We start from the raw sequence: 56,136 nt of genomic DNA on the forward strand, positions 1-56,136 counted from the left end.
CGACCCCAAGCCCTACGTCTGGACCAAGACCGCAGACGAGATCCTCGAACGCCTCGCCACCTATCTGAACAGAATTCCCGACTCAGAAGACTAGGCCGTGTCCTCGAAGTCCCGTCCGCCCGGCGGCTCTTCGGGCGCCCGACGCTGCTTCGAAGACACTCCCCGGTGCGGCTGGAGGGGGTTCAGCCGCAGCCGCCCGCGTGTCCGTCGTCGACGGACAGGGCGGGCGGGGTGAGGGGGGCATCCTGGCCCGCGGGGTCCTCGGCGGGCCCGGCGGGCCGCGAGGCACCCTCCGGTCCCGCGGCCCTCGCCTCCAGCGCCGCGGCGAAGTCCGCGAGCCGGTCCAGGCCCCAGTACTTGTCGAAGTGGTCGACGAAGAAGGGCACTCCGAAGACCCCGTCGCGCTGGATGTCGAGGAGCACCCGAACCCCGGCCTCGCGCAGCTCCGGATCGTCGGCCGCGGCCGCCAGCTCCGTGCCGTCCAGGCCCAGTTCGGGCCCGAAGCCGGCGATCACCGACGGGTCGCAGATGTCCTGGCCGAGCTCCCAGCGGGCGCGGGCCGCGAGCGCGATGTAGCCGGGCCCCCGGCCGTGCCGTTCGGCGGCCAGATAGCCGAGGTGCGGCACTTCCCACACCGGGTCCCGGTCCACCGGCCAGCTGAAGTCGAGCCCGCGGCCGGCGGCCAGCCGCCGTACGTCCTGGAGGATGTAGCGGTGCTTCGCGGCCGACATCGGCGTGTAGGGGAAGGCTCCGCCCGCCTCCGCGAGGAGTTTGCGGCTCAGCTCGTCCGGTTCGAAGAAGGGCACCCACTCGACGGCTGCCGCGGTGCGCGGATGGCAGTCGAGCAGGTCCCGGTAGGCGAGCCACGAGTACGGACTGCGCAGCGAGAAGTAGAAGCGCGGCGGTCGTCTCGTACGCCGCGCCTTCCGGGCTCCTGCCTGCGCGGTCACAGCGCGATTCCGCCGTCCACCTGGAACACCTGCCCGGTGACGTACGAGGCCTCGGGCGAGACCAGGAAGGCCACCATCGACGCGACGTCCTCGGGTCGGCCGAAGCGCTTCAGCGGGATGCGCCGCAGCATGTCCTTGGAGACCTTCTCCGGCAGGACGGACGTCATGTCGGTGTCGATGAAGCCGGGCGCGACGACGTTGGCACGGAGGCCGTGCCGTCCCGCCTCCTTGGCCAGGGCCCGGGTGAAGCCGATGATCCCGGACTTGGAGGCGGAGTAGTTGGTCTGGCCCGCGTTTCCGGCCACTCCGGCGATGGAGGAGATCGTCACGACAGAGCCGCCGCCCCGCTTGACCATCGGGAAGGCGACCGCGCGGCACAGGTTGTAGGTGCCGTCCAGATTGGTGCGCAGCACCGCGTCCCAGTCGTCGTCGGGCATCAGCACCAGCGGGCTGTCCCGCGTGATCCCGGCCGAGGTCACGGCGGCCGTCGCCGGGCCGAGTTCGTCCTCGGCGGCGGTGACGAACTCCCGTATCTGCGTACGGTCCGTGACGTCGACGCGGCGGGCGAGGACCTTGCGGCCCAGCTCCCGGACCTCCTTCGCGGTCAGGGCCGCCGCCTGCTCGTCGGAGCGGTAGCAGAAGCCGATGTCGTAGCCGTCGCGGGCCAGCCGCTCGACGACTGCGCGGCCGATGCCTCGTGAACCACCGGTGACGAGCGCGACCTTGGCGCTCTGTGCGTTCTGTCCGGACTGCGGGGCCGGTCCGGACTGCGGGTTCTGTCCGGACTGCGGGGCCGGTCCGGACTGCGGGTTCTGTCCGGACTGCGGGTTCTGTCCGGACTGTGTGTCCTGTGCGGACATGGGGTCTCTCTCCTCACACGCTCAGCAGGGCACGGTCCGGCGCGGGCAGCAGCTCGGTGACATCGCGCAGCGCCACGACGAAGCTGCCGACCTTCAGGGCCTCCCGGCCGCCGACGAACGTCTCACCGGCCAGCACCGCGGTCTCGCCGACGGACTTGACCAGCCGCACCCGGTGTTCGAGCACATCCCCGGGGTAGGCGCGGTCGCCCATCGTCACCTCGTTGATGGACCCCGCGAGTTCGACCTTTCCGGCCAGCACGTCCGGGTTGGGGCTCTCCCAGACGGACAGCACCACCGCGGCCTGGGCCCAGGACTCGATGACGAGCGATACGGGGTAGGCGTAGTCGCCCGGTGCGGCGTCCTGGCCGAGCGGTGCGTAGCAGGGCTCGTTGCCGGAGACCGCCTTGTACGCGGTCAGGCTCTCGCCCGGCCGCACGTCGGCGACGCGGTCCACGAGGAGGATCTCGCCGCGGTGCGGAATCGTGCTCTTGATCCGGTCCACTCCGAAGACTCTGGTCACGGGGAATCGGTCTCCTGGGTCTCTTCGGTGTCCTTGTGGCGGTAGCGCAGGCTGATGTCGGCGACCTTGCCGCGGTTGGTGCCGACGGCCGCGCGGCACAGCAGCCCGGCCCCGTCGGCCGACGGCCCCACGGTGACGTCGGTGAAGACGCGGTCCCCGGGATGGACGGGCCGGTGGAAGCGGCAGCGGTCCATCGCGGCGAGTTCCACCTCGGCGGACGTTCCGGCCCACTCCCGCACGGTGCGGTCCACGGCCTCGATCAGATAGACGCCGGGCAGCACGCTGAAGCCCGGATAGTGCCCGGCGAGCACCGGGTCCTCCGGGAACACGTCGAAGACCGTCGCCGCGCCTTCGGGCCCGCTGCGGACCAGTTCCGTGGGCCCGAGCGGGGTGGCGGCGCTCACCGGGACTCCGCCAGCTTCTGCGCCAGCAGGTCGTACGTCGCACCGAGCGAGGTGATCGAGGTCAGCTCGGCCTCGGCGAGCCGGACCCCGTACTCCTTCTCCAGCCGGACGGTGATCTCCAGGGCCATCAGGGAGTCGACGTCGAGGTCGTCCATGAAGTGGGCCGTGTCGGTGACCTCGGCGACGTCGAGGTCGAGTACCTCGGCGACCAGGTCGCGCAGCTGCTCCTTGTCGAGGGTGGTCGCGGCGGGGGCGATGTGGGTGTCGGACATGGTGAACACGGGTCCTTCCGGGTGGTGATGGCTGTACGAGTAGTGGCGAACCGAGCGGACCGAGCGAACCGAGCGGACGAGAAGCCGGCGCAGCCGGAACCTTCGGTGGGCGGCGCTGATCACGGTGTGCCCGTGCGCAGTACGACGGCGCCGGTCTGACCGTCCGGGTCGACGGAGGTGACGAGCACCGGCCCGGCGTCGCCGGGCAGGGCGAGCGCGGCGGCCAGCTGGAGCGAGGCGGACGCCGCGGAGGCGTCGCCGATCAGCCGGCGCAGCCGCAGCCGGGGCGGGCTGGTCTCGCCGAAGACATCGGCGAGCGCGGCGTCCTCGCGGGCGCCGAGCGGGCCGCCGGTGTCGGACGGCACCAGCAGGGCGACCTCGTCGGGCTGTACGGAGGCGTCCTTGAGCGCCTCGGTGACGGCCCGGGTGACGGCGCGCCGCGCGTCCTCCGGGTCGTGGAACGCGATGAAGCGGGAGGAGAGCAGCGCCGCGTGGGCGGTGCGGCCATGGGTACGGGCCCGGCCGAGCGGCTCCAGCAGGAACAGTGCGCAGCCCTCGCCGAGCGGCCCCGCGGGCTGCCGGTGGGCACTGCCCGTCCTGGCCCGGTACTCGAGCCAGGCACGCTCGGTGGAGAACTCCTCTACGGCGCCGCACAGCACGGCCTCGCAGTGGCCCTGCCGCAGCAGCCGGGCCGCGTAGTTGAGGGTGAGCAGCCCGGTCAGCGCGCCGCCGGCGACGGTGGTGTTGGGACCTCTGAGGGTGTGCCAGATGGCGCTCTGCCCGGCGGCGCGGTTCATCACCGTGTTGGGGAAGTGCGCCGGGTCCACATGGAACGGTTTCTCGCCGGTGAGGGAGTCCCGGGTGAAGTCCATGATGCTCTGGACACTGCCGTGCCCTGTGCCCAGGACCATGCCGACGCTCTCCGGGCTGTCGGAGGCGAGCCCGGGACCCGCCTCCGCCAGCAGCATCCCGACGGTGGCGACGGCGATGGCGGTGGCCCGGTCCATGGCACGCGTGCCCTTGCGTCCCAGGACCTCCCTGATGTCGAAGTCCGGGAGCAGTCCGGCCCGTTCGTACGGTCCGAGGTCCACCGCCGCCCGGTTCTCCGCGGCGGCGGGCGCCGGGGCCACGGCGTCGCGGTTCTCCCGCACGCCGGCGGCGAAGGCGTCCGCGCCCAGTCCGTACGGCGAGGCCGCCGACCAGCCGGAGACGACCAGGGTGTCCGGGTCCGCCCCGGTGGCACGACTGACACTCATCGGTTTCTGCTCCTGTCGGTGGAGGGGGAAGTGCGTACGGCGGTGGCGTTGTGCGGGCCTGTCGGTTCCGGGCCGCGGCGTGCGGGCTGATCAGCCCCAGGCCCCGGCGGCCGCGTGCAGTTCGGCGCCGTCGACGCCGATCGTGTTGCCGGTCAGCCAGGACGAGTCGGTGCGGGACAGCAGAGCGACGGCCTCGGCGACGTCCTCGGGGCGGGTGAGCCGGCCGTGCGGATTGTTCTCCGAGGCGCGCGCGACGTATCCGGCGTGCTCGGGAATGCGCTGCAGCGCGGGCGTGACGGTCACTCCGGCGCGCAGGGCGTTGACGGCGACTCCTCGCGGGGCCAGTTCGCAGGCCAGCTGCCGTACGTGCGACTCCAGCGCGCTCTTGGCGGCGGAGACGGCACCGTAGCTGGGCAGTGCCTGGACGACGCCCGCGCTGGTCATCGCGTACACCTTGGAGCCGCTGCGCAGCAGTCCCGCGGAGTCGAGGTCCTGGGTCCAGTAGACGAGGCTGTGGGCCATGACGTCGAGCGTCATCTCCAGCTGCTTGCCGCTGAGCTGCTTGTCCCAGCCGTCCCTCGGCAGGAAGGGCACGAGAGTGCCGAAGGCCAGGGAGTGCACCAGGATCCGGATGCCGCCGGCCGGCCCGGTCAGCTCGGCGATCTCCGGTACGAGCCGGTCGCGGGTGGCGCGGGAGGCAGCGTTGACGTTGAAGAACCGGGCCTCGACACCCGATCCGCGGATGTCGTCGACAAGCGCGGCGATCTCCTCGGAGCGGGAGGCCGTGTCGAAGTGCACGCCGATGATGTGCACGCCCTGCTGGGCGAGGCCACGAGCGATGGCCGCCCCGATGCCGCTGGACGCCCCGAGGACCAGGCACCAGCTCCCCTTGAGTGACGTCAGCATGCGGACTCCTGTGTGTGGTGGGGCGAGACGAGGACGAGGGCGATGTGCCCGGCTCCGGTGGCGGTGACGACGAGGGTGCCCCCGCCGCCCGCCGTGACGGCCCGTGCGACTTCGATGGCGGGTCCGAGGCAGCCGGTGTGCCCGCTGCCGTACGGTCCGGGGGCCTCGGCGGCGGCTTCGGTCAGCGGCCCGTGGACCGCGGCCACGGCGTGGGCGGCGGCGTCGGCGACGCCGGACCCGTCGAGCAGGAGCCTGACGGCGAGGGGCTGTTCGGGTCCGGGGGCCGGCGCGGCGAGAAGGGCGGCCAGGGCGGCGGACAGGGCCGCGTCCGCGCGGGTGCGGCCTTCCGGGGTGCGCAGGGCCCTCGGCGGTACGAAGACGGACCGGGCGCGGATCACCGCGTGGGTCCGGGCGCCCCGGCGGCGGGCCGCTGCCGGAGGCTCCAGGGTGAGGGCCACCCCGCCCTGTTCGCCGGCCGCGTCGCCGTGGGTGCCCGGCAGCGGGGCCTCCGTCGCGGCGAGGACGAGCGTGTCGCACCGGGCCGAGGCCAGGGCGCGGGCGCCCACGGCGAGTGCGTCGACGGCAGCGGTGCGGGGGGACGCGACGGTCAGGGCGAAGCCCTTCAGGCCGAGTTCCGCGGCGAGCCGGTTGCCCAGCACGTTGACGGCGAAGTACGGGGCCGTGGCCGGGGAGAGGGCGTCGGCTCCGGTCTCCGTGACGGTGGCGTCCATCGTGTCGAAGAGGCCGGCGAGACCGGCGTTGGTGGCGAGGAGCAGACCGCGCCGGTCGGCGGGGACCGCGTCCGGGCTGCCGCCGTCGGCCAGGGCGCCGCGGGCCGCGGCGAGGGCGTACTGCGCGGCGGCCGGCAGGTACTTGTAGCCGCGGGGGCCGAGCCGTTCCCGGGTGTCGAACCAGTCGTCGCCGCGCGGCGACGGCGCCGCGGACTGCGGGGTGTCGCCCCAGGGCGAGACCACTCCGACGCCGGTCACGGCGAGTTCGGTACCGCTCATGGCGTTCACGGGAGGTCACCTCCTGAGGGAGTGTGGTGGGCGTGGTCCGGGCCGGCGGTGCGGTCGGCGGCGCATGCCGCGTCCGCCGTCCCGGCGTCGGTGGTCCGGGCACCGTCGGCGGCCCGGTCCGCCGGTGCTGTCTCTGCCGCGGTCGCCGCTTCCAGCACCAGCGACGCGTTGTTTCCCCCGAAGCCGTAGGCATTGACCAGGACCCGTCGCGCGTCCGGCGCGAGCGGGACCGGCGCGCCCTGGGGCAGCAGCACCCGGCACTCGGGGTCCTGGTCCTTCAGCGGCACGTTCGGGGGCACCGACCCGTGCCGCAGGATCAGCGCGGCGGCGACCGCGCCGAGGGCGGCGGACGCTCCGCCCGCGTGGCCGAGGAGCGCCTTGAGGCTGTAGAGCGGCACGTCGGGGGCGTACTCCCCCAGTGCTTCGTACAGCGCGGCGCTCTCCAGCACGTCATTGAGGCGGGTGCCCGTGCCGTGCGGTACGACGGCACCGATTCGGTGCGGGCCGCCGGCGACGCCACGCGGATCACCCGGACCGCCCGAGCCGTCCTGACCTGCCTGACCGCCACGGCCGTCCTGACCGCCCGGGCCGCTCGTGCTGCCCCGGTCGCCGTCGATCGCCTCGCGCATCGCGCGGACGATCTGCACGCCGTCCGCCTGCGGCGCCGTCGGATGACCGGCGTCGCAGCTCCAGGCAGTGCCGCTCAGCCGCAGCCCGGTGTCCGCGCCGCGGGACCGCGCGTGCGCGGCGGACTCGACGACGAGGATCCCGGCGCCTTCGGCGAACACCGTGCCGGCCCGGTCGGACTCGAAGGGCCGGCAGCGCTCGTGGTCGACGGCGCCGAGCCGGTTGAAGCAGCCGAGGGCGACCCGTGAGTACGCGTCGGAGCCGCCGGCCAGTACCACGTCCGCCTCTCCGGACCGTACGAGGTCCGCGGCCATACCCAGGGCGTAGGCCCCGGCCGCGCACGCGTTGCCGATGTCGTGGACGGCACCGAACAGGCCCAGTCCGGCGGCGAGTTCGGTGGCGAGCCGGAACGGGGGTGTCCAGTCGGGGTCCGTACCGGCCCGTCCCGCGCCGCCGCGGCCGCGCTCGTTGGGGCCGGGCTCGCCCATGCAGCTGCCGATCACCACAGCCGTACGGGCGGCGGCGAGCGACGCGGTATCGAAGCCCGCGTCGTCCAGCGCCTCCGCGGCGGCGGTGGCGGCGAACCGGGTCGCCCGGTCCGCCGCCAGGTCGGGGTCGGGCACCAGGCTGATCAGTGGCAGGTCCATCCGGGCGAGCGGGTCCGCCGGCCGGTCCGGCAGACGGGTTCCGGCCGCCGTCATGGCCCGCCACAGTGTGTCCGCGCCGGCACCGTGGCAGGTGACGGCGCCGACCCCGGTGACCACGACCTCGTGGTTCATGCCGCCCGGCCCTCCAGCGCGGCGTTCATCCGGTCGTCGAACGGCACCAGGCTCCAGTCACGGCGGTTCTCGATGACCGCATAGCCGTGGGTGATCCGGCCGGTGGAGGTCTGGATCAGTTCGCCGTCGCGTACGACATAGGTGTCCATGCGCGAGGTGTAGGTGAAGCCCTTGAAGACGTCCTCGACGGTCAGGACGATGTACAGGTCCTCCTCCATCCGGGCCTCGTCGAGCACCGTGATCCGGGAGTGCGGGACGACCGGGATCCAGTTCTGCTCGTCGAGCAGGGTCTTGATGGAGACGCCGCGGTCGGCGACGAGCCGGTCCTTGGCCTCCTCCATCAGACGCAGATAGCCGGACATCTGGATCCGCTCGGTGAAGTGGCAGTACCAGTACGGGATGCGGAACTTCCAGGCGTACGCGTTGCGTCCGGCGGTCAGCTCCTTGACCAGGTCGTCCGCGGCGGGGTCCGCCTCGGCCGGCTCCGGCGTCCAGCCGGGCCCGGCGGCCAGTCGCTCCACGGTGTACGGGCGCAGGGCGGCCGGGACCGGCTCGTCGCCGCCACCGCGCGGGTCGTGGCGCAGCTGCACCCGTACGGTCGAGGTGACCGCCTTCAGCACCGTCTCGCGCTCCACCTGGAGCTCGACGGCGAACAGCAGCTCACCGTCCTTGGCCTTGCGGTGCGGCCGGACGTGCGCGGTCGCGGTGTCGTCGATGTGGAAGGCGTGCAGGATGCGGGTGTCGATGTCGACGATGTCCGTGCACAGGCCGTGGACCTCGTAGATCGTGCCCGGGGCGAGCCCGGCCTGCCGCAGGTGCTGCAGGACGGCTTCCTCGACGAGGTAGTTGACGTGCTTGAAGCCGATCCAGGTGCAGATGTTGGAACCCTCGTAGCGGGGGCGGATCTGAAGGGTGCTGGGCTGCTGGAGGGCGCGGACGGCGGCCTCGGCGTCGGCGATGTTCGTGGTCACGTCAACTCCGGTACGTAGGGATGGGGCAGGGACGGGAAGCACGCGCGGAGCAGCCGGTGCACGGCGTCCGCGAAGCGCTGCGGCTGCTCCGCCATGGCGAAGTGACCGCAGTCGTCGAAGAGTTCGAGACGGCCGTGGGGCAGGGCCGCGGCGAGTGCCCGGGCGTCGCCGGGCGGCGCGGCGAAGTCGTCCTCGCCGGCCACGACGAGCACTGGCAGGTCCAGCGCGTCGACGTCCAGGAAGGGGCTGCGCAGATAGGCGCCGAAGAACTGCTGCCAGCCGTAGGGGCCGACCCGGTCGCGGACCCGTAGCGCCATGTCCCGGCGCAGCTCCTCGCCGAGTCGCCCCTCGGAGCCGACCCGCAGTCCCTCTTCGAGGATGCGGTGGAAGCCGTTCAGGTAGTACGTCGCGTCGTCCCAGCCGAAGTCGTCGGCGGAGCGCCGGTGGAAGGGTGCGACGATCACCGCGGCCGAGGGGTCGTTGCGCCCGGGGGGCGCGCGGTGCCCGCGCCGGCGGGCCAGGGCTTCGAGGGTGGCTCCGGCAGCGAAGGAGTGGGCGACGACGGCGTCCGCCCCTCCGGGCAAGGCGTCCAGAGCTCGTTCGATGTGGTCCGCGGGGTCGTCGTGGTGACTCCAGTTCCTGTCGCCGGTGGCACCCCAGGGCAGTTCGGCCTCCCAGAACTCGATGTCGTCGAGGGCCAGCTGCTCGTAGCCGCGCCATACGGTGCTGCTGCCGGCCAGCCCGTGCAGGGCGAGGAGCCGTACGGGCGCCGCGCCGCCCCGGGCGCTGCGGCGCAGCCGTACGACGGGCCGTGGCTCGCGCGGGCTCATCGGCGGCTGCCCGTCGGGATGCGGTCCGCGGCCGGGACGGTCAGCACAAGAGCGGCGCTCGCGTCGTCCCCTCCGGCGTCTCCGGTGCCCGCGTTGACGAGTACGGGGTCGGGGTCCGCCGCCGGGTCCCGCTCCCTCGTCAGCCACGCGGTCGCGGCGACGCACTGGAGGACACCGAGCGCTCCCGAGGACGGGCCCAGCAGCGCGGAGAGGTCGTGGACCGTGGTGTCCCGGACGTGGCCGGCGTCGGGCGAAGGGGCGGGCACCCCCGTCGCCGGGGCGCCGTCCCGGTGTTCCGGTACGCACCAGAGGCCGATCGGCCCCGGCTGCCGGGTCCGTACCTCCGACACGGCATCGGCCTGTCGGCCCCTGCGGGCGTACGGGCCGATGCCGGCCAGAGCTCGGGCGCCCCGGGTCCCGGCGGAGGCGGCGGACTCGATGACGAGCGCCGCCGCTCCGTCGAAGGGCCCGGGGGCCCCCGGGGCACCGCAGTCCCCGGCCGCTTCCGCAGCCGCCTCCGCGGCCGCTTCGGCGAAACCCGTGATGTGCCGTACGGCGGGGTTGTCCGGCTCGGTCCCCACGACGAGGACCCGTTCGACCCGGCCCGCCGCGATGAGCAGCCTGGCCCAGTGGACGGCGTCCAGCCCGGAGGTGGGGCCGTTGCACAGGGTCAGGTTGGCTCCGCGCAGCCCATGGGTGATGGCGACCCAGGACGCGGTGACATTGCTGGACGTGGCGGGCAGCAGCATCGGGCTGGTACCCAGGTACGTGTGGTCGGCGATGGTCCGCACGGTGTCGCAGACCGTGTCCGCGTTGCCGTAGTTGGTGCTGACGACGACGCCGACGCCGGCCCCCGGAACGGTCGGTCCCCCGGCCGCGTCCACCAGTCCTGACGCCTCCAGCGCGTCGCGGGCCGCGACCATCGCGAGCTTGGTGGCCCGGTCCTTGTAGCGCAGGCCTCGCCCGGTGAGCCGGGACACGGGGTCCGGTGCTGCGGCGCGGCCGGCGGGCAGCGGGCCCAGCAGGTCCTCGGGGCGCTCCAGGCCGCGGACGGCGACACCGAGTCCGGTGACGACGACGGCGTGGGCCGAATCTGCGGCGGTCACCGGGGTGTGCCTCCTCCGGAATCGGCGACGCCACGGTCGGCGCCGGTGTCCTCGTATCTGCCGGTGTCCTCGTATCTCTCGACCACGGCGACGGCGTTGAGCCCGCCGAAGCCGAAGGAGTCGATCTGGGCCAGCCGCAGCGGTGCGGAGGGCCGCTCGGCCTCGCCTCGTACCAGCCGGAACCCGGCGACCGCGTCCACGGGATCGTCGAGGTACACGGTCGGCGGCACGGTCCCCGTGCGCATCGCGTCCACCGCGGCGACCAGGCTGTGCAGTCCGGAGGCTCCCGCCGTGTGCCCGGTCATCGACTTGATCGCGGTCATGTACGGGGACGGGTCCAGCCCCGCGAACACCGCACCCAGCGCGGCCGATTCGGCCTCGTCGTTCAGCGGCGTACCGGTGCCGTGCAGCATGACCAGGTCGATGTCGGCGGGCTGTACGCCGGCCCGCCGGTGCGCCTCGTGGACGGCCGCGGCGATGTTCTTCGCCTCGGGCGCCGATGGATGGTGGGCGTCGCAGTTGACGGCGACACCGCGCACCCGGGCGTGCACCCGGGCCGCCGGCCTTGGCCCGTCGTCCTCCCGGCGCAGCACGACGGCGACGGCGCCCTCCCCCTGGAGCATGCCGCGGCGTGCCCGGTCGAAGGGCCTGACGCGGTCGGGTGCCTCGGGGTAGCAGCGGTCCAGGAGTCCGTAGGTGCTCTCGGTGATGGTGTCGACGCCGGCGACGACGACGGTGTCGGCGACCCCGAGGTCGAGCAGGTCCGTACCGAGCGCGAGGGCGTAGAGGGAGGCCGAGCAGGCGTTGGCGACGGTGTGCGAGTCCGCGGCGCCGAAGCGGCGCCTGAGCATGGTCCCGAAGTGCAGATCGCGGGCGTCGAAGGGGATTCCGTCGCGCCAGGAGAGCTCCACGGAACGCAGTTCGCGCAGGGTGGTACCGATCAGCACCGGTACCGCGGACAGGTCGTCGCCGAGGCCGGCGTCGGCGGCGGCGGCCGCGACGGCCCGTTCCAGCCAGCGGGTGGCGCGGAGCGGTACGTCCGTGCCGGGCGCGGGGCGGTCGTCGATCTCGTACGCGACGCTCGCCCGGAACTTGCTGCGGTCGTAGCCGCGCAGCTCGGCCAGTCCGCTACGGCCTTCGGTGAGCGAGGTGAAGATCTCCTCGACGCTGTCGCCGATGCTGGCGACGGCGCCCATGCCGGTCACGATCCAGCCCGTGCCGCGTGCCCCGTCCGTACTCCCGGAACTCCCGGAACTCCCGGTACTTCCCGTACTCCCAGCACCCGTGATCCCGTTCACGCCGTTCATGCCGCGCTCCGGTATCTGCCGAGGATCAGGACGGCGTTGTTGCCGCCGAAGGCGAGTGCGTTGTTCTGCACGATGTCGAGGTCCGCCGCCACCGCCTCGTTGGGCACACAGTCGACCCCGCACTCCGGGTCGGTCTCCCGGTGGTTGACGGTCGGCGGGATGAACCCCTCGGTGATGGCGAGCGCGCAGGCCGCGGCGGCGACCGCGCTGGCCGCCCCCATGCTGTGGCCGATCATCGACTTGATGGAGACCGTGCGGGGCATGGCGTCCTCGCCGAACACCTGGCGGATGGCGCCCGCCTCGGTGATGTCGTTGGCCTTGGTGCCGGTGCCGTGCGCGGAGACGAAGTCGACCTGGTCCGGGGTGATTCCCGCATTGCGGTGGGCGATGCGGATGGTGCGGGCGATGCTGTCGCGGTCCGGGGCGACCGGGTGCAGGGCGTCGCAGGCGAGCCCGTAGCCGAGCACTTCCGCATAGATCCGTGCGCCGCGGGCGAGCGCCGAGTCCAGGCTCTCCATCAGCAGGATGCCCGCGCCCTCGCCGGTGAGGATGCCCTCGCGGTCCTTGTCGAACGGCCGGCACACCTCGGGAGCGATGGTGCCGAGCCGGTAGAAGCCGGTGAAGGTCTTGCGGCACAGGGCGTCCGCGCCACCGCACAGCGCGATGTCGACATCACCGCTGCGCAGGGCGTCGTAGCCGTACCCGACCGCGTAGTTGCCGGCCGCGCAGGCGGTCGGGATGGTCACGGCCTCGACGTCCTCCAGCTCCAGTTCGCGGACGATGCCCGCGGAGAGCCGGCCGGCCGGGATACGCCGGGCGACGGCGTGGTCGTACTGCCCGGGTCCGTCCTCCAGCCCGGCGGCGACCAGCTGGTCGAGATCGCGGGATTCGCCGTCCGTGGTGCCCACGGACACCAGGGAACGGCGGGCCCGCACGTCCTCGACGGTGAGACCGGCGTCCGCGACCGCCATCCGGGCCGCCGCCACCGAGAACTGGCTCGCGCGGCCCAGGTCTTCCGGGTCCTGACGCAGAATCCAGCGCTCCGGCTCGAAGTCGGTGACCTCGCAGCCGTTGGCGTGGGCGAATCCGGTCGTGTCGAACGCGGTGATCGGCTTGACGCCGCCGAGTCCTTCCCGGAGTCCGGCGGTGAAGGCCTCGACACCGATGCCGATGCTGGTCACCACCCCGAGCCCGGTGATCACCACCCGGCGGCCGCTGTCGCCGGGGCGCGGGTCCGGGGCCCCGCTCTGACCTGGCATGTCTGTGTTCATCGAAGCTCACCCATCCGACGGTCGGAACGACTGGTCAGTTCTTGGCGGCTTCGGCGACCACGGCGTACACGCCCTCCAGGTTGACCATCCGGCTCAGTTCGGCCTGGTCGATGGTCACGTTCTGTGTGCGCTCCAGCGCGGCGAGGATCTCGATGGCGCGGAGCGAGTCCGCGTCGTGCTCCTCCTTGAAGAGGCTGGTCTCGGTGACCTCGTCCTCGTCGATCTCGAGAATGTCGCAGACGATTTCCTTGATCTCCTGCTTGCGGGCAGCGTCAAGGGCGGTCGTCAGGTCCACGTTGGTCATCTCGACTCCAAGAGGGATCGGTATCCGGAGTCCGGTGACTCCGCCATCCGTTCGTTGGGTCGAGACTGGATCTGCTGGCTATATCCGGCCTATACGGTCTCGGATCCGGCCAGCCAGCCGAGTTGGGCCGCCCGCATGCCCGCCTGGAAGCGGCTGCGGGCACCGAGCCGCCCCATGAGTTCGGCGGTGATGCGGCGACCGGTGCGCACCGAGACACCCAGCTTGCGCGCCACGACCTCGTCGGTGAGGCCCTCGCCCAGCAGTCTGAGCACGGCCTGTTCCTGCGCGGAGAGCTCCTCGGCCCCCGACTCGCGCGGCTGCGGCCGGCCGCCGCTGAACGGGATGGCGCTTTCCCACACCCGCTCGAAGAGCGCGCTGAGGCTGGCGATCAGGCCCTGGCCGCGCAGGACGAGGGCTCCGGCGGCCGAGGCGTCGGGGTCGATCGGCAGCACGGCGTGCGTACGGTCGAAGACCAGCATCCGGGAGGGCAGTGACGCGGTGGTACGCACCTGGTCGCCGTGGCGGACCAGCCAGCGCAGATGGTCCACCGAACCCGGGTCGTTGTACACGCTGTCCAGATAGACGCTGCGCATCACCACGCCACGTGCCGCGAGTGCTTCGCACAGGGGCCGGCTCGCCCGGCGGCTGCTTTCGGACTGCCGCCCTCCGGACGCGAAGGTGAGCAGTTCGGACTTGCAGTCCTGAGTGAATTCCTCGATACGGGAACGGATGTCGTCAATTCCGTCCAGCCGTTCCACAACGAAACGGCGCAGCTTTTGCTGCGCCGCGTCGTACTCATCGATGAACCGAGCCACTTCGACTCTGGACTCCGAAATTCTTCGCTGGTTCTCCAGGACTTCACCTTCACGGCGTACCAGCAGCGCCTGGAGCCCGACCTCGGGACTCACCGCCCGGAATCTGCCCGGCTCCTCCCACGACGGTTTGATGAGTGAGAGCCTCGCGCACTCGTCAAGTGCAGAACGGACCCGCTCGGCCGGCCAGTCCAGAATGCTCACCAGATCGTCCACGCCGGAATCCGGCCACCGCAGCATTGCGCGGTAGACCTCCGCCGTATGGGCCCCCAGTCCCAGCGGTTCCAGCATGATGCGCCCCCCTCGCCCCCACTGTGCACCCACCACTGCACAGAAATCCGTCGGGGCATTATGTGCAGTTCGATCCTGGATGGCAACGATCAGATGTGCGAACCCGTGGCACGCGAAGGGCCCGCCCCAGCTGGGGCGGGCCCTTTTCAGCCATCTCGCAATGCGCGAACCGAGGAGCGATCAGTACCAGATCGGGTCGAAAGGCGCACCGGTCGGACGGGAGCCCCAGATCGGGTCCTCCGAAAGAATGTCCGGAATCGAATCCCAGATCGGGTCGGCCTGAGCGGCGTCCATCGAGACGATGTCCCAGATCGGGTCGCCCGCGACGGCGGGCCCCCCGGCCGCCACCCCGTATATGCCCGCGGCAATGAAGCCGACCGTGACGGCAATGGTACGCAGCAGGTTCATTCGCATGGAACTAGCGCCCCCTAGGCGGTTGAAATCCGCTTCACTTTCACTTTCCGGCCGGCTCCCCTGCCGTCCGGTGAAAGAATTCTTGCCTGGGCGCCACCTCGCTCACCAGCGAAAATGCGGGCAGGGACCTGCGCTGGCAAGGTGCTGACAGCGGAAGAGACCCCGCCGCTTTCGCCGTGAACGTGCGGGTGTAGAGACGGTAGAGGCCGCTGAACTACGACTTTGCGCATGACTGTGCTTTCGGAGCCTTGTCCCGTACGGTTCGCCGCGGCTCCGTCGCCGTCGCCGTCCCCTCGCGCCCGGACCGCGGAACGTCACGCGGTGCAGCATGATGCCAACATGACGCCGGGAAGGGCCCGGACCCCGATGGGGGCCGGGCCCTTCGTGTGCGCGGAAGGGCGCGGAATCCGCTGCCAAGGAGGCCAGATGCCCCGCACTCCCGATCCTCTGATCCGCGTCGTACGCGGTGACCCGGGCCCTGACGAACTCGCCGCCCTCGCCGCGGTCCTGCTCCACCGCGCACGCAACGAGCCCGCGCCCGGGCCCGCCCTGGGTCCGCCACCGCGAGACACCGCACGCTGGCGCGCGGCGTCCGTCTTCCGTGCCCCGGGCGACTGGACAGCGCACTGACGACGCAGCCGCCGGGTCGTTCTGGACGGGGTCGTCGACGCGGCCGCAGGCGCTCAGCCGGCTCGTCGGGCCGCCATCGCCGGGACGAGCAGCTCCAGTGCCTCCTCCCAGCGGAACGGCCCGTCCCCGCCCATCAGTACGCCCATCCCGCGCAACCGGGCCACGCTGTCCCGGTACGCGGGATGGGCGGCGAGGTCGGCGTTCACGCTCGGCAGTACGGCGGTGGGGACGCCCGCCCCGTACGCCTCGCACAGCGTCGCCACGGCGAGGGTGTCGGCCAGCCCGGCGGCCCACTTGTTGATGGTGTTGAACGTGGCCGGAGCCACCGCCATCGCGTCCGCGGGTGGGAAGGGACGGGCCTCGCCGGGGCGGCGCCAGGCCGAGCGGATCGGGTGGCCGGTCTGGGCCGCCACGGCTTCGGCGTCGATGAAGCCGAGGCCTTGAGGGGTGGCGATGACCCCGACATCCCACTCACGTTCCTGGGCGGCGGTGATCAGCTTGCCGACGTCGCCGGCGTTCCCGGCCGCGCACACGATGACGTAAAGGAACGGCTTCCCCGGCTGCTCACTCACGCGAAACTCCTGAACTCCTGAACCCGGACTCCTGATCGAGGCCTCTTGAATGATGTCGGACCGTTTGACGACTGCTGCTCAAGGGCAGTTTGACGGCTGCTGAACGGCTGCCCGGCGGCCGCTTCGAGGGGGCGGGCAGAACACGGACCCCGGCCCGAACGGCCGTCGGGGGCGCTGAGGCAGTAGTAGCATCCGTGGCTTCGGGGGTCCGGTGAGGATCCGGCGTGGGGCTGAGCGCAGGAGGAATGGCATGGCGTCTCCTTCCGGCCCGGGCGTACTCGCGCGGCTGGCCGACCTGCTGGCCGATGATGCGTCAGCCGGGCGGGGCGGGGCCTTGTGGCGCCTCGCGGAAGGCGGGCGGCAGCTCGACGCCAACGTGGTGCGGCTGCCACCGGACGCCGGGGTCGGCGAGCACGTGGAGCCGGATCTGGATGTTCTCCTGTATGTGGCTGCGGGCAGCGGGCTGTTGGACGTGGACGGCGTGCGCCACGAGGTCGCCGCGGGATCGGTGGTGTGGCTGCCGCACGGCAGCCGGCGGGCGATGCGCGCCGGGCCCGAGGGGCTCGTCCAGCTGAGCGTGCACCGCCGGCGTCCCGGGCTGGTCATCAAGAGCGCCGGCGGGGCGCCTGACGTCGACAGGGCGAAGGACTTCAACGGGTCGGGAGTGGCGTCCCCGGACGCCAACGGCTCGGCCGACGCCAACGGGTCGACGCAGGAGGGCGGTGAGGCCCCGTGCCTGCTGGACCGGGTGTGCCCGGAATGCGGGCGACTCGCGACGGAGTCCGACGCACGCTACTGCGGCCGGTGCGGGGAGCGACTGCCCGGCCGCTGAACCGCTCCCGAAGGAGACGGGTTGCCCCGGGTGGGGGGATCGGCCCCCGTCGGCATGGGGGAACGACCGGGGCAACCCGTCCCCGGCCGTGCCCGGCGGGGCGCGCCGGAGTCCGAGCCGACATCGTTGTCTCACGTGTGCCGTTACGACCGTACAAGGCTCCCCGCCCCTGGGAGCTGTCGACTTGCCGTCAGTGTCGGCTTTCCGTCACGCCTGCGAGGCCCGTACGAGGAGGGCGAACGAGGCGAGGACGAGCACCGTCCGGACAAGGTGGAGACGGTTCCACTTCGCCTCGAACGCGGCACGGACCTCGGAGTCGGGAGAGGCCTCGGAGGAGGCCAGCGCGTTGTTCAGCGGGATGTTCCCGGCGATCGTGACCAGGTGGTTGAGTACGGCGCACACCAGTCCCGCGAGGATCAGCCACATCTGGGTGTCCGAACGGCCCTCGACGGGCACCACGAGGGCGGCCACCGGGAACGCGATGACGGCCAGAAAGACCACCAGGAACACGGCGCGCGGCACCTCTTCGTTGATGCGTCGCATGGCCGGTACGAACTGGTCGTCGGAGAGCCTGGCCAGCGCGGGCATGATCGCGGTCTGGAAGATCAGCATGAAGCCCGCGTACAGGCCGGTGAAGATGACGGCGAGGGCGAGCAGCAAGGTGGCCATGCCGCACATCATGACGCGGACGCGGGGCGTACGCAGCCCACTTGCGGCGGCCGCGCAGGCGGAGGGGCGGGGCCGCGAACGACGGGGGCCGGAGCGGGGGCCGGGGAGCAGCGGACCGGGAGCCGGCAGGAGCGGGAGCCGGCAGGAGCGGGCGGGTCCGCCAAGTCCCGCTCCCATCGGTTCCGGCGTCCCGACCGGCCGCTTCGCAGGTCGGTCACTCAGCCGATCGGCCGCCCCTACCGGTCAGCCTGTCACTCGAGCAGCGAGTCGGCCTGGCGGATCGACTCGGCCAGCTGACGTACGGACGCGTCCTCCGTGCGCTTCGCGAGGGCGCCTGCCCGCTCCCCCAGGACGCCCAACCGGGGCGTGCCCGGTGTGTCGGCACCGCGCAGCCGCTCGGCGAAGTACGCGGCGACGGCGCTGACCTGCAGCCGCGGCGAGGTGCGCGGCGACCAGAGGTCTCCGCCGAGCGCGCCCGTCTCCACGGTGCCCGATGCCTCATGCGGGGCCCGGTTCCGCGGGTCGAGCCAGCGCACGGTCGCCGTCGCGACATGTCCGCTCGCGCCCTCCCGGAGCCGTACCGCGTACAGCGCGGTGACGGTGTGACCGGGGCCGACCTCGCCGCCGTCCACCCTGTCGTCGCGGAAGTCCTCGTCGGCAACCGCCCTGTTCTCATATCCGATCAGCCGGAACTCCTTCACCGTCTGCGGGTCGAAGGCGACCTGCGCCTTCGCGTCACGGGCCCTCAACTCGACATGTGCGGGCAGTTGGTCGACGAACACCTTCCTGGCCTGCGCGGAGGTGGACACGTACGTGGTGTGGCCGTCGCCCCGGTTCGTGAGCCGCTCCATCAGTTTGTCGCCGTACTCACTGCCGACACCGACGCCGAAGAGCGTGATGCCGAACTCGCGGCGGGCGTCCTCGATCCGCTGCAGAATCGCATCGGCCTCGGTCTCACCGGTGTTGGCGAGCGCGTCGGAGAGGAGCACGACACGGTTGTTCGCTCCACGCCTGCGGCCCTCGACGGCGACGTCGTAGCCGGTGCGCACGCCGGCCTCCACATTGGTGGAGTCGGTCGGTTCCAGTTCGTCGACGATGTCGTGGATGGTGTCCCGGTTGCCGGCGAGCCGGGTCATCGGCAGCCGCGTCTCGGCCTCGTCGCTGAAGGTGACGAGGGCGATGGAGTCGTCCTCGCGCAGCTGGTCGGTGAGTATGCCGAGGGACTCCTGGACGAGGTCGAGCCGACCGGGCTCGGCCATCGACCCGGAGATGTCGACGACGAACGTCAGTGCGACCGGGGGCCGTTCGGCGCTGCGCGTGGACGAACGGGTCGCCAGGCCCACCCGCATCAGCGACCAGTCCTCGCCGCCCCGGCCGCCCGCGTGGGCGCCGTCCACACTCACCGTGAACCCGTTGCCCTCGGGGCGCGGATAGTCCTGCCGGAAGCTGTTGACGAACTCCTCGGGCCGTACGGAGTCCGGCTCGGGCAGCCGTCCCCCGGCGAGGCTGCGCCGCGCGTAGCCGTACGAGGCCGTGTCCACATCCAGCGCGAACGTGGACAGATAGTCGGGTGCGGGCGCGATGTCCCGCTGTGCTTCGCTGCTCTGCTCGCCCTCCTTCCCTTCGTCACGGCTGCCTTCCGCGGGCCGGCCACCGCCGTCGGGCACCATCGGCGCCGGCTGGCCCTCCGCGCGCCGGTGCTCGCCCCCGCCCTGCGCCGCGCGATCGACCTGCCCACCACCCGCACCGCAGCCGGTCAGCAGCACTGCCCCGGCCAGCAGCGCCACGAGCGCTCCTCTGTACGTCCTTGTGTACGGCGTCATTTCCGTCCCCCTGGATCGTCAGGCACTTGTGAATGTGACGTGCGAGACGGCCCGAGGGAGCAGTCGAACGAGTTGCGGATGAATCTCAATGCGGCAACGGCAAGCGGTCGTTGAGCGGAATCGGCATGGACCGCTTTCCGCGACCCGGTCGTCGTCCAGGCCCTGGTCCGCACCCATCACGCCTGGTGGGACGGCGGTGACGACCTCGCGGCCGCCGCCTGCGGGACGGCCCCCGCGCATCTGCGCCCGGTCCTCGACGCGCTGTTGGCGGGTCTCACGGACGAGTCGGCCGCGACCCGCCTGGGCATGTCGGCCCGCACGTACAGCCGCCGCGTCGGCGAGCTCCTGACGACCCTCGGGACGGCGAGCCGCTTCCGCGCGGGAGCGGAAGCGGCCCGCCGTGGCTGGATCTGAGCGGGCAGCGCCCCGGGGGTCAGGACACGATGTCCTTCCGGGCGAACCCGCGGAACGCCAGGGCGAACAGGACGAGTGCGTATGTCACCGAGACGGCCGTGCCCTTCAGCATCCCGCCCCACTCCAGCTGGGGCTGCAGCGCGTCCGCCCAGGCGAACTGCCAGTGCGCCGGCAGGAAGTCGCGCCAGGAGCCGAGTGCCGTCACCGCGTCCAGGACATTCCCGATGATCGTCAGACCGACGGCGCCGCCGACCGCGCCCAGCGGCGCGTCCGTCTTGGTCGACAGCCAGAAGGCCAGCCCTGCCGTGACCAGTTGGGAGACGAAGATGAATGCGACGACGAGCGCGAGCCGCGGCACGGTGTCCGCCGTCGCCAGGGAGCCCCCGGTGGGCAGCGCCAGCGGCCCCCAGCCGTACGCCGCCGTTCCCGCGGCGAGTGCGACCAGCGGAAGCAGCAGCATCGCCGCCGCGCTGAAGCCCAGCGCGACCGCCAGCTTCGACCACAGCAGCCGCGCCCGGGGCACGGGTGCCGCAAGCAGATAGCGAAGGGAGGACCAGCTTGCCTCGGACGCCACGGTGTCCCCGCAGAACAGCGCGACCGGCACCACGAGCAGGAAGCCCGCCGAAACGAAGAGGCAGGTCGCGGCGAAGTTCGCACCGGACGCGGTCGCCGTGTCCATCAGCGTGATCCGGTCGCCGCCCCCGCCGCGCTCGTCCGGAGTGCCGCCGATCGCGAAGGCGACGATCAGTACGAACGGCAGCACCGCCAGGATCGCTCCCATCACCAGCGTCCGCCGCCGCTTCAGCTGGCGTACCGCCTCGACGCGGAGCGGCAGGGTGTGCCGCGCCCGATAGCCGGGTGCGGTCGCCACGGTCGGTGCGTTGTGCACGGTGCTCATGCGGATGCTCCTCCGATCAGGGTGAGGAACGCGTCTTCCAGGCGTCGGTGCGGGCCGACGCCGGTCACCGGCACGTCCAGCCGTACGAGTTCGGCGATCAGACCGGCCGCGCTCGCGCCGTCCAGGCGGACCAGCAGCCCGTCTCCGTCGTCCGTGAGGACCGCGGAACCGATCCCGGGCAGGGCCGCGATCTTCTCCACGAGGGGTGCGGACAGTTCCTCGACGGTCGTCACCAGCAGGGTGTCACCCGAGCCGGTGATCTCCGCGACGGGGCCCGCCTGCACCAGCCGGCCGCGGTCCATGACGACGAGATGCGTGCAGGACTGCTCCACCTCCGCCAGCAGGTGGCTGGAGACGATGACGGTCCGGCCTCCGGCCGCGTACCGGATCATCACGTCCCGCATCTCACGGATCTGTGGCGGGTCGAGTCCGTTCGTCGGCTCGTCGAGGATCAGCAGATCCGGCAGACCGAGCATGGCCTGCGCGATGGCGAGGCGCTGCCGCATGCCCTGCGAGTAGGTGCGCACGGCGCGGGCGAGCGCGTCGCCGAGGCCCGCGATCTCCAGGGCCTCCTCGATGTGGGAGTCCTCGGCAGGGCGGCCGGTCGCACGCCAGTACAGCTCCAGGTTCTCCTGGCCGGACAGATGCGGTAGGAAGCCCGCCCCTTCGACGAATGCGCCGACCCTGGAAAGCACGGGCGCACCGGGCCTGATGGCGTGCCCGAAGACGCGGATCTCGCCGTCGTCGGGAGCGATCAGCCCCATCAGCATGCGCAGAGTGGTGGTCTTGCCGGCGCCGTTCGGGCCGAGGAGTCCGAGCACCTGGCCCTTCTCGACACGGAAGGAGAGGTCCCTCACGGCGTACCGGTCGGCGGACTTGGCATAGCGCTTGGTCAGTCCGCTGATCTGCAGGGGTACGTCGGCGAGCTCAGGGGCGGGCGCGGGGGCCGTGGTGCGGCGGCGGGCGGTGAACAGCAGCACGGCGGCGACTGCCGCGCCCGCGGCGGGCAAGCCCCACACCCACCAGGGCATCCCGGCGGCCTGGGTCGTGACGCCGGGCGCGGTGGGCACCGTCAGCTTCCCTGCGAGGGCCACGGTGTACGTGGTCGGCGCGGCCGGTGACGCGTAGCCGAAGTCGGTGGCGGCGAGGACGAGGCGGAGCCGGTGGCCGGCCTCGACCTCGTGGTCCACGGCTGGCAGCGTCAGCTCGACGGTCCGGCCCGGCTTGGCGCCCTGGACCCGGACCGGGGAGACGAGCTGCGCGGGCAGCACCTGCTGACGGCCGTCGGGGCCGACGTCGTACACCTTGCCGAAGAGGACCGCTTCGCCGTTGTCGGACGTCACCGTGGCCCGGACGGTGGGCGAGCCGGTGATCCGGGTGCGCCGGTCCAGCGGCTGGGAGTCGAAGCGGGCGTACTGCCCGGGGAAGTCGAGGGAGAGCCCGACGCCGAGAGAGGACAGTTGCGACAGCCCGCCGCCGACGCCCGGCACCGTGGAGATGGCGGGCGGGTTCGCCCCTGCCGGATTGCGGAAGGTCTGCGCACGACCGTCGAGTTCGAAGGTCTGTCCGTCGGCGCGCAGGCCCGGGTAACCCGCCGCGGTGGCCCCGCGCAGGGTCGCCTGCCCGTCGGTGGAGTCAACTCCTCCGGTCCTGCTGACGCGGAACACCGGGCCGGTGTCCGCGGACTCGTTCCCGTTCAGATACCGGTCGAACCATGCGGAGACGCGCCCCTGGATCCTGTCGGCCTCCAGGTCCCCGCCGTCGTGACCGCCCGCGATCCAGTCGACGGCGACAGGCGCACCGTTCCCCTTGATCGCCTTGGCCATCGCGTCGGCGTGCGAGAGCGGGAAGAGCGAGTCGGACTGGCCCTGCACGATGAGCGCGGGCACCTTGATGCGGTCGGCGACGGCGGACGGGCTGCGCGCCTCCAGCTGCGCGCGGGCCTCGGCATCGGGTCGGCCTGCGGTGGCGACACGTTCGTACATCGCACAGAGAGTGGGCTGGAAGCGCCCGCACGCGGATGCGGCGGCTCCTGCGGTCCGACGGGCCGACGCCGAACCCGCCGCAGGCCGTTCGGCAGAGCCGCCGTCGGCAGCCGGGCTGTCGTCGTCGCGCCCGGCCGCGCCCTGTCCGGTCCCGGCGGGTGTGTCCGTCCCCGCCGGGACCTCCGCGTCCGGTGCGGGTCCGGATGTGCCCACGGAGCCGGTGGTGAAGAAGATGCCTGCCCAGAGTTTCTTGAAGACCCCGTCCGGGAACAGCGCGTCCGCGAGGTTCCAGTACGTGATTTCGGGAGCGATCGCATCGACGCGCCGGTCGTACCCCGCCGCGAGGAGCGAGACCGCCCCGCCGTACGAGGCACCCGTCACCCCGACGCGGGGGTCGCCCGTCGCGTCCAGGCGGACTTCCGGGCGCATGGCGAGCCAGTCGATGAGCCGGGAGACGTCCTTGACCTCGTGATCCGGGTCGTTGAGCCCGATCTCGCCGGTCGAAGCGCCGAAGCCGCGCGCGGACCAGGTCAGTACGGCGTACCCGTCACGGGCCAGCGCCTCCGCCTGTTCCCGTACGGAGTCCTTGCTGCCGCCGAAGCCGTGTCCCAGCAGCACTGCGGGCCGCCGCCCGGTGCCGGAGGCGGCAGACGTGAAGAACGAGGTGTCGATGCTCGCTCCCGGCATGGGCAGCGCCTGGTCCTCGCGGTGCACGGAGGGCTCGTCGTCCGAGGCCGCCGCTGTCCACGTACCCGCGCCTGCCAGCACGGCAAAGGCAGCGATTCCTGCGAACCATCGCCCGCGTCGCCGAGGCACGCTCGCCCGCCGGGGAAGTCGGATCTTCATGGTTGAAACCTTAAGCGGACGTCCATGCCGACCGCGGCTGCCGCCGGGCGGAACTCAGCGACCTCCTCGGGTAGTACCCGCTACCGTCCTCGTACACCAGACGCGGTACACGAAGGCCGGACCGGCCCGAGGAGGAGCTGCCATGGAGATCCGCCGCGCGACGACCGTCGCCGAGCTCCTTTCCGCCGGGCATCTGTACGACGGGCCGGCTCGCACGGAGTGGGCGGAGCGCTTCCTGGCAGCGCCCGGGCATCTGATGCTGATCGCGTACGTCGACGGCGCGCCGGCCGGGATGGTCTCGGGCATCGAGATGCTCCACCCGGACAAGGGCGCGGAGATGTGTCTGTACGAGCTGTCGGTGGACGAGGGGTACCGGCGGCGCGGGATCGGAAGAGCGCTGACCGAGGCACTGGCGGCGGTCGCCCGGGAGCGCGGCTGCTACGACATGTGGGTCGGTGTCGACACCGACAACGAACCGGCGCTGGCGACGTACACCTCCGCACATGCCGTGAACGAGGGTGAATTCACCTCACTGACCTGGGAATTCATGACCGATGACGGTTCGGGCGATTCGCGCTGACGGACCGCTGGAGCGCAACCGCCGGGGCGTGCACCGCTGATATCGGTGATGTCCGCCAAATTCGGTACGGCACCCTGGCATTGCCTTGAACCCATCGGTAACAACCTCTTGTCTGCTCGATCACTGCACGAGACGCTGTCCTGCACATCCGCACGAGCCATGCGGATTTTGTCGTGTTCCGATCAAAGAAAGGTCAGGTGCACGAGATGAGATTTACTGCCCGGCGCTCCATACGCATGAGCGCGCTGCTCCCCGCAGTCGCCCTCGCAGCCGGTCTCCAGTTCGCCGCCACCCCCACCGCGCAGAGCGCGCCCCTCGGCGATCTCCGTCTCGCCCCCACTGCAACCGCGGTCCAGGACAGCTGGATCGTCGTCCTCAAGGACGGCAGCACCCGTGCCGCCGATCTCGGTGTGACCCCCAAGCACACCTATCGGTCCGTCCTCGAGGGATTCTCCGCGTCGATGTCCAAGGCGAAGGCCGCCAGCCTCGCCGCCGATCCGCGCGTCGACTACGTCGAGCAGAACGCCACCGTGCGGCTCAACGACACCCAGTCGAACGCCACCTGGGGCCTCGACCGCGTCGACCAGCGGAACCTCCCGCTGTCGACGACGTACACGTACAACACCATCGCGTCGAATGTGAACGCGTACATCATCGACACCGGCATCCGCACCTCGCACAGCGAGTTCGGCGGCCGGGCGAGCATCGGAACGGACACCGTCGGCGACGGCCGGAACGGCCAGGACTGCCAGGGCCACGGCACGCATGTCGCGGGCACGGTCGGCGGCAAGACCTACGGTGTCGCCAAGAGCGTGAAGCTTGTCGCGGTCCGCGTGCTGGACTGCCAAGGGTCAGGCACGACGGAGGGCGTCATCGCCGGTGTCGACTGGGTGACGGCGCACGCGGTCAAGCCTGCCGTCGCCAACATGAGTCTGGGCGGCGGAGCCAGCGCCGCCCTGGACAACGCGGTGAAGAAGTCCATCGCGTCGGGCGTCAGCTACTCGATCGCGGCGGGCAACGGCATTCTCATCGGCATCCCCGTGAACGCGTGCAACTACTCCCCGGCCCGCGTCCCCGAGGCGATCACGGTCGGCGCGACGGACAACACGGACCGCAGGGCGTCGTTCTCCAACTACGGCACCTGCCTGGACCTGTTCGCGCCGGGGGTGAACATCACGTCGGCGTGGAAGGACAACGACACCGCGACGAACACCATCTCCGGTACGTCGATGGCCACGCCGCACACAGCGGGCGTCGCAGCGCTCTACCTCGCGAACCACCCCACGGCCACCCCGGCCCAGGTCCGCGACGCGCTGGTGAACAACGCAACGAGCGGCAAGATCGCGGACGCGCGCACGGGCTCCCCGAACAAGCTGCTGCACTCGCTGTTCTGACATCGACGCTCGCCGCTGTTCATCGCTTTCGTCGACGTTCGGCTCTGTTTGTCACTGTCCGGCTCGTGCTTGTCGCTGTTCGACGGTCAGTGCATGAGATGCCCGAGGAGCTCCACCCCATCCGGGTAGGGCCGCTCCTCGGGCATCAGCCTTTCCGCACCTCCAGATCCCCGGCGCGCACCACGCAGGCATCGGGCAGTCGTGCGGTCGGCGTGCTGGTTCTCGTGTCGCCCTTCATCGGTCCGGCGACCATCCGTTAGGCTCGCGCCGCCCAGACAGGTCCCGATCTTCACGGAGGGCAGGACGACGGGGATCAATCGAGAACGCCTCGTCAGAACACTGACGTTCTGGCTGCGGCCTGCCTTCGCGCTGCGGGTCATCAACCGGTTCCAGAAGATCATGGGTTTCGACCGCTCGATGGCGCTGGCCTCCAGCGCCTTGACGACCTTGATCCCGCTCTCCATCCTCCTCGGCGCTGTCTTCGCGCACTACGACGCCGCAGAGCGGATCATCAGGCGCTACAACCTCACCGGAGCAAGCGCCACGGCAGTCAGCTCGCTGTTCTCTCCTGCCGAAGGGGCCAGTGCGAGCGTGGGCATGTTCGGAGTCGTGTTTCTGACGATCTCGGTGCTGAGTTTCGCGCGAGCCGCGCAGCGACTCTTCGAACAGGCATGGGAACTCACGCCCCTCAGTATGCGCAACACGCGCAACGGCTTGTGGTGGATCCTCACTCTCGGTGGCTACGCACTGGTCAATGCGTTGCTCTCCGCGCTCCTTGGCAGGGGCGCGCTGGGTGTAGTCGCCTTGGTGTGTGGGGTACCGGTGACCGCTGTGTTCCTCGTCTGGAGCGGCTGGATCCTGTCAGCGAAGCGGATCTACTGGCTGGATCTGCTTCCCTTCGGCGTCACCGGCGCCGTTCTGGCGGTGGCCTATTCAGTGGGTACAAAGATCTACATGCCGCATCTCTTCAACTCCTCCGTCGCACGCTACGGGGTAGTCGGTGCCGTCTTCGCGATGATCTCGGCCCTCTTCGCAGCCATGCTCGTCCTTGTCGCATCGGTGGCACTGGGACGAGAAGTACGAGACGAGCTCAGCCGGATCCGTCAGGGCGACCGCCCTTCCGACCACGAAGTCCGCCAGCAGTGGGACAGCGTGGTCGAGCAGACTCGGTCACAGTGGCGCACGGTACGGGAACAGGTTTCTCATCATCAGATCAAGGGCTCGAACCACTGATGGGCACGGCCGGCCACCGAAGACGACCGCGCGACCCGTACGGGGTGAGGGTTCCGTACGAGCCGCGCGGCGTGGGGAAGAGTCCGGTCGAGTGTCAGTGGTTGCGCGGGAAGCCCAGGTCCACGCCCGCCGGGGCCTCGGAGGGGTCCGGCCAGCGGGTGGTGACGACCTTGCCGCGGGTGTAGAACTGCACGCCGTCGTTGCCGTAGATGTGGAGGTCGCCGAAGAGCGAGTCCTTCCAGCCGCCGAAGCTGTGGTAGCCCACCGGCACCGGAATCGGCACGTTCACACCGACCATGCCTGCCTGGACCTCCATCTGGAAGCGGCGGGCGGCGCCGCCGTCGCGAGTGAAGATCGCGGTGCCGTTGCCGAACGGCGAGGCGTTGATGAGCTCGATGCCCTCCTCGTACGTCTTGGCGCGCAGCACGCACAGCACGGGGCCGAAGATCTCGTCCCGGTATGCGTCGGAGTCGGTGGAGACCTTGTCGAGGAGCGACAGACCGATCCAGTGGCCGTCCTCGAAACCGTCCACCGTGTAGCCCGTGCCGTCGAGGACGACGTCGGCGCCCTGGTCCGCCGCGCCGTGGACGTACGAGGCGACCTTGTCGCGGTGGGCCTTGGTGATGAGCGGGCCCATCTCGGACGTGGGGTCGTTGCCCGGGCCGATCTTGATCTTCTCGGCGCGCTCACGGATCTTGTCGACCAGCTCGTCACCGATCGCGCCGACCGCGACGACCGCGGAGATCGCCATGCAGCGCTCGCCCGCGGAGCCGTACGCGGCAGAGACGGCGGCGTCGGCCGCGGCGTCCAGGTCCGCGTCCGGGAGGACCAGCATGTGGTTCTTGGCGCCGCCGAGCGCCTGGACGCGCTTGCCGTTGGCCGACGCGGTGGTGTGGATGTGCCTGGCGATCGGCGTCGAGCCGACGAAGGAGACCGCCGAGACGTCGGGGTGCTCCAGGAGACGGTCGACCGCGACCTTGTCGCCGTGGACGACATTGAACACGCCGTCCGGAAGGCCCGCCTCGGCCAGCAGCTCGGCGATCTTCAGCGACGGGGACGGGTCCTTCTCGCTCGGCTTGAGGATGAAGGTGTTTCCGCAGGCGATGGCGAGCGGGAACATCCACATCGACACCATCGCCGGGAAGTTGAACGGCGTGATGCCGGCGACGACGCCGACCGGCTGGCGGATGGCCGCGACGTCCACCCGGTTCGACACCTGGGTGGACAGCTCGCCCTTGAGCTGGGTGGTGATGCCGCAGGCCAGGTCCACGATCTCCAGACCGCGGGCGACCTCGCCCAGCGCGTCCGAGTGGACCTTGCCGTGCTCGGCGGTGATCAGCTCGGCGATCGCGTCGCGGTTGGCGTCCAGCAGCGCGCGGAAGCGGAAGAGGATCGTGGTGCGCTGAGCCAGGGAAGACGTGCCCCAGGTGGCGTACGCGGCCTTCGCGGCGGCGACCGCCGCGTCGACCTCCTCGACGGACGCGAGTGCGACCTGCGTGGTCACAGCTCCGGTCGCCGGGTCGGTGACCGGGCCCCAGTTGCCGGACGCGCCCTCGACGGTCTTGCCACCGATCCAGTGGTTGACGGTCTTCGTCATGACGAAAAGCTCCTTCAGATCCTTCAGAGATGGCGGCGTCGGGCTGCGACTTGCCGGTCGTACTCCTCTCGTGCCTTGACCGCCGACGGGCGGGTCGCGGTCTCGGCCACGGGAACATCCCACCACGCCTGGGCCGGGGGCGCGCCCGACACAGTGTCTGCCGTTTCGGTCTCGGCGTAGACACATGTGGGGCGGTCCTCCGCGCGGGCCTCCGCGAGGGCTTCGCGCAGGTCACGCACGGTCTTGGCCCGGATCACCCGCATCCCGAGGGACGCTGCGTTGGCCGCGAGGTCGACCGGGAGCGGGGGCCCCGTGTACGTACGGTCGGGCTCCCGGTAGCGGTATGCGGTGCCGAACCGCTCGGAGCCGACCGCCTCGGACAGCCCGCCGATCGACGCGTACCCATGGTTCTGGAGGATCACCACCTTGATCGGGATGTTCTCCTGGACCGCGGTGACGATTTCGGTGGGATTCATCAGATACGTACCGTCACCGACGAGGGCCCACACGGGCCGGCCGGGCGCTGCCATCGCGACGCCGATCGCGGCGGGAATCTCGTAACCCATACAGGAGTAGCCGTACTCGACGTGGTACTGGTCGCGCGAGCGGGTCCGCCACAGCTTGTGGAGATCGCCCGGAAGGGACCCCGCGGCGTTGATCACGATGTCGTCCTCGTTGATCAGGGTGTCGAGTACGCCGAGGACCTGCGGCTGAGTGGGGCGCACGTCCTCGTCGCGCGTCTCGTACGCGGCGTCGACGCGGTGCTCCCAGCGCTCCTTGTCGTCGGTGTACTCCGTCTCGTAGGTGTGCTCCACATGGTGGCCGTGGAGGGACGCGATGAGACCGTGCAGGCCTGCCCGGGCATCCGCGACGAGCGGGAGGGCGGAGAGCTTGTGGGCGTCGAAGCCGGTGATGTTGAGGTTGAGGAAGCGGACGTCGGGGTGCGTGAAGAGGGTGCCGGAGGCGGTGGTGAAGTCGGAGTAGCGGGTGCCGACGCCGATGATCAGGTCCGCGGCGCGCGCCAGCTCGTCGGCGGTCGCGGTGCCGGTGTGGCCGATGCCGCCGACGTCCTGTGGATGGTCGTGGCACAGCGAGCCCTTGCCCGCCTGGGTCGAGGCCACGGGGATGCCGGTCGCCTCGACCAGCGTCTTGAGGGCGATCTCCGCGCGGCTGTGGTGCACGCCGCCACCCGCGATGATCAGGGGGCGACGGGCCGACCGTACCGCCGCGGCCGCCGCCCCCAGTTCGTCCGGGTCCGGCATCGGGCGGCGTACGTGCCAGACGCGCTCGGCGAAGAACTCCTCCGGCCAGTCGTACGCCTCGGCCTGCACGTCCTGCGGCAGCGCGAGCGTGACCGCGCCGGTCTCGGCGGGGTCGGTGAGGACCCGCATAGCGGCGAGGGCGGCCGGGATCAGTGCCTCGGGGCGGGTGATCCGGTCGAAGTACTTCGACACGGGACGCAGGCAGTCGTTGACGGAGACGTCCCCCGCGTAGGGGACTTCCAGCTGCTGGAGGACCGGGTCGGCGGGACGGCTCGCGAAGACGTCGCCGGGCAGGAGCAGCACGGGGAGCCGGTTGATCGTGGCAAGGGCCGCGCCGGTGACGAGGTTCGTGGCGCCGGGGCCGATGGAGGTGGTGACGGCGTGGGTGGAGAGCCGACCGCACTGGCGGGCGTAGCCGACGGCCGCGTGCACCATGGCCTGTTCGTTGCGGCCCTGGAAGTACGGCATGCCGTCGCCGGACTCGCCGGTTTCGAGGAGGGCCTGGCCGATTCCCGCGACGTTGCCGTGGCCGAAGATGCCCCATGTGGCGCCGATCAGCCGCTGCCGGTGGCCGTCGCGCTCGGAGTACTGGCGGGCGAGGAAGGCGACGAGGGCCTGGGCGGTCGTGAGGCGGCGGGTGCCGGGGCGGCGCGTGCTGGGTCCCGTGCTCATCGGTAGCCCTCCGTGTGATCGGGGTGGAAGCAGATCCGCCATTCCCGCTCGGGCCCCGGGCCCGCCATGACGTTCAGGTAGTACATGTCGTGGCCCGGGGCGGCGATGGACGGGCCGTGCCAGCCGTCGGGGACGAGAACGGCGTCGCCGCTGCGGACCTCGGCGAGCAGGTCGGTGCCGCCGGGGCGGGACGGGGACACCCGCTGGTAGCCGAAGCCGTGCTCGCCCTCGATCTCGAAGTAGTAGATCTCTTCCAGTCTGGTCTCTTGGCCGGGCCGGTGCTCGTCGTGCTTGTGCGGCGGATACGACGACCAGTTACCGCCGGGGGTAAGCACCTCGACGGCGATGAGGCGGTCACAGTCGAAGGAGCCGGCGGCGGCGAAGTTGTGCACCTTGCGCGCACAGCTGCCGGTTCCGCGGTCTTCGACGGGGACCTCCGGCGCGGGGCCGTAGCGAGCGGGGAGTCGTCGCTCGCATTTCGCTCCTGCCAGGGCGAAACGGCCTCCCGCGCCGGAGGCGATCTGTGCATGGGCGTCGCGCGGCACGTACGCGAAGTCGGTGACTCCGGCGAACACGCCCTGCCTGCCCTGCAGTTCCATGGTCGTGCCGTCCGTCTGCACCGAACATCCGCCGCTCAGCGGAAGCACGATCCACTCGCTGTCCCCGGTGCCCAGCAGATGCGAACCGCCCGGGGGCAGCTCCAGGATCCGCAGCGCGGAGTAACCCCACCCGGCCGTCTTGGGGTCGATGTCCAGCGCGTACGGCCCCTCGGCCGCGGTGCCTGCCCGTACATGCATGTGGTCGTCCATGAGTTCTCCGTACCCCCTAGAGCAGTCCTACGGCCGTATCGACGGCCCCCGCCACATCGCCGTCGACCGGATAGAGCAGTGAGCGCCCCACCACCAGTCCCTGGACCGTGGGCAGTTGCAGAGCTCCGCGCCATTTCTCGTACGCCCGCTCCTGCCCCCCGGCCGAACCGCCCACTTCACCTCCGAGCAGCACGGCCGGCAGTGTCGAGGTCTCCATCACGCGGGCCATGTCGTCCGGGTTATCGGTGACCGGGACCTTCAGCCATGTGTACGCCGACGTGCCCGCGAGGCCGGAGGCGATGGCGATGGAGCGGGTGACGGCCTCGGCGGACAGGTCGTTGTGCAGGTGACCGTCGACACGGCGGCAGATGAACGGCTCGACGAAGACCGGCAGCCGGTACGCGGCCATTTCGTCGATTGCCCGGGCCGTGGAGTGCAGCGTCTCGAGGGAGCCCGGGTCGTCGTAGTCGATACGGAGCAGCAGCTTGCCTGCGTCGAAGCCGAGCCGGGCCAGGTCCTCCGCGCGGTATCCGGTGAAGCGGTCGTCCAGTTCGAAGGCGGCGCCCGCGAGCCCGCCACGGTTCATCGAGCCCATGACGACCTTGTCCTCGAGGGCGCCGAGGAGAAGGAGGTCCTCCAGGATGTCGGCGGTGGCGAGGACCCCGTCGACGCCTGGGCGCTCCAGGGCAGTGCAGAGGCGCTCCAGCAGGCCGATGCGGTTGGCCATGGCCAGCCGCTGATCGCCGACGGCGAGGGCTCCGCGGGCGGGATGGTCGGCTGCGACGATCATCAGCCGGCCGCTGCTCCCGACGAGTGGGCGCCTCCGCCGACGGGCGGCCGCCTCGGCGACGGCCTCGGGGCGGTGCGCCCTGATCCTGACGAGGCCGGCGACATCGACGCGGGTCACGACGCTGCCCCGGGTGCGGCACCGGGGCCGGGAAGGGGGTCCTGGTCCGGGTCCGGGCCGGGTGCGATACCGGATGCGGGGCCCGGTGGGTGGCCGTCGAGGAGAGCGTCCACTTCGGTGGTGTAGGGCATGGCCGAGGAGCAGGCGAGGCGGGAGGCGACGATCGCTCCCGCGGCGTTCGCGAACCGCATCACCCGCTCCAGCTCCCAGCCGGCCAGCAGCCCGTGCACCATCGCCCCGCCGAACGCGTCACCCGCACCGAGTCCGTTGACCACTTCGACCTCCACCGGCGGGACCTCGGCGGTGGTGCCGTCCCGGTGGACGGCCAGGACTCCCTTGGGTCCCTGCTTGACCACGGCCAGTTCGACCCCGGCACCGAGCAGCGCTCGGGCCGCGGCATACGGTTCGCGCTCGCCGGTCGCGATCTCGCACTCGTCGAGATTGCCGACGGCGACGGTGGCGTGAGCGAGGGCCTGTACGTAGTACGGCCTCGCTTCGTCCGGAGCCGCCCGGGCCGCGCTCTCCCAGAACATCGGGCGCCAGTCGAGGTCGAAGACCGTCGTACCGGACTTCGCCCGGTGTTCCAGAGCCGCGAGGGTCGCGGTCCTGCTCGGCTCCGCGCACAGGCCCGTGCCGGTCATCCAGAAGACCCGTGCCGAGCCGATGGCCGCCAAGTCAAGGTCATCCGCGCTTAGTTCGAGATCGGGTGCCTTGGGCTGGCGGTAGAAGTACAGCGGGAAGTCGTCCGGCGGGAAGATCTCGCAGAACGTGACCGGTGTGGGCAGTCCCGGCACCGCCGTCACCCAGCGGTCGTCGACCCCGAACTCCCGCAGCGCCTCGTGGAGATACTCCCCGAAGGCGTCCTGACCCGTGCGGGTGACGACCGCGGAGCGGCGACCGAGCCGGGCCGCCGCCACCGCCACATTCGTGGCGGAGCCGCCGAGGAACTTCCCGAAGGTCTCGACGCGCGCCAGCGGCACCCCGGTCTGCAGGGGGTAGAGGTCGACTCCGATCCGGCCCATCGTGATCACGTCGTACGGCTGAGGCATACGTGTCCTTTCGGTTCCACGCCCGGCTGCCCCCTGGTCTAGCCCGCTCTCCTGAACGCTGTCAACATTTTGTCCTGACATTCGGACGAAAGCTTGACACCTTTCTCGGGCGGCCGGAAAGCTGACCGCCATGACCTCCTCCGCACCCTCGCTCAACCGCATCCGGATCGGGTCGGCCCCGGACTCCTGGGGCGTTTGGTTCCCCGACGACCCGCAACAGGTCCCCTGGCGGCGTTTCCTCGATGAAGTCGCACAGGCGGGGTACGAGTGGATCGAGCTCGGCCCGTACGGCTACCTCCCGACCGACCCCGCCGTGCTCACCGAGGAGACCGCGGCGCACGGGCTGAAGGTCTCCGCCGGAACCGTCTTCACCGGGCTGCACCACGGGCCGGCCGTCTGGGACACGACCTGGGCCCATGTCTCCGACATCGCGGCCCTCACCCGCGCGATGGGCGCCGACCATCTCGTCGTCATCCCCTCCTTCTGGCGCGACGACAAGACCGGCCAGGTACTGGAGGACCGCACGCTCACCGCGGCCCAGTGGCGAGACCTCGCCACCCAGACCGAACGACTCGGCAAGGAGGTCGGTGATCGCTTCGGGCTGCGGATCGTCGTCCACCCGCACGCGGACACCCATATCGACAGCGAAGAGAACGTGAGCCGTTTCCTCGACGCGACCGACCCGGACCTGGTCTCGCTGTGTCTGGACACCGGGCACTACGCCTACTGCGGCGGCGACAGCGTCAAGCTCATCGAGACCTACGGTGAGCGGATCGGCTACCTCCACCTCAAGCAGGTGGACCCGGAGATCCTCGCCGAAGTGGTCGCGGACGAAGTGCCGTTCGGCCCGGCCGTGGCGCGTGGCGTCATGTGCGAGCCGCCCGCAGGCGTGCCCGCTCTGGAGCCGGTGCTGGCCGCGGCCCAGCGACTCGACGCCGAACTGTTCGCCATCGTCGAGCAGGACATGTACCCCTGTCCTCCGGACAAGCCCTTCCCGATCGCCGAACGCACCCGCCGTTTCCTCCGCTCCTGCGGGGCATGAGCCCACGCCTGTCCGGCAGAGCCCCGGCCGGCTCTGTGCAACCAAGGGCGTGACTCACTTACGTCACAGAAGTCACCTCCTCGTCACATATGTCTCCGTTACGCGGGCCTTCCGTCACAGGTCCCCGACACCCCCTCCCCTCGGGTCGCTCCGTGTCGTTCAACGGGCACGGGCTCAGTGATCGCCAGCGTCCGCGCCGCAGCTCCCCCGACGGCTCCCCTGCCGCCGCTGTGGCGCGCGCAGGGAGGTGCCACAGATGACGGACAGAAAGCTCTGGTCCTACAAGGAGATCGCCGCGCACATCAAGGTGCAGCCGGACACGGTGCGTTCGTATCGCAAACACGGCCTCCTTCCCCCGCCGGACCACGTGGAGGCCGGCAAGCCTTACTGGTACGCGGACACCATCCGCATCTGGGTGGCCAACCGCCCCGGCAACAGGAGCCGCAGGGAGTGAGGCCGACGGGCCCCGCATCCGGCCGGTGCGGGGCCCGCCCCGAAATCGGCTTGCACCCGCACACCGCGTTTTCAAGAATTCCCCGGTGACACATTCTCCGGCGACCGAGCAACCGACCACGGACTTCTCCGTCAAGCCCACCCTCACCGGAGAGAAGGTGGTCCTACGTCCCTTCACCGAGGCGGACACTCCGACCATGGCCGCGATCCTCAGCGATCCGGAGGTGCTCCTCTTCACCGGCTCCGCCGGCGATCCCCCTCTCCCCGAGGAGCGTCTGCGTTCCTGGTACGCGACCCGCAGCGACCAGACCGACCGCCTCGACCTCGCGGTCGTCGACCGAGCCACCGGTGAACTCGTCGGCGAGGTCGTCCTCAACGAGTGGGACGAGCGGAACCGCAGCTGCTCCTTCCGCACCCTGATCGGCCCGGGCGGCCGAGACCGCGGTCTCGGCACCGAGGCCATCCAGCTGATCACCGGCTATGGCTTCGGGCAACTCGGCCTGAACCGGATCTCCTTGCGCGTCTTCGACTTCAACCCCCGGGCCCGGCGAGCCTACGAGAAGGCGGGCTTCGTCGCCGAAGGCACCGAGCGCGAGGCCCTGCGCCACGGAGACGGGTGGATCGACGCCACGGTCATGTCGATCCTTGCCCGTGAATGGACAGTCCACCGCGGCCACCCGCGCCTGTGAAACCCAGTGGCACTAGCCACCAGCAGGCTCGATGATCGTCACGCCCGCACCCGGGGTCCTCCCCATGGCCGACAGTGCGGCGGGAGCGGCGTCCAGGGAGATCACCGAGGTCACCAGGAGGTCCGGCCGGAGCGCCCCGGAGCGAACCATCTCCAGCATCGGTCCATAGGCGTGGGCTGCCATCCCGTGGCTGCCGAGAATCTCCAGCTCCTCGCCGATGACCCGGCTCATGGGCACGACAGGGTCACCGGCCACCGAGGGCAGCAGGCCCACCTGCACATGCCGTCCACGGCTGCGCAGGCTCTGCACGGAGGCCGCGCAGGTGATGGGCGAACCGAGCGCATCGAGCGAGAGATGGGCACCGCCGCCCGTCAGCTCGCGCACCGCCTCGGCAGTGCCGCCCGCACCCGTGAGCGCCGTGGCGTCCACGCATTCCGCCGCGCCGAACTTCCGCGCCAGTTCCAGGGCGCGCGGTGAGACGTCCACCGCGACGACCCGCGCCCCGCACGCCGCCGCGATCATCACCGCGGACAGCCCGACTCCACCGCAGCCGTGCACGGCCACCCACTCACCGGGCGCCACCCGTCCCTGGGAGACCACGGCCCGGAATGCGGTCGCGAACCGGCAGCCGAGCCCCGCTGCCGTCGCGAACGACAGCTCCTCGGGCACACCCACCAGATTGACGTCCGCATGCTCCAGCGCCACGAACTCGGCGAAGGAGCCCCAGTGCGTGAACCCGGGCTGGGTCTGGTGCTCGCAGACCTGCTGGTCGCCTGCCGCGCAGGCGGCACAGCGGCCGCAGGCGCAGACGAACGGCACGGTGACCCGTTCCCCGGGTTGCCAGTTGGCGACCCCAGGGCCCACCGCCTCGACCACTCCGGCCAGCTCATGCCCGGGGACGTGCGGGAGGGTGATGTCCGGGTCATGGCCCATCCAGCCGTGCCAGTCGCTGCGGCACAACCCCGTGGCCTCGACGCGCACGACCACGCCGTGCTCCGACGGCACCGGGTCCGGCACCTCGCGCACGCCGGCGTCCTGCCCGTACTGCTCGAACACCACAGCCCTCATCGGCCACGCCTTTCCCTGACTTCGCTCGATTCGAACCTAACCGCCCACAGCGGCCTTGTCGCGGTCCCGGTCGTCCCGCCCCGGAATGCTCCCCGCAGCCTCGTCCCGCTCCTCGACGCCCTGCTCCGCCGGGGCGGGCCCGGATATCTCGCCCTCGCTGAGGCCGAACCTCGCGTGGAAGGCGCGCAGCGGGGCCGGCGCCCACCAGGTAGCCCGCCCCGTCAGCTTCATCACCGACGGAACCAGAAGGCTGCGCACCACCATCGCGTCCATGAGGACGGCGAGGGCGATCCCGAGACCGAGCATCTTCGTGTTGGCCACCCGCGAGGTGCCGATCGCGACCATCACGACAGCGAGGATCACGGCCGCGGCAGTGATCAGCCCGCCCGTGCGGCGCAGTCCGTAGGCCACCGCATGCTCATGGTCGCCGGTGCGGTCGTATTCCTCCTTGATCCGGGAGAGGAGGAACACTCCGTAGTCCATGGACAGGCCGAAGGCGACACAGAACATCAGGACCGGGAGCGTCGTCTCGATGTCGCCGGTGGACGTGAAAGCGAGGGGCCCGGAGAGATGGCCTTCCTGGAAGACCCAGACCACGGCCCCGAACATCGCGGTGAGGCTGAGACCGTTGAGGACGACGGCCTGGAGCGGGATCATCACGCTGCCGGTGAGCAGGAAGACCAACAGCAGCGTGACGACGGCGATGATGCCCGCCGCCCAGGGCAGCCGGTCACCGATCGCGTCCTTGGAGTCGACCAGCATCGCGGCCGCGCCGGTGACCGACGTCTCGAACGGGGCAGGCTCCGCGCGGAGCTCACGCACGAGCCGCTGGGACTCCTCGCCCACGGCCTCCTCCTCGGGAAGCACCATGAAGGTCGCGTGCGTGCCGGAGACGAGCGGCCCGCCCACCCGCAGCACACCCGGGAGTGCCGAGACGCGCTCCCGGTACTCGGCGTACTGCGCGGGCGTGGCCACGCCCTCGGCGAAGACATCGAGACCGCCGCCGGGACTCCCGGGGAATCCGTCCCGTATGTGCTGCTGCACGACATGTGACTCGGCGGTCGGCGGCAGCTGGCGGTCGTCGGCGCGCCCGAACTTGACGTCCAGGAAGGGCAGCCCGAGCAGCACAAGCCCGGCGGTGGTGGCCGCGGCGAAGACCGGCGCCCGCCGCATCACCCACCCCACCGCCTTGCCCCACCGCGCGCCTTCAGTACCGTCCGAGGAGGCGCCCTTCCTGCTGCGGCCCCGGCGCAGCAGGCGGCGCAGATCCAGCGCGTTCACCCGGTCCCCCAGCAGCATCAGCGCGGCAGGGAGCAGAACAAGAGCGGCCGCGGCGGCCAGCAGCACCACCGCTATCCCGGCGTAGGCGAACGACCGCAGGAAGTACTGCGGGAAGACCAGCATCGCGGCCAGCGACACAGCCACCGTGAGGGACGAGAACAGCACCGTCCGCCCTGCCGTGCGGAGGGTGATCCCGATCGCCTCCCGGGTCTGCGCACCCGTCGCAAGTTCCTCCCGGAATCTGCGCACGATGAACAGGGCGTAGTCGATGGCGAGTCCGAGACCGAGAGCTGTCGTGAGGTTCTGCGCGAAGACCGAGACATCGGTGAATTCGGTGAGTCCGCGCAGGACCGCGTTCGTACCGAGGATGGCGACGATGCCGATGCCCAGCGGCAGCAGGGCCGCGACCGCGCTACCGAAGACCATCACCAGCAGCACCAGGGTCACCGGCAGGGCGATCATCTCGGCCCGCAGCAGGTCCTCCTGGATGATCGTCTGCATGTCGTGCATGACGGCGACGGGCCCGCCGACGGAGACCTTCACAGGACCGTGTGTCCCCCGGTACTCGGGGGCGATGCGCTCCAGCACCTCGCCTGCCGCCTTCTCGTCCCCTTCTATCCGGGCGACGATCAGAGCCTCGCGGCCGTCCTCGGCGCGCAGCGCGGGCGACTTGCTCTGCCAGTAGGAGCCGACGCCCGTGACGCCCTTCTCACCTGCCAACCGCTTGGTCAGCCGGGCGGCCTCGGCGGCGACCGCCGGATCGTCCACGCCTGCCGGACCGCTGCCGACGAGCAGCAGCAGATTGGGCCGCGCGGCCGGGAACTCGCGGTCGAGCGCGTTCTTGGCGTACGTCGACTGGGCATCGGGGGCCTCCCAGCCACCGCTGCCCATGCGGTCGCCCACTCCGCTGCCCGCGAACACGGCGAGTGCCGTGATGATCAGGGCAAGCAGCAGCGACAGCCGTGGTCGCGCGGTGACAACCCTGGTCCAGCCGCCAAGGCGCGGCTCAGCGTTGACTTCGGACATCGTGCGGTGTCCCCTTCGCCGAGACCGGTGCCGCGCAGCAGGCAGCACAGATCGTCCATTGCCATAGACTGACAAACACGAGTCATCGCTCGCGTTTCTCAAGAATGCGAGCGACCACTCGCGTTTGTCAACCGAACCTGAAAAGCTGGGGATTGGTGATTCACATGCCACAGGCACCCGACGCCGAGGCTCAGACCAAGCCCGCACAGGCCGAGTCCGCGCAGTCCAAGTCCACGGATCCCAAGCCCACACAGCCACGCCGCCGCCAGGCCCGCGGCGAGCGCCGCATCGCCCAGCTCCTGGAGGCCGCGGCGGGCATCTTCTGCCGCAGCGGCTACACCGCGGCCAGCACCAACGCGATCGCCCGCGAGGCAGGCGTCTCACCCGGCACGCTGTACCAGTTCTTCCCGAACAAGGAGGCCATCGCCGTCGAACTGGGTGGCCGGCTGATGCAGCGCTGGCGCGACTCCCACGGTGCCGCCTTCGACGCGCTCGACCCGACCCTCCCCCTCCACGAGCTACTGGACTCCGCCCTCGATCCACTGATCGAGTTCAACTGCGAGAACCCGGCCTTCGCCGTCCTCATGCACAGCTCCGAGATCCCCGGCCGGATCACCGAGGAGCACGACGCCGTGCACTCCGCGCTGCTCACACGCGCCGAGGAAATCCTCGGCGACTTCCTCCCCGACGCCGACCCCGCCGAGCTCCACCGCACGGCGAGCATGGCGTTCTCCGTCGCCAAAGCGGGCCTGGACCTGATCCTCGCCCACGAGGGGGACGAACGGGAGGCGTACAAAGCAGAGCTGAAAACGGTGCTGTACCGCTACCTCTCACCACTGTTCGGCGATGCACCGCCGGGACACACCCTGGCCGGGACAAGCTCGCTTAATACCCCCTAGGGGTATAGTGTAGTGACTGTCAGGGAGTCCCGCCATCCCCAGGGCCTCTCTTGATGCACCATGACTTCGTTGCACGAAGTGATCGCAAAGCGATACGCCCTCGAACAGGAGAACGCCATGACCGTCGAGACGAAGACCGAGACTCCCGAGGCCACCGGCTCCTGCTGCTCGCCTTCCGGTTCCTGCCACGGCGGCGGCGCGGCAGACGTCCAGCTGGGCGGCGTCACCGCGGTGTACGAGGTGAAGGGCATGACGTGCGGTCACTGCGAGGGGGCGGTGACTGCCGAGATCTCCGAGATCGCGGGCGTCACCTCCGTCAAGGCCGTCGCCGCCACCGGACAGGTCACCGTGATCTCCGATGCGCCACTGGACGAGTCCGCGGTGCGCGCGGCGGTCGACGAGGCCGGCTACGAGCTCGTCGGCCAGGCCTGACACCCCCCATCCGGCCGGGCCTCAGCTGCGGCGGACGGCCCGGCCCCGGCCTTGGAACCCAGCACAGATGACCAGCAGCGCAACCGAGATCACGGACGCGGGCGGCTCGCGGATCGAGCTCCTGATCGGCGGAATGACCTGCGCCGCGTGCGCGGCCCGCGTGGAGAAGAAGCTCAACCGCATGGACGGCGTCACCGCTACGGTGAACTACGCCACCGAGAAGGCCCGCGTCACCTACAGCGAGGGCACGGACGTCGTTGATCTCGTCGCCGTGGTCGAGAAGACGGGCTATGCGGCCACACCGCTCCTGCCACCAACCGCGATACCCGGCGCTCCGGCCACGGCGCCTACGGCCCCGGATCCGGACACGGCAGGCGGGAACCCGATCGCCCAGCTGACGGAGAAGACCGGGCCCGGGCAGCCTGGGCCCGAGGAAGGGACCGCGACCGGGACCCAGCCCAGGGCTCATCCCGAGACCGCGACCGGAACACGCCCCACAGCCCGCGACGGGGATCACGTCACCGCGCTGGGGCAGCGGCTGCGCGTGTCCGCCCTGCTCGCCGCGCCCGTTGTGCTGCTCGCCATGGTGCCCGCCCTCCAGTTCGACAACTGGCAGTGGCTCTCCCTGACCCTGGCCGCCCCCGTCGTCGTCTGGGGCGGGCTGCCGTTCCACCGCGCCGCGTGGACCAACCTCCGGCACGGCGCGACCACCATGGACACCCTCGTCTCCCTCAGCACTCTCGCCGCCTTCGGCTGGTCACTCTGGGCACTCTTCTTCGGCCATGCGGGCATGGCAGGCATGCGCCATGGTTTCGACCTCGCCGTGGACACGCCAGCCGGCCGCACCGGCGGAGCGTCGGCCATTTACCTCGAAGTCGCCGCGGGCGTCATCACCTTCGTACTCCTCGGCCGGTATCTGGAGGCACGTGCCAAGCGGAAGGCCGGTGCCGCCCTGCGCGCGATGCTGGAGCTGGGCGCCAAGGACGTGGCCGTCCTCAAGGACGGCGCCGAGGTACGCATCCCGGCCGCCCGGCTCGCCGTCGGCGACCTCTTCGTCGTGCGCCCGGGGGAGAAGATCGCCACCGACGGCACCGTCGCCGAGGGCACCTCGGCCGTCGACGCCTCGATGCTGACAGGCGAATCCGTACCAGCAGACGTCAGCGTCGGCGACGCCGTCACCGGCGCCACCGTCAATACCGCGGGCCGGATCGTCGTCGAGGCGACGCGCGTCGGGGCGGACACACAGCTGGCCCGGATGGCCCGGATGGTCCAGGACGCCCAGAACGGGAAGGCCCGGGTGCAGCGGCTCGCCGACCGCATCTCGGCCGTCTTCGTCCCCGTCGTCCTGCTGATCGCCCTCGGCACCCTGGTCGCATGGCTGCTGATCACCGACGATACGACCGCGGCCTTCACGGCCACCGTCGCGGTGCTGATCATCGCCTGTCCCTGTGCACTGGGCCTGGCCACCCCCACCGCCCTCATGGTCGGTACGGGCCGTGGCGCACAGCTCGGCATTCTGATCAAGGGACCGGAGGTCCTGGAGTCGACCCGCGCGGTGGACACCGTCGTCCTGGACAAGACCGGAACGGTCACCACCGGCCGTATGCACTTGCAGGACGTGTACGTCAGTGGCCCCACCACCGAGGAGGAGCTGCTACGGCTCGCGGGCGCCCTGGAGCACGCCTCGGAGCATCCTGTCGCCCGCGCGGTCGCGGACGGCGCGGCTGAACGCGTCGGCCCGCTGCCCGTTCCCGACGCCTTCGAGAACGTCCCCGGCCTCGGCGTGCGCGGCACGGTGGAGGGCCGCACCGTACTCGTCGGCCGAGCCCGCCTGCTCATCGACGCCGGAGTGGAACCGCCCGGCGAGCTCGACGGGATCACCGGACGCACCGCCGTCGCCGTGGCCTGGGACGGCAAGGCCCGCGGCGTCCTGACCGTGGCCGACGCGGTCAGGAGCACCAGCGCCGAGGCGGTCGTCCGGCTGCGGGCGCTAGGGCTGAGGCCCGTGCTGCTGACGGGCGACGACCGCGCGGTCGCCGAGGCGGTCGCAGCCGAGGTAGGCATCCACGAGGTGTGCGCCGAGGTGCTGCCGCAGGACAAGGTGGCCGTGGTCCAGCGTCTTCAGGCAGAGGGCCGTACGGTCGCGATGGTCGGCGACGGCGTGAACGACGCCGCTGCGCTGGCCACCGCCGATCTGGGACTGTCCATGGGCACGGGCACCGACGCCGCGATCGAGGCCGGCGATCTCACGCTCGTACGGGGCGATCTGCGGGTCGCCGCCGACGCCATCCGGCTCTCGCGGCGGACCCTCGCCACGATCAAGGGCAACCTCTTCTGGGCCTTCGGCTACAACGTCGCGGCGCTGCCGCTGGCCGCCGCCGGACTGCTCAATCCCATGATCGCGGGAATTGCCATGGCTTTCTCGTCCGTTTTCGTGGTCAGCAACAGCCTGCGTCTGCGATCCTTCACGTGATACACAGGACCTTCACAAAGAGATCCAGATCACAGATATTTGAGGGTAACCATTCGGGCTCTTCGCGAGTCTAAGTGGGCGATGCCAGAACGTCTTGGGGGACGTTCATGGGATGTCTTGGGGGACGTCCCAGGCAAGCGTTGGCCGGGGCACGTACGACCGGGGAGCTATGAGCGGCCCTCCCGTAGATACGTACCCCGGCAGACCGCGCGAAGAGCCTCTGCTGGACACCAGCAGACGCCCGGGCCGGATCCCGTGGGGGGAATCCGCACCGGGGATATGGGAAGCGCCCCGCTCGCCGACCCGTGGGGGGATCGGAAGCGGGGCGCTTCTCGCTGTGTCGGGGGCCCTCGCCGTCACCTGGGTTCTCGCTGTACCCAGGGGGCGACAGCCCGGGACGACGCCTCGGGCGACAGCCCGCGATGCCAGGCCTCGGGCGTCAGCGGGCCTCGACCGGGACGAAGTCCCGAAGAACCTCACCGGTGTAGATCTGGCGCGGGCGGCCGATGCGGGAACCCGGCTCCTTGATCATCTCGTGCCACTGGGCGATCCAGCCGGGCAGTCGGCCGAGCGCGAAGAGCACGGTGAACATCTCGGTCGGGAAGCCCATGGCCCGGTAGATCAGGCCCGTGTAGAAGTCCACGTTGGGGTAGAGGTTGCGCGAGACGAAGTACTCGTCGGAGAGCGCGTGCTCCTCCAGCTTGAGGGCGATGTCGAGCAGCTCGTCGGACTTGCCGAGCGCCGAAAGGACATCGTGCGCCGCCGCCTTGATGATCTTGGCACGCGGGTCGAAGCTCTTGTAGACGCGGTGGCCGAAGCCCATCAGGCGGACGCCATCCTCCTTGTTCTTCACCTTGCGGATGAAGGAGTCGACGTCGCCACCGTTGACCTTGATGCCCTCGAGCATCTCCAGCACCGACTGGTTGGCGCCACCGTGCAGCGGCCCCCACAGGGCGGAGATACCGGCGGAGATCGAGGCGAACATGTTCGCCTGCGAGGAGCCCACCAGGCGCACGGTGGACGTCGAACAGTTCTGCTCGTGGTCCGCGTGCAGGATGAGCAGCTTGTCGAGCGCGGCGACCACGACCGGGTCCAGCTCGTACTCCTGCGCCGGGACCGAGAAGGTCATCCGCAGGAAGTTCTCCACGTACCCGAGGTCGTTGCGCGGGTAGACGAAGGGGTGGCCGATCGACTTCTTGTAGGCGTACGCCGCGATCGTCGGCAGCTTGGCCAGCAGCCGGATCGTCGACATGTTGCGCTGCTGCTCGTCGAACGGGTTGTGGCTGTCCTGGTAGAACGTCGACAGCGCGCTGACCACGGACGACAGCATCGCCATCGGGTGGGCGTCGCGCGGGAAGCCGTCGAAGAACCGCTTGACGTCCTCGTGCAGCAGGGTGTGCTGGGTGATGTCGCCCTTGAAAGTGGCCAGCTGGTCGACCGTCGGGAGCTCACCGTTGATCAGCAGGTACGCCACCTCAAGGAAGGTGGAACGCTCGGCCAGCTGCTCGATCGGGTAGCCGCGGTAGCGGAGGATCCCCTGCTCGCCGTCGAGGTAGGTGATCGCGGATTTGTAGGCGGCTGTGTTGCCATAACCGCTGTCCAGGGTCACCAGACCGGTCTGCGCCCGGAGCTTCCCGATGTCGAAGCCCTTGTCACCGACGGTGCTCTCGACCACCGGGTAGGTGTATTCACCGTCCGCGTACCGCAGTACTACAGAGTTGTCGCTCACGTCATCCCTCACCGACGTAGTGCCTCTTCTTCGAGGTGCCCTGACTGTCTCTACCATCCCCCATTTGGCTGAGGAGAGTGCACTCGGGGTCGACCATTGGCCCTATTGGCGGCACTCAGTGCCGCCAGCCTGCTCATACTGCTCCCTTCGCCCCGGTTCCGGAAGTCTTAGGTGATCTTTCCCACGAACCGTCCACCTGTCAGCCGGTGGTCGAGTGCGGTAAAGCGCCTGCCTGCGGAAACGGTGCGTACCGCCTGTCCTATCGCCTTGCGGGAACCGACGAGTACAACGAGCTTCTTGGCGCGTGTCACGGCCGTGTAGAGCAGATTCCGCTGGAGCATCATCCACGCTCCGGTGGTGACCGGGATCACCACCGCCGGATACTCACTGCCCTGGGAGCGGTGGATCGTCACGGCGTAGGCGTGCGCGAGCTCGTCCAGCTCGTCGAAGTCGTACGGCACCTCCTCGTCCTCGTCCGTCAGCACCGTCAGCCGCTGATCGACCGTATTGAGTGAGGTCACCACGCCGACCGTGCCGTTGAAGACTCCGTTCTCCCCCTTCTCGTAATTGTTGCGAATCTGAGTGACCTTGTCGCCGACGCGGAACACCCTGCCGCCGAGCCGCTTCTCCGGAAGATCGGGGCGGGCGGGGGTGATCGCCTGCTGCAGCAGCCCGTTGAGGTTGCCCGCACCGGCCGGGCCTCGGTGCATCGGGGCGAGCACCTGCACATCGCGTCGCGGATCCAGACCGAAGCGGGCCGGGATACGCCGCGCCGCGACGTCCACGGTCAGCCGGCCCGCCTCCTCGGTGTCCTCCTCGACGAAGAGGAAGAAGTCACTGAGGCCCTGGGTGAGCGGCTGCACCCCGGAGTTGATGCGATGCGCGTTGGTGACGACGCCGGACTGCTGGGCCTGCCGGAAGATCCGGGTGAGCCGGACGGAGGGCACCGGGCTGCTGTCCGCGAGGAGGTCGCTGAGCACTTCTCCCGCGCCGACGCTCGGCAGCTGGTCCACATCCCCGACCAACAGCAGATGCGCACCCGGAGCCACGGCCTTCACCAGCTTGTTGGCGAGCAGCAGATCCAGCATGGATGCCTCGTCGACCACCACCAGATCCGCGTCGAGCGGCCGGTCCCGGTCGTACGCCGCGTCGCCGCCCGGCTTCAGCTCCAGCAGCCGGTGGACGGTGGACGCCTCGGCTCCGGTGAGCTCGGCGAGCCGCTTGGCCGCACGGCCGGTGGGCGCGGCAAGCACCACCTTGGCCTTCTTGGCCCGGGCCAGCTCCACGATCGAGCGGACCGTGAAGGACTTGCCACAGCCAGGACCGCCGGTCAGGACGGCGACCTTACGGGTGAGGGCGAGGCGCACGGCCTCCTGCTGCTCGGGGGCGAGCTCCGCGCCCGTGCGGTCCGCGAGCCAGGCCAGCGCCTTGTCCCAGGCCACGTCCTGGAAGGCCGGCATACGGTCCTCGTCGGCGCGCAGCAGCCGGATCAGCTGGGCGGAGAGGGACAGCTCGGCGCGGTGGAACGGCACCAGATAGACCGCGGTCACGGGATCGCCCCCGTCCGCGGCCGGGACCTGCTCCCGTACGACTCCCTCGTCGTCGGCCGCGAGCTCGCCGAGGCAGTCGATGACGAGGCCGGTGTCCACCTGGAGGAGCTTCACGGCGTCCGCGATGAGCTGCTCCTCCGGGAGGAAGCAATGGCCCTGGTCCGTGGACTGCGACAGGGCGTACTGCAGGCCGGCCTTGACCCGGTCCGGGCTGTCGTGGGGTATCCCGACCGCCTGGGCGATCCGGTCGGCGGTGAGGAACCCGATGCCCCACACATCGGCCGCCAGGCGGTACGGCTGGTTCTTCACGACGGAGATCGAGGCGTCCTCGTACTTCTTGTAGATCCGCACGGCGATGGACGTGGACACACCGACCCCCTGGAGGAAGACCATGACTTCCTTGATGGCCTTCTGCTCCTCCCATGCGGCGCCGATCATCTTCGTGCGCTTCGGACCGAGGCCGGGGACCTCGACGAGCCTCTTGGGCTGCTGCTCGATGACGTCGAGGGTGTCCGCCCCGAAGTGGTCGACAATCCGCTCGGCGATTCGGGGGCCGATGCCCTTGATGAGGCCCGATCCGAGATAGCGGCGGATGCCCTGGACGGTGGCCGGGAGGACCGTCGTGTAGTTCTCGACGGTGAACTGCTTGCCGTACTGGGGGTGGGAGCCCCAGCGGCCCTCCATCCGCAGCGATTCACCCGGCTGCGCGCCGAGGAGCGAGCCGACCACGGTGAGGAGGTCACCGCCGCCGCGACCGGTGTCGACGCGGGCGACCGTGTACCCGTTCTCCTCGTTGGCGTAGGTGATCCGCTCCAGGACCCCTTCGAGCACTGCCAGATTGGACATGATCCGACGCTACCGCCAGGGTCGGACAGCGTGCCGGGCATGTGGACAACCCACGGGGTCAGACCTGTGGACAACCTGCCTGGGCAACCAACTTCAAGGGGCCCGGTCGATCGACCGGGCCCCGCCTCCCCCATCAGAGCTCCCTGATCCCCCCAGATCCCTCCCCCGGGAACCCCGATGCCAAGTACGACTCACCTCACGCCGGAAGGGTTGCACGACTGCGGGCAGTTATTTTCCGGAATCTCGAAATGCTGACATAGCAGGGCAGCTTCGTCGTTTTCGCCATGAGCGACGATTCCTTGCAGCGGGACGTACTGAACGAGCTCGGGAACGGCAGGCTCCAGGAGATCGCCGGCGCACTCGGCACCGACACTGCCGGAGCGGAGGACACCGTCGGTACTCCGGTGTTCGCGCTCTCCCCCGGTCTGCGGAATGCTGCGGCGACACCCGAGCAGGCGGACGAGGTACGCGAGGCAGCGAAGCACGCGCGGAGTGCTACAGCGCGTGCCGTACGTACCGCAATGCCGTCTCGGACAGCACCTCGACACCGTCCCGTGCCCATAGAGCGTCATTGAACAGCTCCACCTCGACCGGGCCTGTGTAGCCCGCCGCGTCGACCCTCTCGCGCCAGGCGCGCAGGTCGATCACCCCGTCACCCAGCTGGCCGCGGCCGTTGAGCACCCCCGCCGGCAACGGGGTGACCCAGTCGGCCAGCTGGAAGGAGTGGATCCGCCCGCCCGCGCCCGCGCGGGTGACCGCCGCGGGCGCCTGGTCGTCCCACCAGATGTGGTACGTGTCCACGACCACGCCCACCTGCTCCGCGGGGAACCGCTCCGCGATGTCGAGCGCCTGCGTCAGCGTGGAGACGGCGCAGCGGTCCGCCGCGTACATCGGGTGGAGCGGTTCGATCGCGAGGCGCACGCCACGCTCCTGTGCGTACGGCGCGAGGACGCCGAGCGCGTCCGCGATGCGTTCCCGTGCGGCAGCCAGGTCCCGGCTGCCGGGCGGGAGCCCGCCCGAGACGAGTACGAGGGTGTCCGTTCCCAGCGTCGCCGCCTCGTCGATGGCCGAGCGGTTGTCGTCCAGGGCTCGTGCCCGCTCCCCCGGATCGGTTGCGGTGAAGAAGCCGCCCCGGCATAGCGTCGTGACGGCCAGTCCCGCCTCCCGTACGAGCTTGGCCGCGGCCTCGACGCCGTACGCCTGTACGGGTTCGCGCCACAGGCCGATCCCGGGTACGCCGAGCCCCGCGCACGCTTCTGTGAGCAACGGCAGCGTGAGCTGTCTGACGGTCATCTGATTGATGCTGAACCGGGAGAGGCCAGAAGGGCGATGTTCGTCGGTCACTGGACAACTCCGTACACCGTGAGCAGGGATTTCATCCGGGCCTCGGCCAGCGCCGGGTCCGGGAACAGACCCAGCCCATCGGCCAGTTCGTACGCCCGCGCGAGATGGGGCAACGACCGCGCGGACTGCAGGCCACCCACCATCGTGAAGTGCGACTGGTGACCCGCCAGCCATGCCAGGAGGACGACTCCCGTCTTGTAGAACCGGGTCGGCGCCTCGAAGAGATGGCGCGACAGTTCGACGGTCGGGTCCAGCAGTTCGCGGAAGCCCTTGGTGTCGCCCGTGTCCAGGACGCGTACGGCTTCGGCCGCGGCCGGCCCCAGGGGGTCGAAGATCCCGAGCAGGGCGTGGCTGAAGCCGTGGTCGTCGCCCGCGATCAGCTCGGGGTAGTGAAAGTCGTCGCCCGTGTAGCAGCGCACTCCCTCGGGCAGCCGCCGCCGCAGGCCGATCTCGCGCTGGGCGTCCAGGAGCGAGATCTTGACTCCGTCGACCTTGTCCGGATGCTCGGCGATCACCTGGAGGAAGGTCTCCGTGGCCGCGTCGAGGTCTCCGCTCCCCCAGTAGCCGTCCAATGCGGGATCGAACGTGGGTCCGAGCCAGTGCAGGACGACCGGCTCGCGCGCCTGCCTCAAGAGGTGGCTGTAGACGCCGAGATAGTCCTCGGGGGTGCGGGCGGCCGCGGCCAGCGCCCGGGACGCCATGAGGATCGCCTGTGCTCCGCTGTCCTCGACGAGTGCGAGCTGTTCCTCGTACGCCGCGAGGACCGCGGCGAGATCCGCCGGGCCGGTCAGCTGGTCGGTGCCGGCGCCACAGGCGATACGGCCGCCCACCGCCTTCGCCTCCGCAGCCGAGCGCCGGATCAGCTCCGCGGCGCCCGCCCAGTCCAGCCCCATCCCCCGCTGCGCGGTGTCCATCGCCTCCGCGACACCGAGTCCGTGCGCCCATAGATGGCGCCGGAAGGCGAGGGTGGCGTCCCAGTCGACGGCAGCGGGACCGTCCGGTGCGGTGTCCGCGTACGGATCCGCGACGACGTGCGCCGCCGAGAAGACCGTGCGGGAGACGAGCGGTGCACTGCCTACGGAGTAGGCAGTGGATTCGGTGCGCGGCGTGTACGTACGCGGTACGCCGTCGACGCCGGGCAGCCGGATCGTCACAGCGTCAGCTCCGGAACGTCGAGACGGCGTCCCTCTGCCGAGGATTTCAGGCCCAGCTCGGCAAGCTGCACTCCGCGCGCGCCCGCGAGCAGGTCCCAGTGGTACGGCTCCCCCACTGCGACGTGCCGCAGGAACAGCTCCCACTGCGCCTTGAAGCCGTTGTCGAAGACCGTGTTGTCGGGCACTTCCTGCCACTGGTCACGGAAGGAGTCCGTCGCGGGCAGATCCGGGTTCCACACGGGCTTCGGCGTCGCGCTGCGGTGCTGGACGCGGCAGCGCCGCAGACCCGCGACCGCCGAACCGTGCACCCCGTCCACCTGGAACTCGACCAGTTCGTCGCGGTTCACACGGACCGCCCAGGAGGAGTTGATCTGGGCGATGGCTCCGCCCTCCACCTGGAAGACCGCGTACGCCGCGTCGTCGGCGGTCGCCGCGTAGGGTTTGCCGCGCTCGTCCCAGCGCTGCGGAACATGCGTGACGACCTGCGCCTGGACGCTCGTCACACGGCCGAAGAGCTCGTGCAGTACGTACTCCCAGTGCGGGAACATGTCGACGACGATGCCGCCGCCGTCCTCGGACCGGTAGTTCCAGGAGGGGCGCTGGGCTTCCTGCCAGTCGCCTTCGAAGACCCAGTAGCCGAACTCTCCGCGCACGGAGAGGATCTCGCCGAAGAATCCGCCCTCCACGAGTCGCTTCAGTTTCAGCAGTCCCGGCAGGAAGATCTTGTCCTGGACGACGCCGTGCTTGATGCCGGCGGCCTGCGCGAGGCGAGCCAGCTCGAGTGCCCCCGACACATCGGTCGCGGTGGGCTTCTCGGTGTAGATGTGCTTGCCCGCCGCGATCGCCTTTTCGATGGCCCCGGCGCGGGCGGATGTGGCCTGAGCGTCGAAGTAGATGTCGACCGTTCCGTCGGCGAGCACCGCGTCGAGGTCCGTGGACCACTCCGTCAGGCCGTGGCGCTCGGCGATCTGACGCAGGGCGTGCTCGCGCCGGCCGACGAGGACGGGTTCGGGCCAGAGGATGTCTCCGTCGCCGAGATCGAGACCGCCCTGTTCACGGATCGCGAGGAGGGAGCGCACGAGGTGCTGCCGATAGCCCATCCGCCCCGTGACGCCGTTCATGGCGATCCGCACTGTCCTGCGTGTCACGAAGTTGCCTCCATATTTCCTCGAATCCTCGATAGGGTCGCGAAACGGTTATAGCAAGCGCTTTCTATCCGCTATGACGCTAGCCTGCCGACACCAGCCCGGACAAGGGCGCGGCCCGATCTCCCTCGGAGGAAAGCGATGACAGTCACGCTGGCTGATGTGGCCGCCCGCGCCCGGGTGTCCCCGGCGACCGTCTCCCGGGTTCTCAACGGCAACTACCCCGTCGCCGCGTCGACGCGGGAGCGGGTGCTCCGGGCGGTCGACGAACTCGACTACGTGCTCAACGGGCCGGCCAGCTCGCTCGCAGCGGCCACGTCCGACCTGGTCGGCATCCTCGTCAACGACATCGCCGACCCGTTCTTCGGGATCATGGCCGGGGCCGCGCAGACCGCGATCGGCGAGTGGGCGGCGGGACGGGCGGGCGGCGAGAAGCTGGCGGTCGTCTGCAACACGGGCGGCTCGCCGGAGCGGGAGCTGACCTACCTCACCCTGCTGCAGCGGCAGCGGGCCGCCGCGGTCGTCCTCACCGGAGGGGCGCTGGAGGACCCGGATCACATCGCCGCGATGTCGGCGAAGATCGCGAAGCTCGCGGACGCGGGGACGACGGTGGTGCTGTGCGGCCGGCCGCCCGTGCCCGGCGACTCCGTGACGGCGACCCTCACCTTCGACAACCGCGGCGGCGGACGGCGGCTCACCGAGCACCTGATCGCGCTCGGGCACCGCCGGATCGGCTACGTCGCGGGCCCGGCGGAACGGACGACGACCCGGCACCGCCTCGAGGGCCACCGGGCGGCACTGGCCGCCGCGGGCATCGGCGAGGACGCGGGCACCGAGGGCGGCACCGGCCCGGTCGATCAGGAGCGGCTCACGATCCACGGCCCGTACGACCGCCGCTCGGGCTACGACGCCGCGCTGGAACTGCTGCGCCGCGACCCGGACCTCACGGCGATCGTCGCGGCCAACGACACTGTGGCACTGGGTGCCTGCGCCGCCGTACGCGATCGTGGACTGCGCATTCCGGAGGACATCTCCGTGGCCGGCTTCGACGACCTGCCGTTCTCGGTGGACGCGGTGCCGGCGCTGACCACGGTGCGGCTGCCGCTGCACGACGCCGGGATCCGGGCGGGCCGGCTCGCGATGGGCAAGGAGGCCCCGCCGCCGGGCGGGATCGCGACGATCGGCGCGGAGCTGATGGTGAGGGCGTCCACGGCACCGCCGCGGAAGCGCTGACGGGGCGAGTGCGGGCCCGGCGAAGCGGTCGGGCCGGGCCGGTACACACCGGGACCGGCCTGCTGCCGGGCAGGTGGACGCCCGGCCCGACCAGGTGCCGAGGCGATGGCCACCGGGGCGATGCGTGCCCGGCCGTACGCGCCGGGCCGGAGTTATCCACAGGCCTTGTCGGGGTCGATGCCCGAACTTACCCTTGACTCAGTCAAAGGAAAGGTCGGGGCAGGTCATGGCCATTCATGAGATCCGCGCGTTCAACCGCTTCTACACCAACCTCATCGGCGCACTCGACTACAGCAAGCACCTGTACACGCCGTACACGCTCACGGAGTCGCGCGTGCTCTACGAACTGGCCCATGCCCCACGCACCGACGCCGCCGACCTCCGGCTGGAGCTTTCCCTGGACGCCGGCTACCTGAGTCGGCTGCTCGGCAAGTTCGAGCGCGACGGCCTGGTCGAGCGGGCTCCCTCGGAGGTGGACTCACGGCGCCAGCGCATCACTCTCACGTCACGCGGGCGCGAGGCGACCGCGCTGCTGGACGAGCGGTCGCGGGAGGCCGTCGGCAAGCTCCTCTCCAGCGTGCCCGTGGACGACCGCACCCGTCTGACGGAAGCCATGCGCACGGTGCGGCACATACTGGGCGAGGCCCGGCCTGACGGGGACCGGCACGGCGAGGGTCCCGTGCTGCGCGATCCCGCACCCGGCGACCTGGGCTGGATCGTCCAGCGCCACGGCGCGCTGTACGCCGCGGAGTACGGGTGGAACACGGACTTCGAAGGCCTGGTAGCGCGTATCGTCGCGGACTTCGCCCAGGACCACGACCCGCATCTGGAGCGGGTGTGGATAGCCGAGCTGGACGGCCACCCGATGGGCTCGGTGATGTGTGTACGGGACGACGCACCGGCCACCGCCCGGCTGAGGCTGCTCCTGGTCGAACCGGAAGCGCGCGGCCATGGCCTCGGGGACCGGCTGGTGGGCGCCGTCGTGGATTTCGCCCGTGAAGTGGGGTACCGGGAGCTGGTGCTGTGGACCAATGACGTCCTCGCCGCCGCCCGCAGGATCTACCAGCGCGCCGGGTTCACACTCGTCGCCGAAAAGCCGCACCGCTCGTACGGGGCCGATCTGGTCGGCCAGGACTGGCGGCTCCCCCTCCAGGAAGGATCGCCCAAGTGAAGTTCGCCTTCTCGACCCTCGGCGTCCCTGCCATGCCCATCCCCGAGGTGGCTGCCCTTGCCGTCGCGACCGGCTATCAGGGGGTGGAGCTGCGTGCCGACCCGGAGGAGCCGGTCCACCCGGGCATCGGAGCGCGCGAACGAGCCGCGGTGGCCGAGGAGTTCGCCCGGGCCGGCGTGGAGATTCTGACGGTCGCCGGCTACGCACGGGTGGCGGCGGCGGGTGACGACGACCCCGTGCGGCAGGAGCTCAGCGAACTGCTCCTCCTGGCCAAGGACTTGGGCGCCTCGTACATACGGGTCTTCCCGGGTGGTGGCGATCAGGATCCGGAGACGGCGGACGCGACCGCCGCCCGCCGCCTCGCCACGGCGGCGGAGACCGCAGCGGACCTGGGCGTGCGCATCCTGCTGGAGACCCACGACTCCCATCGGACGGGCGCCGCGGCGTCCCGCATCCTGGGCCGGGTCGGTCATAAGCACCTGGGTGCGCTGTGGGACGTCCTGCATCCCTGGCTGGAGCACGAGTCCCCTGCCGCCACCCATGCGGCGCTGGGTCCGTACCTCGGCTATGTCCAGGTCAAGGATGTCGCCTCGGCACAGGACCTCGCGCCACTGCCACTCGGAGCCGGTGTCCTGCCCCTGGCCGCCTGCCTGGCGCTCGCGGGCGACGACGGCTGGGTCTGCTGGGAGTACGAGAAGCGCTGGCACCCGGAAGCGGCGGAGCTGCCCGTGCTGCTGGAGGCCGGGAGGGAGCATCTGGAATCACTGAAGGGAGGTCACTGAGACGCGGGGAAACCCGCACGCCACGGTGCAGCGACTATCACCGGATTCCAGCACGCCACGGTGCAGCGATTACCACCGGAACCCAGCACGCCACGGTGCACCGACCACCACCGGAACCCAGCACGCCTATGCCGGGCGGGGCCGGCCGTCGCGCGGCGGGACACGGCTGGAGAGATCGTCGGCCGGGGCAGCCGCAGTAGGCTGATTCTCATCGGCGACCGCGTGGAGAGTCCCCAGTGAGCCAGCACCCTCAGGACCCGCAGAACCCGCAGAACCAAGCCCCCGTCGTCATCGGCTGGAGCCACGGCGACCGCGTCGTCCGCTGGACGTACGCCGGGCTGACCGTGGAGAAGGAGTTCGCGAGTCCGACGCAGGCCGCGCTGGTCTGGGACGACCGGGTTCTCGTCGTCGAGGCACTCGACGACACGCCGTACACGCCGACGGACAACGCGGTGGTGTACGAGGCCGACGGCTCGGAGCTGGCCCGGCTGAAGCCGCCGCGCGACCTGGTGGCCGACCCGTCCTGGATCTTCGGGTTCTACACGGCGCATCTCGACACCCACGGGGTTCCGGTGCTCGTGATCGGAACCCAGGTCGGCGACTTCTGGGGTCATCCGGACCTGACGGCCGGCACCCTCGTCGACGTACACGAGTGGCGCTGAGGCGCGAAAGGGGGACTACGGCATCAGGGCGACCGGCAGCACGCCGCCACTGACGCAAGCCCTGGAGCGCCGACGACGGGCCCTTCCCACGCCACCCCCTCCCCGGCGCCCCTTCCCCGCACCACACCCTTCGCCACGCCACCCCCTCCCCGAGGCCCTGGCCGCGCCCGCGCCACGCCGCACTCGCGGCCCGCCCACCCCACGCCCGACCCGTCCACCGCTCTCGCACGCCCGTCCGACAGAATCCCTTGACTGGCAGTTACTTTCCGGATATCCGTGACCCTTGGAAGTTTCCTTCACGGAAGGAGCACCAGTGCCCGACCGGACCACCCCCTCCAGACGTGCTCTCCTCGCCGCGACCGCCGCCGGAGCGGCATCCGTCGCCCTCTCCTCCGCCCCCGCACATGCCGGCACCCTCACGTACAGCGCCGACCCCGACCGTCATCACGATCGGGAGCGCGACCGACTTCGGCGGCTCATCGCCCGGATGAGCCTGGAGGAGAAGGTCGGCCAGCTCTTCGTGATGCGGGTGTACGGACACTCCGCCACGGCTCCCGACCAGGCCGACATCGACGCCAACCTCAAGGAGATCGGCGTCCGCACCGTCGTCGAGCTGATCGAGCGTTACCACGTCGGCGGCATCATCTACTTCGCCTGGGCGCACAACACCCGCGACCCGCACCAGATCGCCGATCTCTCCAACGGCATTCAGCAGGCGGGGCTCGCCCAGCCCACCCCCCTCCCACTGCTGATATCCACCGACCAGGAGCACGGCATCGTCGCCCGCGTCGGCAAGCCCGCCACCCTGGTGCCGGGCGCGATGGCGCTGGGCGCGGGCGGTTCCCGCTCCGACGCCCGTGAGGCCGCGCGGATCGCGGGCGCCGAGCTCGCCGCGATGGGCATCACCCAGAACTACGCGCCGGTCGCCGATGTGAACGTCAACCCGGCCAACCCGGTCATCGGCGTACGCTCGTTCGGCTCCGACCCGAAGGCGGTGGCCGGGCTCGTCGCCGCTCAGGTCCGCGGGTACCAGGGCGCGGGCATCGCCGCGACGTCCAAGCACTTTCCGGGACACGGCGACACCAAGGACGACAGCCACTACGCGCTCCCCACCATCCACCACACCCGCGAGCAGTGGGGTGAGCTGGACGCGCCGCCGTTCCGGGCGGCGATCGCCGCCGGCATCGACTCGATCATGACCGCGCACATCGTGGTCCCGGCGCTCGACCCGAGCGAGGACCCGGCGACGCTCTCCCACCCCATCCTCACCGGCATCCTCCGCGAACAGCTCGGCTACGACGGCGTCGTCGTCACCGACTCCCTCGGCATGGCGGGCGTACGGCAGAAGTACGGTGACGACCGCGTGCCCGTACTCGCCCTGAAGGCGGGCTGCGACCAGCTGCTCAATCCGCCGGACCTGGCCGTCGCCTGGAACGCCGTGCTCCAGGCCGTCAAGGGCGGCGAGCTGACGGAAGCGCGCATCGAGGAATCGATCCTGCGCATCCTCCTCCTGAAGTCGAAACTGGGGCTGTTCCACGACCCGTTCGTCTCGCACGACGGCGTGGACCGCACCGTCGGCATCCGGTCCCATCTGGCCGCCGCCGACCGGATCGCCGAGCAGACGACGACTCTGCTCGCCGACGACGGACGGCTGCTGCCGCTGTCCCGCCGGCGCCACCGGAACGTGCTGGTCGTCGGCGCCGACCCGGCCTCCCCCTCCGGCACGACAGGCCCGCCGACCGCCAGCCTCGCCAAGGCCTTCACCGAACTGGGCTTCACCGCCACGGCGTTGTCCACCGGCATCACCCCGACCGCCGCCAAGATCGAGGAGGCGGTGGTGGCCACGGCCGGGAAAGACGTCGTCATCGTCGGTACGTACAACGTCTCGGCGACCAGTCCCCAGCGCACCCTCGTGTCCCGGCTGGCCGCGACCGGTGTACCGGTGGTCACGGTCGCCATCCGCAATCCGTACGACATCGCCCAGCTGACCGGCACCGGTTTCACGGCCTCACTCGCCGCGTACAGCTGGACGGATGTCGAACTGCGGGCAGCCGTACGGGTGATCGCGGGCCGGGCCGAGCCCGAG

51 protein-coding genes (1 of these 51 only partly in view) are annotated in these 56,136 nt (G+C 70.7%); 17 read left to right on the top strand and 34 right to left on the bottom strand.

Annotation, left to right across the window (positions count from 1 at the left end; all coding sequences use genetic code 11):
* Positions 1–182: 182 nt before the first annotated feature.
* From ACZ6ZQ_RS28765 to ACZ6ZQ_RS28845, 17 genes are all read right to left on the bottom strand, one after another.
* On the bottom strand, positions 183–950 hold the full coding sequence (locus tag ACZ6ZQ_RS28765) for a DsbA family protein (protein ID WP_469771420.1): 768 nt from the start codon (positions 948–950) through the stop codon (positions 183–185).
* Positions 947–1,810, bottom strand: coding sequence for a 3-oxoacyl-[acyl-carrier-protein] reductase (gene fabG / locus ACZ6ZQ_RS28770; RefSeq protein WP_469771421.1), 864 nt, complete (start codon positions 1,808–1,810; stop codon positions 947–949). Before fabG ends, ACZ6ZQ_RS28765 begins: the two co-directional genes overlap by 4 nt.
* A 13-nt stretch (positions 1,811–1,823) precedes the next feature.
* Entirely contained in the window at positions 1,824–2,330 is a 507-nt protein-coding gene (locus ACZ6ZQ_RS28775) for a 3-hydroxyacyl-ACP dehydratase FabZ family protein (RefSeq protein WP_469771422.1), read from the bottom strand.
* A complete protein-coding gene (locus ACZ6ZQ_RS28780; RefSeq protein ID WP_469771423.1) occupies positions 2,327–2,734 on the bottom strand; it encodes an ApeI family dehydratase in 408 nt (135 codons plus the stop codon). Before ACZ6ZQ_RS28780 ends, ACZ6ZQ_RS28775 begins: the two co-directional genes overlap by 4 nt.
* A complete protein-coding gene (locus ACZ6ZQ_RS28785; protein ID WP_453666105.1) occupies positions 2,731–3,006 on the bottom strand; it encodes an acyl carrier protein in 276 nt (91 codons plus the stop codon). Before ACZ6ZQ_RS28785 ends, ACZ6ZQ_RS28780 begins: the two co-directional genes overlap by 4 nt.
* A gap of 119 nt (positions 3,007–3,125) precedes the next feature.
* Positions 3,126–4,262, bottom strand: coding sequence for a beta-ketoacyl synthase N-terminal-like domain-containing protein (locus ACZ6ZQ_RS28790; protein WP_469771424.1), 1,137 nt, complete (start codon positions 4,260–4,262; stop codon positions 3,126–3,128).
* Between the two features lie 90 nt (positions 4,263–4,352).
* A complete protein-coding gene (locus tag ACZ6ZQ_RS28795; RefSeq protein WP_469771425.1) occupies positions 4,353–5,168 on the bottom strand; it encodes an SDR family oxidoreductase in 816 nt (271 codons plus the stop codon).
* The gene (locus ACZ6ZQ_RS28800) at positions 5,162–6,178 is read right to left on the bottom strand and encodes a beta-ketoacyl synthase N-terminal-like domain-containing protein (protein ID WP_469771426.1); all 1,017 of its coding nucleotides are present in this window, start codon (positions 6,176–6,178) and stop codon (positions 5,162–5,164) included. The genes ACZ6ZQ_RS28795 and ACZ6ZQ_RS28800 overlap by 7 nt, the downstream gene beginning before the upstream one ends.
* Positions 6,179–6,183: 5 nt before the next feature.
* Complete coding sequence (locus ACZ6ZQ_RS28805) at positions 6,184–7,593, bottom strand: beta-ketoacyl synthase N-terminal-like domain-containing protein (protein WP_469771427.1); 1,410 nt, start codon at positions 7,591–7,593, stop codon at positions 6,184–6,186.
* Positions 7,590–8,564, bottom strand: coding sequence for an acyl-CoA thioesterase (locus tag ACZ6ZQ_RS28810; protein WP_469771428.1), 975 nt, complete (start codon positions 8,562–8,564; stop codon positions 7,590–7,592). Before ACZ6ZQ_RS28810 ends, ACZ6ZQ_RS28805 begins: the two co-directional genes overlap by 4 nt.
* The gene (locus ACZ6ZQ_RS28815; RefSeq protein ID WP_469771429.1) at positions 8,561–9,394 is read right to left on the bottom strand and encodes an alpha/beta fold hydrolase; all 834 of its coding nucleotides are present in this window, start codon (positions 9,392–9,394) and stop codon (positions 8,561–8,563) included. Before ACZ6ZQ_RS28815 ends, ACZ6ZQ_RS28810 begins: the two co-directional genes overlap by 4 nt.
* Positions 9,391–10,500: a beta-ketoacyl synthase N-terminal-like domain-containing protein gene (locus ACZ6ZQ_RS28820; protein WP_469771430.1), complete on the bottom strand. Its 1,110-nt coding sequence runs from the start codon at positions 10,498–10,500 to the stop codon at positions 9,391–9,393. The genes ACZ6ZQ_RS28815 and ACZ6ZQ_RS28820 overlap by 4 nt, the downstream gene beginning before the upstream one ends.
* On the bottom strand, positions 10,497–11,696 hold the full coding sequence (locus ACZ6ZQ_RS28825) for a beta-ketoacyl synthase N-terminal-like domain-containing protein (RefSeq protein ID WP_469771431.1): 1,200 nt from the start codon (positions 11,694–11,696) through the stop codon (positions 10,497–10,499). Before ACZ6ZQ_RS28825 ends, ACZ6ZQ_RS28820 begins: the two co-directional genes overlap by 4 nt.
* Positions 11,697–11,803: 107 nt before the next feature.
* Positions 11,804–13,066: a beta-ketoacyl-[acyl-carrier-protein] synthase family protein gene (locus ACZ6ZQ_RS28830; RefSeq protein WP_469771432.1), complete on the bottom strand. Its 1,263-nt coding sequence runs from the start codon at positions 13,064–13,066 to the stop codon at positions 11,804–11,806.
* A gap of 46 nt (positions 13,067–13,112) precedes the next feature.
* A complete protein-coding gene (locus ACZ6ZQ_RS28835; RefSeq protein ID WP_453668088.1) occupies positions 13,113–13,382 on the bottom strand; it encodes an acyl carrier protein in 270 nt (89 codons plus the stop codon).
* Positions 13,383–13,471: 89 nt separating this feature from the next.
* Positions 13,472–14,485: a LuxR C-terminal-related transcriptional regulator gene (locus ACZ6ZQ_RS28840; RefSeq protein ID WP_469771433.1), complete on the bottom strand. Its 1,014-nt coding sequence runs from the start codon at positions 14,483–14,485 to the stop codon at positions 13,472–13,474.
* Positions 14,486–14,665: 180 nt separating this feature from the next.
* Positions 14,666–14,893 carry a hypothetical protein gene (locus ACZ6ZQ_RS28845; RefSeq protein WP_469771434.1) on the bottom strand — a complete coding sequence of 76 codons (228 nt, stop codon included), beginning with the start codon at positions 14,891–14,893 and terminating at the stop codon, positions 14,666–14,668.
* A gap of 432 nt (positions 14,894–15,325) precedes the next feature.
* Between ACZ6ZQ_RS28845 and ACZ6ZQ_RS28850 the strand changes: the two genes are divergently transcribed.
* The gene (locus ACZ6ZQ_RS28850) at positions 15,326–15,529 is read left to right on the top strand and encodes an acyl-CoA carboxylase epsilon subunit (RefSeq protein WP_469771435.1); all 204 of its coding nucleotides are present in this window, start codon (positions 15,326–15,328) and stop codon (positions 15,527–15,529) included.
* A gap of 53 nt (positions 15,530–15,582) precedes the next feature.
* Here the strand turns inward: ACZ6ZQ_RS28850 and ACZ6ZQ_RS28855 are convergent, their stop codons facing one another.
* Positions 15,583–16,101 carry a flavoprotein gene (locus tag ACZ6ZQ_RS28855; RefSeq protein WP_469771436.1) on the bottom strand — a complete coding sequence of 173 codons (519 nt, stop codon included), beginning with the start codon at positions 16,099–16,101 and terminating at the stop codon, positions 15,583–15,585.
* Between the two features lie 250 nt (positions 16,102–16,351).
* On the opposite strand from ACZ6ZQ_RS28855, the gene ACZ6ZQ_RS28860 reads away from it, so the two are divergent.
* Positions 16,352–16,933 carry a cupin domain-containing protein gene (locus ACZ6ZQ_RS28860; RefSeq protein WP_469771437.1) on the top strand — a complete coding sequence of 194 codons (582 nt, stop codon included), beginning with the start codon at positions 16,352–16,354 and terminating at the stop codon, positions 16,931–16,933.
* Positions 16,934–17,140: 207 nt separating this feature from the next.
* Here the strand turns inward: ACZ6ZQ_RS28860 and ACZ6ZQ_RS28865 are convergent, their stop codons facing one another.
* Together ACZ6ZQ_RS28865 and ACZ6ZQ_RS28870 are read right to left on the bottom strand one after the other, a co-directional pair.
* Positions 17,141–17,602, bottom strand: a complete 462-nt coding sequence (locus ACZ6ZQ_RS28865; protein WP_469771438.1) for an anthrone oxygenase family protein — start codon at positions 17,600–17,602, stop codon at positions 17,141–17,143.
* A 251-nt stretch (positions 17,603–17,853) separates the two neighbouring features.
* The gene (locus tag ACZ6ZQ_RS28870; protein ID WP_469771439.1) at positions 17,854–19,425 is read right to left on the bottom strand and encodes a vWA domain-containing protein; all 1,572 of its coding nucleotides are present in this window, start codon (positions 19,423–19,425) and stop codon (positions 17,854–17,856) included.
* 264 nt (positions 19,426–19,689) lie between these two features.
* Here ACZ6ZQ_RS28870 and ACZ6ZQ_RS28875 point away from each other — a divergent pair, with 264 nt between their 5' ends.
* A complete protein-coding gene (locus tag ACZ6ZQ_RS28875; protein ID WP_469771440.1) occupies positions 19,690–19,839 on the top strand; it encodes a helix-turn-helix domain-containing protein in 150 nt (49 codons plus the stop codon).
* A gap of 19 nt (positions 19,840–19,858) precedes the next feature.
* On the opposite strand, the gene ACZ6ZQ_RS28880 is transcribed toward ACZ6ZQ_RS28875, so the two are convergent.
* Both ACZ6ZQ_RS28880 and ACZ6ZQ_RS28885 read right to left on the bottom strand, forming a co-directional pair.
* Positions 19,859–20,737 carry an ABC transporter permease gene (locus ACZ6ZQ_RS28880; RefSeq protein ID WP_469771441.1) on the bottom strand — a complete coding sequence of 293 codons (879 nt, stop codon included), beginning with the start codon at positions 20,735–20,737 and terminating at the stop codon, positions 19,859–19,861.
* Positions 20,734–23,568, bottom strand: coding sequence for an alpha/beta fold hydrolase (locus ACZ6ZQ_RS28885; RefSeq protein ID WP_469771442.1), 2,835 nt, complete (start codon positions 23,566–23,568; stop codon positions 20,734–20,736). Before ACZ6ZQ_RS28885 ends, ACZ6ZQ_RS28880 begins: the two co-directional genes overlap by 4 nt.
* 142 nt (positions 23,569–23,710) lie before the next feature.
* Between ACZ6ZQ_RS28885 and ACZ6ZQ_RS28890 the strand changes: the two genes are divergently transcribed.
* The 3 genes from ACZ6ZQ_RS28890 (at position 23,711) to ACZ6ZQ_RS28900 (ending at position 26,775) form a co-directional block, all read left to right on the top strand.
* Entirely contained in the window at positions 23,711–24,148 is a 438-nt protein-coding gene (locus tag ACZ6ZQ_RS28890) for a GNAT family N-acetyltransferase (RefSeq protein ID WP_469771443.1), read from the top strand.
* A gap of 206 nt (positions 24,149–24,354) precedes the next feature.
* Positions 24,355–25,542 (top strand): S8 family peptidase, encoded by a 1,188-nt coding sequence (locus ACZ6ZQ_RS28895; protein ID WP_469771444.1) that lies wholly within the window; start codon positions 24,355–24,357, stop codon positions 25,540–25,542.
* A gap of 399 nt (positions 25,543–25,941) precedes the next feature.
* Positions 25,942–26,775 (top strand): hypothetical protein, encoded by an 834-nt coding sequence (locus tag ACZ6ZQ_RS28900; RefSeq protein WP_469771445.1) that lies wholly within the window; start codon positions 25,942–25,944, stop codon positions 26,773–26,775.
* Between the two features lie 94 nt (positions 26,776–26,869).
* Here ACZ6ZQ_RS28900 and ACZ6ZQ_RS28905 read toward each other — a convergent pair whose 3' ends face one another.
* Genes ACZ6ZQ_RS28905 through iolC form a run of 5 tightly spaced genes read right to left on the bottom strand, consistent with a single transcriptional unit; the run spans position 26,870 to position 33,071 of the window.
* On the bottom strand, positions 26,870–28,372 hold the full coding sequence (locus tag ACZ6ZQ_RS28905) for a CoA-acylating methylmalonate-semialdehyde dehydrogenase (RefSeq protein ID WP_469771446.1): 1,503 nt from the start codon (positions 28,370–28,372) through the stop codon (positions 26,870–26,872).
* 23 nt (positions 28,373–28,395) lie between these two features.
* Positions 28,396–30,306, bottom strand: coding sequence for a 3D-(3,5/4)-trihydroxycyclohexane-1,2-dione acylhydrolase (decyclizing) (iolD, locus tag ACZ6ZQ_RS28910; RefSeq protein ID WP_469771447.1), 1,911 nt, complete (start codon positions 30,304–30,306; stop codon positions 28,396–28,398).
* Positions 30,303–31,115 (bottom strand): 5-deoxy-glucuronate isomerase, encoded by an 813-nt coding sequence (iolB, locus tag ACZ6ZQ_RS28915; protein WP_469771448.1) that lies wholly within the window; start codon positions 31,113–31,115, stop codon positions 30,303–30,305. The genes iolD and iolB overlap by 4 nt, the downstream gene beginning before the upstream one ends.
* A 16-nt stretch (positions 31,116–31,131) precedes the next feature.
* Complete coding sequence (locus ACZ6ZQ_RS28920) at positions 31,132–32,022, bottom strand: Cgl0159 family (beta/alpha)8-fold protein (protein WP_469771449.1); 891 nt, start codon at positions 32,020–32,022, stop codon at positions 31,132–31,134.
* Complete coding sequence (gene iolC, locus ACZ6ZQ_RS28925) at positions 32,019–33,071, bottom strand: 5-dehydro-2-deoxygluconokinase (RefSeq protein WP_469771450.1); 1,053 nt, start codon at positions 33,069–33,071, stop codon at positions 32,019–32,021. Before iolC ends, ACZ6ZQ_RS28920 begins: the two co-directional genes overlap by 4 nt.
* A gap of 130 nt (positions 33,072–33,201) precedes the next feature.
* Between iolC and ACZ6ZQ_RS28930 the strand changes: the two genes are divergently transcribed.
* The 3 genes from ACZ6ZQ_RS28930 to ACZ6ZQ_RS28940 all read left to right on the top strand — a co-directional run bounded on the left by ACZ6ZQ_RS28930 (position 33,202) and on the right by ACZ6ZQ_RS28940 (position 35,255).
* Positions 33,202–34,113 (top strand): sugar phosphate isomerase/epimerase family protein, encoded by a 912-nt coding sequence (locus tag ACZ6ZQ_RS28930; RefSeq protein ID WP_469771451.1) that lies wholly within the window; start codon positions 33,202–33,204, stop codon positions 34,111–34,113.
* Between the two features lie 256 nt (positions 34,114–34,369).
* On the top strand, positions 34,370–34,567 hold the full coding sequence (locus ACZ6ZQ_RS28935; protein ID WP_453658070.1) for a helix-turn-helix transcriptional regulator: 198 nt from the start codon (positions 34,370–34,372) through the stop codon (positions 34,565–34,567).
* A gap of 85 nt (positions 34,568–34,652) precedes the next feature.
* The gene (locus tag ACZ6ZQ_RS28940; protein WP_469771452.1) at positions 34,653–35,255 is read left to right on the top strand and encodes a GNAT family N-acetyltransferase; all 603 of its coding nucleotides are present in this window, start codon (positions 34,653–34,655) and stop codon (positions 35,253–35,255) included.
* Between the two features lie 12 nt (positions 35,256–35,267).
* Here the strand turns inward: ACZ6ZQ_RS28940 and ACZ6ZQ_RS28945 are convergent, their stop codons facing one another.
* Both ACZ6ZQ_RS28945 and ACZ6ZQ_RS28950 read right to left on the bottom strand, forming a co-directional pair.
* A complete protein-coding gene (locus ACZ6ZQ_RS28945) occupies positions 35,268–36,323 on the bottom strand; it encodes a zinc-dependent alcohol dehydrogenase family protein (protein ID WP_469771453.1) in 1,056 nt (351 codons plus the stop codon).
* A 36-nt stretch (positions 36,324–36,359) separates the two neighbouring features.
* Positions 36,360–38,630 (bottom strand): MMPL family transporter, encoded by a 2,271-nt coding sequence (locus ACZ6ZQ_RS28950; protein ID WP_469771454.1) that lies wholly within the window; start codon positions 38,628–38,630, stop codon positions 36,360–36,362.
* A 164-nt stretch (positions 38,631–38,794) separates the two neighbouring features.
* Between ACZ6ZQ_RS28950 and ACZ6ZQ_RS28955 the strand changes: the two genes are divergently transcribed.
* From ACZ6ZQ_RS28955 to ACZ6ZQ_RS28965, 3 genes are all read left to right on the top strand, one after another.
* On the top strand, positions 38,795–39,529 hold the full coding sequence (locus ACZ6ZQ_RS28955) for a TetR/AcrR family transcriptional regulator (RefSeq protein WP_469771455.1): 735 nt from the start codon (positions 38,795–38,797) through the stop codon (positions 39,527–39,529).
* A 117-nt stretch (positions 39,530–39,646) separates the two neighbouring features.
* Complete coding sequence (locus tag ACZ6ZQ_RS28960) at positions 39,647–39,961, top strand: heavy-metal-associated domain-containing protein (protein ID WP_469771515.1); 315 nt, start codon at positions 39,647–39,649, stop codon at positions 39,959–39,961.
* Between the two features lie 67 nt (positions 39,962–40,028).
* Complete coding sequence (locus tag ACZ6ZQ_RS28965; protein WP_469771456.1) at positions 40,029–42,434, top strand: heavy metal translocating P-type ATPase; 2,406 nt, start codon at positions 40,029–40,031, stop codon at positions 42,432–42,434.
* Between the two features lie 439 nt (positions 42,435–42,873).
* On the opposite strand, the gene ACZ6ZQ_RS28970 is transcribed toward ACZ6ZQ_RS28965, so the two are convergent.
* The 5 genes from ACZ6ZQ_RS28970 to ACZ6ZQ_RS28990 all read right to left on the bottom strand — a co-directional run bounded on the left by ACZ6ZQ_RS28970 (position 42,874) and on the right by ACZ6ZQ_RS28990 (position 50,205).
* Positions 42,874–44,163: a citrate synthase gene (locus tag ACZ6ZQ_RS28970; protein WP_469771457.1), complete on the bottom strand. Its 1,290-nt coding sequence runs from the start codon at positions 44,161–44,163 to the stop codon at positions 42,874–42,876.
* 167 nt (positions 44,164–44,330) lie between these two features.
* The gene (gene recD2 / locus ACZ6ZQ_RS28975; protein WP_469771458.1) at positions 44,331–46,559 is read right to left on the bottom strand and encodes an SF1B family DNA helicase RecD2; all 2,229 of its coding nucleotides are present in this window, start codon (positions 46,557–46,559) and stop codon (positions 44,331–44,333) included.
* 495 nt (positions 46,560–47,054) lie between these two features.
* Entirely contained in the window at positions 47,055–47,852 is a 798-nt protein-coding gene (locus ACZ6ZQ_RS28980; RefSeq protein ID WP_469771459.1) for a sugar phosphate isomerase/epimerase family protein, read from the bottom strand.
* Between the two features lie 47 nt (positions 47,853–47,899).
* Positions 47,900–49,057 (bottom strand): dihydrodipicolinate synthase family protein, encoded by a 1,158-nt coding sequence (locus ACZ6ZQ_RS28985; protein ID WP_469771460.1) that lies wholly within the window; start codon positions 49,055–49,057, stop codon positions 47,900–47,902.
* A complete protein-coding gene (locus tag ACZ6ZQ_RS28990; RefSeq protein ID WP_469771461.1) occupies positions 49,054–50,205 on the bottom strand; it encodes a Gfo/Idh/MocA family protein in 1,152 nt (383 codons plus the stop codon). The genes ACZ6ZQ_RS28985 and ACZ6ZQ_RS28990 overlap by 4 nt, the downstream gene beginning before the upstream one ends.
* Positions 50,206–50,343: 138 nt before the next feature.
* Between ACZ6ZQ_RS28990 and ACZ6ZQ_RS28995 the strand changes: the two genes are divergently transcribed.
* The 5 genes from ACZ6ZQ_RS28995 to ACZ6ZQ_RS29015 all read left to right on the top strand — a co-directional run.
* Positions 50,344–51,435: a LacI family DNA-binding transcriptional regulator gene (locus tag ACZ6ZQ_RS28995; protein WP_469771462.1), complete on the top strand. Its 1,092-nt coding sequence runs from the start codon at positions 50,344–50,346 to the stop codon at positions 51,433–51,435.
* 226 nt (positions 51,436–51,661) lie between these two features.
* Entirely contained in the window at positions 51,662–52,606 is a 945-nt protein-coding gene (locus ACZ6ZQ_RS29000) for a bifunctional helix-turn-helix transcriptional regulator/GNAT family N-acetyltransferase (protein ID WP_469771463.1), read from the top strand.
* The gene (locus ACZ6ZQ_RS29005; RefSeq protein ID WP_469771464.1) at positions 52,603–53,388 is read left to right on the top strand and encodes a sugar phosphate isomerase/epimerase family protein; all 786 of its coding nucleotides are present in this window, start codon (positions 52,603–52,605) and stop codon (positions 53,386–53,388) included. Before ACZ6ZQ_RS29000 ends, ACZ6ZQ_RS29005 begins: the two co-directional genes overlap by 4 nt.
* A 236-nt stretch (positions 53,389–53,624) precedes the next feature.
* Positions 53,625–54,050, top strand: coding sequence for a hypothetical protein (locus ACZ6ZQ_RS29010; protein WP_469771465.1), 426 nt, complete (start codon positions 53,625–53,627; stop codon positions 54,048–54,050).
* A 313-nt stretch (positions 54,051–54,363) separates the two neighbouring features.
* Positions 54,364–56,136, top strand: the 5' portion of a protein-coding gene (locus ACZ6ZQ_RS29015) for a glycoside hydrolase family 3 protein (RefSeq protein WP_469771466.1). Its footprint extends 81 nt past the window's final position; only the first 1,773 of its 1,854 coding nucleotides appear in the window; its start codon is at positions 54,364–54,366; the stop codon falls past the right edge of the window.

The sequence above is a fragment of the Streptomyces sp. NPDC053673 genome (assembly GCF_055585225.1).

Bases quoted from the DNA above. Each gene is read 5' to 3' on its own strand.
- fabG (WP_469771421.1), bottom strand. From the start codon at position 1,810: ATGTCCGCACAGGACACACAGTCCGGACAGAACCCGCAGTCCGGACAG.
- ACZ6ZQ_RS28785 (WP_453666105.1), bottom strand. From the start codon at position 3,006: ATGTCCGACACCCACATCGCCCCCGCCGCGACCACCCTCGACAAGGAG.
- ACZ6ZQ_RS28790 (WP_469771424.1), bottom strand. From the start codon at position 4,262: ATGAGTGTCAGTCGTGCCACCGGGGCGGACCCGGACACCCTGGTCGTC.
- ACZ6ZQ_RS28795 (WP_469771425.1), bottom strand. From the start codon at position 5,168: ATGCTGACGTCACTCAAGGGGAGCTGGTGCCTGGTCCTCGGGGCGTCC.
- ACZ6ZQ_RS28800 (WP_469771426.1), bottom strand. From the start codon at position 6,178: ATGAGCGGTACCGAACTCGCCGTGACCGGCGTCGGAGTGGTCTCGCCC.
- ACZ6ZQ_RS28805 (WP_469771427.1), bottom strand. From the start codon at position 7,593: ATGAACCACGAGGTCGTGGTCACCGGGGTCGGCGCCGTCACCTGCCAC.
- ACZ6ZQ_RS28815 (WP_469771429.1), bottom strand. From the start codon at position 9,394: ATGAGCCCGCGCGAGCCACGGCCCGTCGTACGGCTGCGCCGCAGCGCC.
- ACZ6ZQ_RS28825 (WP_469771431.1), bottom strand. From the start codon at position 11,696: ATGGGCGCCGTCGCCAGCATCGGCGACAGCGTCGAGGAGATCTTCACC.
- ACZ6ZQ_RS28830 (WP_469771432.1), bottom strand. From the start codon at position 13,066: ATGCCAGGTCAGAGCGGGGCCCCGGACCCGCGCCCCGGCGACAGCGGC.
- ACZ6ZQ_RS28835 (WP_453668088.1), bottom strand. From the start codon at position 13,382: ATGACCAACGTGGACCTGACGACCGCCCTTGACGCTGCCCGCAAGCAG.
- ACZ6ZQ_RS28840 (WP_469771433.1), bottom strand. From the start codon at position 14,485: ATGCTGGAACCGCTGGGACTGGGGGCCCATACGGCGGAGGTCTACCGC.
- ACZ6ZQ_RS28845 (WP_469771434.1), bottom strand. From the start codon at position 14,893: ATGAACCTGCTGCGTACCATTGCCGTCACGGTCGGCTTCATTGCCGCG.
- ACZ6ZQ_RS28850 (WP_469771435.1), top strand. From the start codon at position 15,326: ATGCCCCGCACTCCCGATCCTCTGATCCGCGTCGTACGCGGTGACCCG.
- ACZ6ZQ_RS28860 (WP_469771437.1), top strand. From the start codon at position 16,352: ATGGCGTCTCCTTCCGGCCCGGGCGTACTCGCGCGGCTGGCCGACCTG.
- ACZ6ZQ_RS28865 (WP_469771438.1), bottom strand. From the start codon at position 17,602: ATGGCCACCTTGCTGCTCGCCCTCGCCGTCATCTTCACCGGCCTGTAC.
- ACZ6ZQ_RS28870 (WP_469771439.1), bottom strand. From the start codon at position 19,425: ATGACGCCGTACACAAGGACGTACAGAGGAGCGCTCGTGGCGCTGCTG.
- ACZ6ZQ_RS28880 (WP_469771441.1), bottom strand. From the start codon at position 20,737: ATGAGCACCGTGCACAACGCACCGACCGTGGCGACCGCACCCGGCTAT.
- ACZ6ZQ_RS28885 (WP_469771442.1), bottom strand. From the start codon at position 23,568: ATGAAGATCCGACTTCCCCGGCGGGCGAGCGTGCCTCGGCGACGCGGG.
- ACZ6ZQ_RS28890 (WP_469771443.1), top strand. From the start codon at position 23,711: ATGGAGATCCGCCGCGCGACGACCGTCGCCGAGCTCCTTTCCGCCGGG.
- ACZ6ZQ_RS28895 (WP_469771444.1), top strand. From the start codon at position 24,355: ATGAGATTTACTGCCCGGCGCTCCATACGCATGAGCGCGCTGCTCCCC.
- ACZ6ZQ_RS28900 (WP_469771445.1), top strand. From the start codon at position 25,942: ATGGGTTTCGACCGCTCGATGGCGCTGGCCTCCAGCGCCTTGACGACC.
- ACZ6ZQ_RS28905 (WP_469771446.1), bottom strand. From the start codon at position 28,372: ATGACGAAGACCGTCAACCACTGGATCGGTGGCAAGACCGTCGAGGGC.
- iolD (WP_469771447.1), bottom strand. From the start codon at position 30,306: ATGAGCACGGGACCCAGCACGCGCCGCCCCGGCACCCGCCGCCTCACG.
- iolB (WP_469771448.1), bottom strand. From the start codon at position 31,115: ATGGACGACCACATGCATGTACGGGCAGGCACCGCGGCCGAGGGGCCG.
- iolC (WP_469771450.1), bottom strand. From the start codon at position 33,071: ATGCCTCAGCCGTACGACGTGATCACGATGGGCCGGATCGGAGTCGAC.
- ACZ6ZQ_RS28930 (WP_469771451.1), top strand. From the start codon at position 33,202: ATGACCTCCTCCGCACCCTCGCTCAACCGCATCCGGATCGGGTCGGCC.
- ACZ6ZQ_RS28935 (WP_453658070.1), top strand. From the start codon at position 34,370: ATGACGGACAGAAAGCTCTGGTCCTACAAGGAGATCGCCGCGCACATC.
- ACZ6ZQ_RS28945 (WP_469771453.1), bottom strand. From the start codon at position 36,323: ATGAGGGCTGTGGTGTTCGAGCAGTACGGGCAGGACGCCGGCGTGCGC.
- ACZ6ZQ_RS28950 (WP_469771454.1), bottom strand. From the start codon at position 38,630: ATGTCCGAAGTCAACGCTGAGCCGCGCCTTGGCGGCTGGACCAGGGTT.
- ACZ6ZQ_RS28955 (WP_469771455.1), top strand. From the start codon at position 38,795: ATGCCACAGGCACCCGACGCCGAGGCTCAGACCAAGCCCGCACAGGCC.
- ACZ6ZQ_RS28960 (WP_469771515.1), top strand. From the start codon at position 39,647: ATGACCGTCGAGACGAAGACCGAGACTCCCGAGGCCACCGGCTCCTGC.
- ACZ6ZQ_RS28965 (WP_469771456.1), top strand. From the start codon at position 40,029: ATGACCAGCAGCGCAACCGAGATCACGGACGCGGGCGGCTCGCGGATC.
- recD2 (WP_469771458.1), bottom strand. From the start codon at position 46,559: ATGTCCAATCTGGCAGTGCTCGAAGGGGTCCTGGAGCGGATCACCTAC.
- ACZ6ZQ_RS28980 (WP_469771459.1), bottom strand. From the start codon at position 47,852: ATGACCGTCAGACAGCTCACGCTGCCGTTGCTCACAGAAGCGTGCGCG.
- ACZ6ZQ_RS28995 (WP_469771462.1), top strand. From the start codon at position 50,344: ATGACAGTCACGCTGGCTGATGTGGCCGCCCGCGCCCGGGTGTCCCCG.
- ACZ6ZQ_RS29000 (WP_469771463.1), top strand. From the start codon at position 51,662: ATGGCCATTCATGAGATCCGCGCGTTCAACCGCTTCTACACCAACCTC.